The sequence below is a fragment of the Streptomyces sp. JW3 genome (genome assembly GCF_052216785.1).
Classification (GTDB): Bacteria; Actinomycetota; Actinomycetes; order Streptomycetales; family Streptomycetaceae; genus Streptomyces.
Genome location: NZ_JBQOUX010000007.1, coordinates 54,529 through 106,521 on the forward strand (window position 1 = coordinate 54,529; position 51,993 = coordinate 106,521).

General features: G+C 71.6%; 63 protein-coding genes (2 of these 63 cut by a window edge). 24 read left to right on the forward strand and 39 right to left on the reverse strand.

Annotation, left to right across the window (positions count from 1 at the left end; all coding sequences use genetic code 11):
• Positions 1 to 125 carry the 3' portion of a hypothetical protein gene (locus tag ACTT8P_RS05140; RefSeq protein ID WP_442830309.1) on the forward strand. It extends 31 nt beyond the left edge of the window, so only the last 125 of its 156 coding nucleotides appear in the window; its start codon lies off the left edge, out of view; its stop codon occupies positions 123 to 125.
• Positions 126 to 282: 157 nt separating this feature from the next.
• A complete protein-coding gene (locus ACTT8P_RS05145; protein WP_361156102.1) occupies positions 283 to 531 on the forward strand; it encodes an SCO4226 family nickel-binding protein in 249 nt (82 codons plus the stop codon).
• A 385-nt stretch (positions 532 to 916) separates the two neighbouring features.
• Here the strand turns inward: ACTT8P_RS05145 and ACTT8P_RS05150 are convergent, their stop codons facing one another.
• Positions 917 to 1,138, reverse strand: a complete 222-nt coding sequence (locus tag ACTT8P_RS05150) for a hypothetical protein (protein WP_361156099.1) — start codon at positions 1,136 to 1,138, stop codon at positions 917 to 919.
• A 141-nt stretch (positions 1,139 to 1,279) separates the two neighbouring features.
• Here ACTT8P_RS05150 and ACTT8P_RS05155 point away from each other — a divergent pair, with 141 nt between their 5' ends.
• A complete protein-coding gene (locus tag ACTT8P_RS05155) occupies positions 1,280 to 1,651 on the forward strand; it encodes a hypothetical protein (protein WP_442830310.1) in 372 nt (123 codons plus the stop codon).
• Positions 1,652 to 1,703: 52 nt separating this feature from the next.
• The gene (locus ACTT8P_RS05160) at positions 1,704 to 1,865 is read left to right on the forward strand and encodes a hypothetical protein (protein ID WP_442830311.1); all 162 of its coding nucleotides are present in this window, start codon (positions 1,704 to 1,706) and stop codon (positions 1,863 to 1,865) included.
• A gap of 497 nt (positions 1,866 to 2,362) precedes the next feature.
• Here the strand turns inward: ACTT8P_RS05160 and ACTT8P_RS05165 are convergent, their stop codons facing one another.
• Positions 2,363 to 2,947: a TerD family protein gene (locus ACTT8P_RS05165; protein ID WP_442830312.1), complete on the reverse strand. Its 585-nt coding sequence runs from the start codon at positions 2,945 to 2,947 to the stop codon at positions 2,363 to 2,365.
• A gap of 224 nt (positions 2,948 to 3,171) precedes the next feature.
• On the reverse strand, positions 3,172 to 3,804 hold the full coding sequence (locus ACTT8P_RS05170) for a helix-turn-helix domain-containing protein (RefSeq protein ID WP_442830313.1): 633 nt from the start codon (positions 3,802 to 3,804) through the stop codon (positions 3,172 to 3,174).
• A gap of 51 nt (positions 3,805 to 3,855) precedes the next feature.
• Here ACTT8P_RS05170 and ACTT8P_RS05175 point away from each other — a divergent pair, with 51 nt between their 5' ends.
• From ACTT8P_RS05175 to ACTT8P_RS05185, 3 genes are all read left to right on the forward strand, one after another.
• On the forward strand, positions 3,856 to 4,620 hold the full coding sequence (locus tag ACTT8P_RS05175; RefSeq protein WP_442830314.1) for an SDR family NAD(P)-dependent oxidoreductase: 765 nt from the start codon (positions 3,856 to 3,858) through the stop codon (positions 4,618 to 4,620).
• A 527-nt stretch (positions 4,621 to 5,147) separates the two neighbouring features.
• Positions 5,148 to 6,365 carry an IS256 family transposase gene (locus ACTT8P_RS05180; RefSeq protein ID WP_442830315.1) on the forward strand — a complete coding sequence of 406 codons (1,218 nt, stop codon included), beginning with the start codon at positions 5,148 to 5,150 and terminating at the stop codon, positions 6,363 to 6,365.
• Between the two features lie 326 nt (positions 6,366 to 6,691).
• Positions 6,692 to 7,690, forward strand: a complete 999-nt coding sequence (locus ACTT8P_RS05185) for a hypothetical protein (protein ID WP_442830316.1) — start codon at positions 6,692 to 6,694, stop codon at positions 7,688 to 7,690.
• Between the two features lie 310 nt (positions 7,691 to 8,000).
• Here ACTT8P_RS05185 and ACTT8P_RS05190 read toward each other — a convergent pair whose 3' ends face one another.
• Complete coding sequence (locus ACTT8P_RS05190; RefSeq protein ID WP_442830390.1) at positions 8,001 to 9,095, reverse strand: DUF1152 domain-containing protein; 1,095 nt, start codon at positions 9,093 to 9,095, stop codon at positions 8,001 to 8,003.
• Between the two features lie 81 nt (positions 9,096 to 9,176).
• Between ACTT8P_RS05190 and ACTT8P_RS05195 the strand changes: the two genes are divergently transcribed.
• Both ACTT8P_RS05195 and ACTT8P_RS05200 read left to right on the forward strand, forming a co-directional pair.
• Positions 9,177 to 9,917: a GntR family transcriptional regulator gene (locus tag ACTT8P_RS05195; RefSeq protein WP_442830317.1), complete on the forward strand. Its 741-nt coding sequence runs from the start codon at positions 9,177 to 9,179 to the stop codon at positions 9,915 to 9,917.
• A gap of 279 nt (positions 9,918 to 10,196) precedes the next feature.
• Positions 10,197 to 10,634, forward strand: coding sequence for an ATP-binding protein (locus ACTT8P_RS05200; protein WP_442830318.1), 438 nt, complete (start codon positions 10,197 to 10,199; stop codon positions 10,632 to 10,634).
• A 189-nt stretch (positions 10,635 to 10,823) separates the two neighbouring features.
• Here the strand turns inward: ACTT8P_RS05200 and ACTT8P_RS05205 are convergent, their stop codons facing one another.
• A complete protein-coding gene (locus ACTT8P_RS05205) occupies positions 10,824 to 11,585 on the reverse strand; it encodes a phosphoglyceromutase (RefSeq protein ID WP_442830319.1) in 762 nt (253 codons plus the stop codon).
• A 156-nt stretch (positions 11,586 to 11,741) separates the two neighbouring features.
• Between ACTT8P_RS05205 and ACTT8P_RS05210 the strand changes: the two genes are divergently transcribed.
• Positions 11,742 to 13,004 carry an MDR family MFS transporter gene (locus ACTT8P_RS05210; RefSeq protein WP_442830320.1) on the forward strand — a complete coding sequence of 421 codons (1,263 nt, stop codon included), beginning with the start codon at positions 11,742 to 11,744 and terminating at the stop codon, positions 13,002 to 13,004.
• Here the strand turns inward: ACTT8P_RS05210 and ACTT8P_RS05215 are convergent.
• Positions 12,991 to 13,314, reverse strand: a complete 324-nt coding sequence (locus ACTT8P_RS05215; protein WP_442830321.1) for a putative quinol monooxygenase — start codon at positions 13,312 to 13,314, stop codon at positions 12,991 to 12,993. The two genes, ACTT8P_RS05210 and ACTT8P_RS05215, sit on opposite strands and share 14 nt — an antisense overlap.
• 117 nt (positions 13,315 to 13,431) lie before the next feature.
• Between ACTT8P_RS05215 and ACTT8P_RS05220 the strand changes: the two genes are divergently transcribed.
• Together ACTT8P_RS05220 and ACTT8P_RS05225 are read left to right on the forward strand one after the other, a co-directional pair.
• Entirely contained in the window at positions 13,432 to 14,655 is a 1,224-nt protein-coding gene (locus ACTT8P_RS05220; protein WP_442830322.1) for a helix-turn-helix domain-containing protein, read from the forward strand.
• Positions 14,656 to 14,812: 157 nt separating this feature from the next.
• Positions 14,813 to 15,130, forward strand: a complete 318-nt coding sequence (locus ACTT8P_RS05225) for a hypothetical protein (protein ID WP_442830323.1) — start codon at positions 14,813 to 14,815, stop codon at positions 15,128 to 15,130.
• A gap of 6 nt (positions 15,131 to 15,136) precedes the next feature.
• On the opposite strand, the gene ACTT8P_RS05230 is transcribed toward ACTT8P_RS05225, so the two are convergent.
• Positions 15,137 to 15,616, reverse strand: a complete 480-nt coding sequence (locus ACTT8P_RS05230) for a DUF2000 family protein (RefSeq protein WP_442830324.1) — start codon at positions 15,614 to 15,616, stop codon at positions 15,137 to 15,139.
• Between ACTT8P_RS05230 and ACTT8P_RS05235 the strand changes: the two genes are divergently transcribed.
• A complete protein-coding gene (locus ACTT8P_RS05235) occupies positions 15,615 to 16,439 on the forward strand; it encodes an AraC family transcriptional regulator (protein WP_442830325.1) in 825 nt (274 codons plus the stop codon). The genes ACTT8P_RS05230 and ACTT8P_RS05235 overlap by 2 nt on opposite strands.
• On the opposite strand, the gene ACTT8P_RS05240 is transcribed toward ACTT8P_RS05235, so the two are convergent.
• The 3 genes from ACTT8P_RS05240 to mshA all read right to left on the reverse strand — a co-directional run bounded on the left by ACTT8P_RS05240 (position 16,432) and on the right by mshA (position 19,171).
• Positions 16,432 to 17,238 carry a hypothetical protein gene (locus ACTT8P_RS05240; RefSeq protein ID WP_442830326.1) on the reverse strand — a complete coding sequence of 269 codons (807 nt, stop codon included), beginning with the start codon at positions 17,236 to 17,238 and terminating at the stop codon, positions 16,432 to 16,434. The genes ACTT8P_RS05235 and ACTT8P_RS05240 overlap by 8 nt on opposite strands.
• A gap of 84 nt (positions 17,239 to 17,322) precedes the next feature.
• Entirely contained in the window at positions 17,323 to 17,841 is a 519-nt protein-coding gene (locus tag ACTT8P_RS05245; protein WP_442830327.1) for a YbjN domain-containing protein, read from the reverse strand.
• Positions 17,834 to 19,171, reverse strand: a complete 1,338-nt coding sequence (mshA, locus tag ACTT8P_RS05250; protein WP_442830328.1) for a D-inositol-3-phosphate glycosyltransferase — start codon at positions 19,169 to 19,171, stop codon at positions 17,834 to 17,836. Before mshA ends, ACTT8P_RS05245 begins: the two co-directional genes overlap by 8 nt.
• A gap of 216 nt (positions 19,172 to 19,387) precedes the next feature.
• Here mshA and ACTT8P_RS05255 point away from each other — a divergent pair, with 216 nt between their 5' ends.
• From ACTT8P_RS05255 to ACTT8P_RS05265, 3 genes are all read left to right on the forward strand, one after another.
• Positions 19,388 to 20,221 carry a class I SAM-dependent methyltransferase gene (locus ACTT8P_RS05255; protein WP_442830329.1) on the forward strand — a complete coding sequence of 278 codons (834 nt, stop codon included), beginning with the start codon at positions 19,388 to 19,390 and terminating at the stop codon, positions 20,219 to 20,221.
• 126 nt (positions 20,222 to 20,347) lie between these two features.
• Entirely contained in the window at positions 20,348 to 21,463 is a 1,116-nt protein-coding gene (locus ACTT8P_RS05260; RefSeq protein ID WP_442830330.1) for an NlpC/P60 family protein, read from the forward strand.
• Positions 21,464 to 21,761: 298 nt separating this feature from the next.
• Positions 21,762 to 23,174: a PP2C family protein-serine/threonine phosphatase gene (locus ACTT8P_RS05265; RefSeq protein ID WP_442830331.1), complete on the forward strand. Its 1,413-nt coding sequence runs from the start codon at positions 21,762 to 21,764 to the stop codon at positions 23,172 to 23,174.
• A gap of 21 nt (positions 23,175 to 23,195) precedes the next feature.
• On the opposite strand, the gene ACTT8P_RS05270 is transcribed toward ACTT8P_RS05265, so the two are convergent.
• The 4 genes from ACTT8P_RS05270 to ACTT8P_RS05285 form a co-directional block, all read right to left on the reverse strand.
• Complete coding sequence (locus ACTT8P_RS05270) at positions 23,196 to 23,531, reverse strand: DUF2516 family protein (RefSeq protein WP_442830391.1); 336 nt, start codon at positions 23,529 to 23,531, stop codon at positions 23,196 to 23,198.
• 98 nt (positions 23,532 to 23,629) lie between these two features.
• Positions 23,630 to 24,244 carry a hypothetical protein gene (locus ACTT8P_RS05275; protein ID WP_442830332.1) on the reverse strand — a complete coding sequence of 205 codons (615 nt, stop codon included), beginning with the start codon at positions 24,242 to 24,244 and terminating at the stop codon, positions 23,630 to 23,632.
• Positions 24,245 to 24,329: 85 nt separating this feature from the next.
• Entirely contained in the window at positions 24,330 to 24,794 is a 465-nt protein-coding gene (locus tag ACTT8P_RS05280) for a helix-turn-helix domain-containing protein (RefSeq protein WP_442830333.1), read from the reverse strand.
• Between the two features lie 71 nt (positions 24,795 to 24,865).
• A complete protein-coding gene (locus tag ACTT8P_RS05285) occupies positions 24,866 to 25,414 on the reverse strand; it encodes a maltokinase N-terminal cap-like domain-containing protein (RefSeq protein ID WP_442830334.1) in 549 nt (182 codons plus the stop codon).
• Between the two features lie 37 nt (positions 25,415 to 25,451).
• Here ACTT8P_RS05285 and ACTT8P_RS05290 point away from each other — a divergent pair, with 37 nt between their 5' ends.
• On the forward strand, positions 25,452 to 25,982 hold the full coding sequence (locus tag ACTT8P_RS05290; RefSeq protein ID WP_442830335.1) for an AAA family ATPase: 531 nt from the start codon (positions 25,452 to 25,454) through the stop codon (positions 25,980 to 25,982).
• A gap of 88 nt (positions 25,983 to 26,070) precedes the next feature.
• Here ACTT8P_RS05290 and ACTT8P_RS05295 read toward each other — a convergent pair whose 3' ends face one another.
• Complete coding sequence (locus ACTT8P_RS05295; RefSeq protein WP_442830336.1) at positions 26,071 to 26,475, reverse strand: VOC family protein; 405 nt, start codon at positions 26,473 to 26,475, stop codon at positions 26,071 to 26,073.
• The gene (locus ACTT8P_RS05300) at positions 26,472 to 26,978 is read right to left on the reverse strand and encodes an FBP domain-containing protein (RefSeq protein WP_442830337.1); all 507 of its coding nucleotides are present in this window, start codon (positions 26,976 to 26,978) and stop codon (positions 26,472 to 26,474) included. Before ACTT8P_RS05300 ends, ACTT8P_RS05295 begins: the two co-directional genes overlap by 4 nt.
• Before the next feature lie 92 nt (positions 26,979 to 27,070).
• On the opposite strand from ACTT8P_RS05300, the gene ACTT8P_RS05305 reads away from it, so the two are divergent.
• Both ACTT8P_RS05305 and ACTT8P_RS05310 read left to right on the forward strand, forming a co-directional pair.
• The gene (locus ACTT8P_RS05305; protein ID WP_442830338.1) at positions 27,071 to 27,679 is read left to right on the forward strand and encodes a TetR/AcrR family transcriptional regulator; all 609 of its coding nucleotides are present in this window, start codon (positions 27,071 to 27,073) and stop codon (positions 27,677 to 27,679) included.
• 1 nt (position 27,680) lies between these two features.
• Positions 27,681 to 28,838 carry an SGNH/GDSL hydrolase family protein gene (locus tag ACTT8P_RS05310; RefSeq protein WP_442830339.1) on the forward strand — a complete coding sequence of 386 codons (1,158 nt, stop codon included), beginning with the start codon at positions 27,681 to 27,683 and terminating at the stop codon, positions 28,836 to 28,838.
• A gap of 8 nt (positions 28,839 to 28,846) precedes the next feature.
• Here ACTT8P_RS05310 and ACTT8P_RS05315 read toward each other — a convergent pair whose 3' ends face one another.
• The 4 genes from ACTT8P_RS05315 to ACTT8P_RS05330 form a co-directional block, all read right to left on the reverse strand.
• A complete protein-coding gene (locus ACTT8P_RS05315) occupies positions 28,847 to 30,865 on the reverse strand; it encodes a HelD family protein (protein WP_442830340.1) in 2,019 nt (672 codons plus the stop codon).
• Positions 30,866 to 30,914: 49 nt separating this feature from the next.
• Entirely contained in the window at positions 30,915 to 31,526 is a 612-nt protein-coding gene (locus ACTT8P_RS05320) for a TetR/AcrR family transcriptional regulator (RefSeq protein WP_442830341.1), read from the reverse strand.
• Entirely contained in the window at positions 31,523 to 33,682 is a 2,160-nt protein-coding gene (locus ACTT8P_RS05325) for a phosphotransferase family protein (protein WP_442830342.1), read from the reverse strand. Before ACTT8P_RS05325 ends, ACTT8P_RS05320 begins: the two co-directional genes overlap by 4 nt.
• Positions 33,683 to 33,800: 118 nt before the next feature.
• Positions 33,801 to 34,655: a GntR family transcriptional regulator gene (locus ACTT8P_RS05330; protein WP_442830343.1), complete on the reverse strand. Its 855-nt coding sequence runs from the start codon at positions 34,653 to 34,655 to the stop codon at positions 33,801 to 33,803.
• Between the two features lie 169 nt (positions 34,656 to 34,824).
• On the opposite strand from ACTT8P_RS05330, the gene ACTT8P_RS05335 reads away from it, so the two are divergent.
• On the forward strand, positions 34,825 to 35,019 hold the full coding sequence (locus ACTT8P_RS05335; RefSeq protein ID WP_442830344.1) for a hypothetical protein: 195 nt from the start codon (positions 34,825 to 34,827) through the stop codon (positions 35,017 to 35,019).
• On the opposite strand, the gene ACTT8P_RS05340 is transcribed toward ACTT8P_RS05335, so the two are convergent.
• Both ACTT8P_RS05340 and ACTT8P_RS05345 read right to left on the reverse strand, forming a co-directional pair.
• Entirely contained in the window at positions 35,010 to 35,720 is a 711-nt protein-coding gene (locus ACTT8P_RS05340) for an HAD family hydrolase (RefSeq protein WP_442830345.1), read from the reverse strand. The two genes, ACTT8P_RS05335 and ACTT8P_RS05340, sit on opposite strands and share 10 nt — an antisense overlap.
• A gap of 29 nt (positions 35,721 to 35,749) precedes the next feature.
• Positions 35,750 to 36,607, reverse strand: a complete 858-nt coding sequence (locus ACTT8P_RS05345; protein WP_442830346.1) for a winged helix-turn-helix domain-containing protein — start codon at positions 36,605 to 36,607, stop codon at positions 35,750 to 35,752.
• 170 nt (positions 36,608 to 36,777) lie between these two features.
• On the opposite strand from ACTT8P_RS05345, the gene ACTT8P_RS05350 reads away from it, so the two are divergent.
• Positions 36,778 to 36,984, forward strand: coding sequence for a hypothetical protein (locus ACTT8P_RS05350; protein ID WP_442830347.1), 207 nt, complete (start codon positions 36,778 to 36,780; stop codon positions 36,982 to 36,984).
• 21 nt (positions 36,985 to 37,005) lie between these two features.
• On the opposite strand, the gene ACTT8P_RS05355 is transcribed toward ACTT8P_RS05350, so the two are convergent.
• Positions 37,006 to 37,920, reverse strand: a complete 915-nt coding sequence (locus ACTT8P_RS05355) for a winged helix-turn-helix domain-containing protein (protein ID WP_442830348.1) — start codon at positions 37,918 to 37,920, stop codon at positions 37,006 to 37,008.
• Between the two features lie 195 nt (positions 37,921 to 38,115).
• Between ACTT8P_RS05355 and ACTT8P_RS05360 the strand changes: the two genes are divergently transcribed.
• Positions 38,116 to 38,301, forward strand: a complete 186-nt coding sequence (locus tag ACTT8P_RS05360) for a hypothetical protein (protein ID WP_361156007.1) — start codon at positions 38,116 to 38,118, stop codon at positions 38,299 to 38,301.
• 207 nt (positions 38,302 to 38,508) lie between these two features.
• Here the strand turns inward: ACTT8P_RS05360 and ACTT8P_RS05365 are convergent, their stop codons facing one another.
• The 3 genes from ACTT8P_RS05365 to ACTT8P_RS05375 form a co-directional block, all read right to left on the reverse strand.
• The gene (locus ACTT8P_RS05365) at positions 38,509 to 39,762 is read right to left on the reverse strand and encodes a GNAT family N-acetyltransferase (RefSeq protein ID WP_442830349.1); all 1,254 of its coding nucleotides are present in this window, start codon (positions 39,760 to 39,762) and stop codon (positions 38,509 to 38,511) included.
• Between the two features lie 76 nt (positions 39,763 to 39,838).
• Positions 39,839 to 40,831, reverse strand: coding sequence for an asparaginase (locus ACTT8P_RS05370; protein WP_442830350.1), 993 nt, complete (start codon positions 40,829 to 40,831; stop codon positions 39,839 to 39,841).
• Positions 40,832 to 40,906: 75 nt separating this feature from the next.
• Positions 40,907 to 41,620, reverse strand: coding sequence for an RsiG family protein (locus ACTT8P_RS05375; protein ID WP_442830351.1), 714 nt, complete (start codon positions 41,618 to 41,620; stop codon positions 40,907 to 40,909).
• 168 nt (positions 41,621 to 41,788) lie between these two features.
• Between ACTT8P_RS05375 and dtd the strand changes: the two genes are divergently transcribed.
• The gene (dtd, locus tag ACTT8P_RS05380) at positions 41,789 to 42,214 is read left to right on the forward strand and encodes a D-aminoacyl-tRNA deacylase (protein WP_442830352.1); all 426 of its coding nucleotides are present in this window, start codon (positions 41,789 to 41,791) and stop codon (positions 42,212 to 42,214) included.
• Between the two features lie 20 nt (positions 42,215 to 42,234).
• Here dtd and ygfZ read toward each other — a convergent pair whose 3' ends face one another.
• From ygfZ to ACTT8P_RS05410, 6 genes are all read right to left on the reverse strand, one after another.
• A complete protein-coding gene (gene ygfZ / locus ACTT8P_RS05385; RefSeq protein ID WP_442830353.1) occupies positions 42,235 to 43,200 on the reverse strand; it encodes a CAF17-like 4Fe-4S cluster assembly/insertion protein YgfZ in 966 nt (321 codons plus the stop codon).
• Between the two features lie 32 nt (positions 43,201 to 43,232).
• Positions 43,233 to 43,670 (reverse strand): Fur family transcriptional regulator, encoded by a 438-nt coding sequence (locus ACTT8P_RS05390; protein WP_442830354.1) that lies wholly within the window; start codon positions 43,668 to 43,670, stop codon positions 43,233 to 43,235.
• 16 nt (positions 43,671 to 43,686) lie between these two features.
• Positions 43,687 to 44,262: an FABP family protein gene (locus ACTT8P_RS05395; protein WP_442830355.1), complete on the reverse strand. Its 576-nt coding sequence runs from the start codon at positions 44,260 to 44,262 to the stop codon at positions 43,687 to 43,689.
• Between the two features lie 221 nt (positions 44,263 to 44,483).
• Positions 44,484 to 45,416: a hypothetical protein gene (locus tag ACTT8P_RS05400; protein ID WP_442830356.1), complete on the reverse strand. Its 933-nt coding sequence runs from the start codon at positions 45,414 to 45,416 to the stop codon at positions 44,484 to 44,486.
• Positions 45,413 to 46,177 carry a hypothetical protein gene (locus tag ACTT8P_RS05405; RefSeq protein WP_442830357.1) on the reverse strand — a complete coding sequence of 255 codons (765 nt, stop codon included), beginning with the start codon at positions 46,175 to 46,177 and terminating at the stop codon, positions 45,413 to 45,415. Before ACTT8P_RS05405 ends, ACTT8P_RS05400 begins: the two co-directional genes overlap by 4 nt.
• Before the next feature lie 293 nt (positions 46,178 to 46,470).
• Positions 46,471 to 47,253, reverse strand: coding sequence for a hypothetical protein (locus ACTT8P_RS05410; protein WP_442830358.1), 783 nt, complete (start codon positions 47,251 to 47,253; stop codon positions 46,471 to 46,473).
• Positions 47,254 to 47,351: 98 nt separating this feature from the next.
• Here ACTT8P_RS05410 and ACTT8P_RS05415 point away from each other — a divergent pair, with 98 nt between their 5' ends.
• Positions 47,352 to 47,714 (forward strand): DsrE family protein, encoded by a 363-nt coding sequence (locus ACTT8P_RS05415; protein ID WP_442830359.1) that lies wholly within the window; start codon positions 47,352 to 47,354, stop codon positions 47,712 to 47,714.
• On the opposite strand, the gene ACTT8P_RS05420 is transcribed toward ACTT8P_RS05415, so the two are convergent.
• The 7 genes from ACTT8P_RS05420 to ACTT8P_RS05450 form a co-directional block, all read right to left on the reverse strand.
• Complete coding sequence (locus ACTT8P_RS05420; protein WP_442830360.1) at positions 47,708 to 48,106, reverse strand: VOC family protein; 399 nt, start codon at positions 48,104 to 48,106, stop codon at positions 47,708 to 47,710. The genes ACTT8P_RS05415 and ACTT8P_RS05420 overlap by 7 nt on opposite strands.
• 22 nt (positions 48,107 to 48,128) lie before the next feature.
• Positions 48,129 to 48,350 (reverse strand): DUF3099 domain-containing protein, encoded by a 222-nt coding sequence (locus tag ACTT8P_RS05425; protein ID WP_442830361.1) that lies wholly within the window; start codon positions 48,348 to 48,350, stop codon positions 48,129 to 48,131.
• 90 nt (positions 48,351 to 48,440) lie between these two features.
• Complete coding sequence (locus tag ACTT8P_RS05430; protein WP_030187974.1) at positions 48,441 to 48,728, reverse strand: DUF1416 domain-containing protein; 288 nt, start codon at positions 48,726 to 48,728, stop codon at positions 48,441 to 48,443.
• 40 nt (positions 48,729 to 48,768) lie between these two features.
• Positions 48,769 to 49,608 (reverse strand): sulfurtransferase, encoded by an 840-nt coding sequence (locus ACTT8P_RS05435; protein ID WP_442830362.1) that lies wholly within the window; start codon positions 49,606 to 49,608, stop codon positions 48,769 to 48,771.
• Positions 49,609 to 49,976: 368 nt separating this feature from the next.
• On the reverse strand, positions 49,977 to 50,714 hold the full coding sequence (locus ACTT8P_RS05440; protein ID WP_442830363.1) for an LmeA family phospholipid-binding protein: 738 nt from the start codon (positions 50,712 to 50,714) through the stop codon (positions 49,977 to 49,979).
• A gap of 111 nt (positions 50,715 to 50,825) precedes the next feature.
• Positions 50,826 to 51,965 carry a hypothetical protein gene (locus ACTT8P_RS05445; protein WP_442830364.1) on the reverse strand — a complete coding sequence of 380 codons (1,140 nt, stop codon included), beginning with the start codon at positions 51,963 to 51,965 and terminating at the stop codon, positions 50,826 to 50,828.
• Between the two features lie 10 nt (positions 51,966 to 51,975).
• Positions 51,976 to 51,993: the 3' end of a MoaD/ThiS family protein gene (locus ACTT8P_RS05450; RefSeq protein ID WP_442830365.1), read on the reverse strand. Its footprint extends 237 nt past the window's final position; the window shows 18 of its 255 coding nt (coding positions 238-255); its start codon lies off the right edge, out of view; the stop codon is at positions 51,976 to 51,978.

Genomic DNA, 51,993 nt, shown 5'->3' on the forward strand with positions numbered 1-51,993 from the left:
CCGCACAGGAACGCCGGACCGAGCAGCCCGCCGAGATGAAGGCGCTGCCCCTGATCGCCGCGTGCGGCTGCGGTTCGGGCTGCGGCTGCGGCTGCCAGTCGGGCAGCCCCTGCCAGTGCGGCTGACGGTTCGGAGACGAGGCCGAGGGCCCCGGCGACGCGTTGTGTCACGCGCTCGCCGGGGCCCTCGGTCGTCGTCGTCGCCGGGTCGCCCGGTCCTCCGTACGGACGCATCCTGGAGGTGAGGGGCGGACGCACGCGAGTTTGTGGGAGGTGCGGAGCCATGACCCGGTTCATGGACGTCCATCACGGAATGCACGGCATCACCGCCGACCAGCTCCACCAGGCGCACCAGGCCGACCTGGCCGTCGAGCAGGACGAGCGGGTGCACTTCGAACGTGCCTGGGCGGACCCGGACTCCGGCACGGTCTACTGCCTCTCCGAGGCGCCGTCCGCGGCGGCGGTCCAGCGGGTGCACGAACGGGCCGGCCATCCGGCGGACGAGGTGCACGCGGTGCCGCTCACGGTGTGAGGCGGGGCGGCGCCTGTGCCGCGACGGGATGGTCTGCCGACTCGGCCCGGAACGCTCAGGCCCCCACGGACTGCCGTCCGTCGCCCTGGCCGGGTCCGCCCGGTCCAGTCGGTCGGCCGCGGGGCGGTGCGGCACGCACTGCACGGCGCCGGCTGGACGCGGGCCCTCTAGCGCGCTGTGTGCCGGGCCTCCTCCACAGCCGAGTAGGACGCGGGCCCCTCGTCCAGTGGAAAGTCCTCGTCCTCCCCGAGATCCGGGGCCACGAACGGGTTCGTCGCGGGCGGCGGCGACGCGGCGGTGGCGTAGCGAGGCGCTCCTTCCGGAGCGGAGAACAGCGAGGTCGATTCGATGAGAGGTCTCCCGTTCGGGTGCGAGCGAGCTGCTGTTACAGCTTGCTCATCTTGGAGTACGGACTGAGAATCCGCTGCTGGGCCGACCCGAAGTCGACGAGCGCGGCGATCCCGTCCTCGATGCCGATCACGCGGCCGAGGCCGTACATGTCGTGGGTGACCTGGTCCCCCACGGCGAAGTGTTTGAGGGGCGGCGCGACCGGGGCCTTGAAGGGGCTGGTCGGCAGATGGCGCTTCGGTGCAGATGGCTTTGTCATTGTCCTCAGTATGGACCCACCCGCGCCACTCGGTACGGCCTCAGCGGCCCGGAGATCGAGCCGGTTCGCGTTTCTCCTGTTCAGCAGCGGTTCGCTGCAGCGGACCTGCCCTGAATCGCGACCGGAAGGCATGATGGTCCCATGCCGAAACTGCCCGTACGGCCGGTCCATGATCCCTCCCACGGTTCCGTGCTGTCGCTCTGGTCCAAGGACTCGGTGCTGTCGATCGGTTCGGTCGGCTCGGTTCTGTCCATCGGCTCGGTGGGCTCGGCCCTGTCGATCGCCTCGATCGGCAGCGCCCTGTCGGCCGGCTCGATCGGTTCCGCCCTGTCCCTCATCTCCACCGGGTCGTGGCTGAGCACGGGGTCCTTGCTGTCGGCGCGGTCGCGGTGGTCGGTGGTGTCGGTGGGGGTGTCGGGCGGGGTTCTGGCGGCGGCAGTGGCGGGGTGCGCGGCGGTAGGAGGTGCGGTGCTGCTGACCCGGACGCCGCGCGAGCGGTCGCTTCCGGCATGACCTTCGGCAGGGCCGGCGGGTGTTCGTGGTGCGTGCGAGACTCGCCGGCGCCATGTCCAGCGGCACCGGCGAGCAGATCGAGGACGCCCTGGCCGACACCATTGAGCAGGTAGAGGCCAACGGCTGGGCCCTGGAGCGGATGACCGGCCTCTCGTCGGGCGACAGCTCCGCGTTCGGCACGTACAGCGTGGTACTCGTGTTCCGCCGGGGCTGAGACATCTGTGCCGGTACGTTATGGGGCGGTGGGCCCGCGCGCCTGGTGGTCGTCATTGGCCGCTGTCGAGCGCTCTCGGACGGCCCAGAGACGGCCCAGCTTCGCCGCCCTCGCCTGACGGCCGACACCTTCGACGCGCCCAGGCCGAACCTCGGCCGGCGACAGCCCGCCACGACGGCGGGGTGCGCCGACCGACCACCCACGCGTGTGCCTCGCTGCACCCCCACCGGCCTCAACGGCGCTGCCTGCTTCGACAGCCAGCGCCCGACGGCGGCGACCGGCCCGAGCCCCTCAGATTGGGAAACGACAGCGCTTGCGGACCCCGCGCACGCGTAACTTGCGTAGACGGGCCGCTGAGGGCCACCACGGCGGTGCCGTAGGGGCACCCCTGTCGACTGCCCCTGACCGGCTGCTCGGGCACGCCGAGGGCATGCCGCTCGACGAGGTGGCCGATCGCTCTCCTCAGTGGCGGACTGGAGCGCCCCGGCCGTCGACTACTACTTGCTGACGGCGAACCGCATCAGAGCGTGCTCGTCGCCCTGCTTGACCTTCCCCGTATCGTTGACGACCTCCAGCTTCCAGCCGCCGCCCACGCGCACGGCCTTGGCCACAGCGCAGGCGTTGTCCCGGCTGAGCAGGCTGGGCCAGATGTCGGCGACCTGCTGGGTGCTGCCCCCGGTCGCGTCATAGACCTTGAAGCTGATGTTGCGCGCCTTCTGGAAGTCGCTGCCCTTCTTGTAGGCGGCGGCGACGAAAACGACGGACGTGATGGGGGCGGGGAGGCGGGCGAACTCGACCGTCACCGTTTCGTCGTCGCCGTCCCCGTGCCCGGTCTGGTTGTCGCCGCTGTGCAGGAGCGAGCCGTTGCCCATGGGGTCGAGGGAGTCGAGGCCGGCCAGGCGTACCGGGTCGCCGCCCTGCAGGGCGACGGCGATGAGGTCGAGGTCGGTGCCGGTCTTGCGGCGGAGCTTACCGAGCACCCCGCCGCTGCTGCCGGCGGTCGGGTCCCAGGAGACGCCGATGGACAGGTGGGTCACCCCGTCCAGGTCCGCGGGGCCGTCTTCCTTCGTCAGCGTGATCATGCGCTAGCCATCCTCCGTTTTCGTGCCTACGGCACAGAGTCTGCCCCGCGCTCTCTGCTTCCGGGTCGGCGGGTGCCGTCAGCGCGTATCCGGGGTACCTGAGGGTGCCGGCGAAGTGGCTTTGTTCACGAGTTTCGACAGCGATTGTTCAGCACTTCGGGAGGCACCGACACCGCGCTGTGTTCGATGGTCAAGATGGATCACAGCGCCCGGTCCGTGGCGCTTCAGTCCTTCCGGCGTGCGGCGACGGCGTCTTCGCCGAAGGACGCGGTGAGTGCCCGTGCGATCAGGTCGGGCAGTTTGGTGTGTCCGTCGTCTTCGACCCAGCGCGTCAGTGCCGTGTGCATCGCGGCGATGCAGGCACTGGTCGCTGCCTGGGCGTGGAACGCGGCGTCGGGATCAGTCGCGTCATCCCCGAGGGCGTCGACGATGGCCTGTTGCAGCGCGTACTGGTTGTCCAGGTGCCGGGCCCGTAGCGCAGGCGTCGAGACCATGAGCCGGAGGCAGTCCAGCAGGAACCGTTCGTTTGCTGCCCGTTCGTCTCCGTTGCCGCCGGTCGAGATCGTGGCCGCGTCGATGAGCGCGCTGCCGACGCGGCGCACCAGAGGTTGCACTGCAGACGACGCTGCGACGTGCTCGGCGATGAGCTGGGCGGGCTGGTCGATGAGGACGAGGTCCTCCTTGGTGGGGAAGTGCCGGTACACGGTCATTGCGGAGACGCCGGCGGCCTCGGCGACGTCGGCCACCGTTACCGCGTCGTAGCCGTGGTCGGTGAACAGGCGCACCGCGTGCGCCTGGATCAGGCGCCGCGTCTCGGAACGCCGTCGTTCCCGCAGGGTTGGTTGCCGCTCACTCATGTGCTAGACACTACCATCATGTTAGTAACTAACATTCGGATGGGTGAAGGCATGGGCGATCTGATAGGCAGAACGGCTCTGGTGACGGGCGCGTCGCGCGGCATCGGGCAGGCAATCGCGGCTCGGCTGGCGGCCGAAGGAGCCACGGTGATCGTGCACTTCGGCACGGACGAGGGCGGGGCCGCGGCAACGCTCGACGCGCTGGAACACGCCGGCGGGACCGGCTTTGCCGTCCGAGCCGAACTGGGCGTGGACGGCGACGTCGAGACCCTCTTCGCCGGCGTGGAGGCCGGCTTGGGCGGTCGGCCGCTCGACATCGTCGTCAACAACGCCGCGGCCGCACCGGCCGGCGCGCTCGGTGTCACGACGCGGGCGGAGTTCGACCACTTGTTCGCGGTGAACGTGCGGGCACCGTACTTCATCATCGAGCGTGCACTGCCTCTGTTGCGCCAGGGCGCCCGGATCATCTCGATCTCGTCGGTGGCAACCCGGATGGCCAACGCGTCCCAGACATCCTTCGCCATGACGAAGGGCGCGATCGAGACGATGACCAAGACCCTCGCCGGCCAACTCGGTCCTCAAGGAATTACGGTGAACGCGGTCGCTCCTGGGGCCACCAGGACAGCGAGCAACGGAGCTGTCTTCGACGTGCCGGGCCTCACCGAACAGATCTCGGGCATGACGGCACTCAGCAGGCTGGGCGCGCCCGACGACGTAGCCGACGTGGTCGCCTTCCTCGCCTCCGATGCCGCCCGCTGGGTCACTGGGCAGATCCTCGACGCGAGCGGTGGCCTGTTCCTCGGTCCACGCATCTGAGCAACGAACACTTGGCGAGGGCAGCGCATCGCGCAACTCCACACAGCGTTCCGGCTCCCCGGCATCCGGCCACGGAGTTCGCGCAGGAACTCGTTCGGCGGACCGACTCGACCGGAACCTGCGCTGCCCGCTGCCGTGAACTGTTCGATTTCTGCGGCGCTTCGAGTGCCGCCCGATCTCGTGTACAAGCGCTGTCGGTTCTCGTGAACAAAGCCAGATCCCTGTATCTGGCACGGTTGTGGCACGAACCTCAGCCGACGACAGTCAGCCACGACGGTGGGCGCGCCGACCGACCAGGCGCGTGTGTGTCTCGCTGCACCCCCGCCGGCCTCAGCCACGCTACTGGCTTGCGCCGTCGACCAGAGCAAACGATGGCGTCCCTTGACGTGGTGTAGCCGTTCTTGGCTGATGTGCGCCCCCGGCTCGCCACCGCGTTGCCCCTGGTGGACCGCTCGTGCGCCCTGAACGAGGACGGGCCACCGTGCAACTCTCCGCGGTGAACGGTGAATCCGACCCGGAGGTGCACGATGGCCCTGGCCCATGATGACCTGCTCCGCCTTCTGGAGTCACTACGCTCGGCGGACGGACTGGAAATCGTCCGGACCGCGGCCGAACGAGTCCTGCAAGAACTGATAGAAGCCGAGGCGACACAGCACATCGGTGCCGCATGGGGCGAGCACACCGAGACCCGTACCGCCTACCGCAACGGTCACCGCGAACGGACCCTGACCACCCAGGCCGGCGACCTGGAACTCACGATCCCCAAACTCCGCGCCGGCACCTTCTTCCCCAGCCTCCTGGAACGCCGACGCCGCGTCGACCAAGCCCTCTACGCCGTCATCATCGAGGCATACGTCCACGGCGTGTCCACCCGCAGCGTCGACGACCTGGTCAAAGCCCTCGGCTCGGACACCGGCATCTCCAAGAGCCAGGTCTCCCGGATCTGCGGCGACCTCGACGAAAGCCTCACGGCCTTCCGCAACCGTCCCCTGGACCACACCCGCTTCCCCTACCTCTATCTCGACGCCACCTACCTCAAGGCCCGCGTCGACCACCAGATCGCCTCCCGCGCCGTCGTCATCGCCACCGGCGTCACCGAGGACGGCGGCCGGGAAGTCCTCGGCCTCATGGTCGGCGACAGCGAGAACGAGACGTTCTGGACCACCTTCCTGCGTGACCTGCGCAAACGGGGCCTGAACGGGGTCCGTCTCGTCATCTCCGACCAGCACCTCGGCCTGGTCGCCGCCATCGCCAAGGTCATGATCGGAGCCGCACACCAGCGCTGCCGCGTCCATTTCGTCCGCAACGTTTTTTCCGTGATCCCGAAGCAGCACGCCGAGATGGCCGCCGCGACCATCCGCACGATCTTCGCCCAGCCCGACGCCGTCTCGGTCCGCAACCAGCTCGACACCGTCGCTGACGCCTTCGGCAAGCAGTTCCCCAAGGTGAAGGAGATGCTTCTTGACGCCAAGGACGAGCTGACCGCCTTCGCCGACTTCCCCCACCAGCACTGGAAGAAGATCCAGTCGACCAACCCGCTGGAGCGCCTAAATCGCGAGGTCAAACGCCGGGCCGACGTCGTCCAGGTCTTCCCCAACGACGCCGCCGTCGAACGCCTGGCCACCGCCGTCCTGATCGAGCTGCACGACGAGTGGATCGCCTTCCCCCGCCGCTACCTCTCCAACGAGAGCATGGACAGCCTCTATCCGGACAAGAACACCCTGCTGCCCGCCACCGACGAATGATCCCCTACACCACGCCAAGGGGCACGACCGAGCAAACCACGACGGCCGGCCCCGTCACGACGGCGCGCGAGCTATCAGCTTGGGAAGCTAGGGGTACTTTGGGCTTGCAAAGGAGCTGACCTGCAGTGAAGTGGTGTCGACCGCCCGGCGGGCGGTCGACTGGTTCCCGGTGTTTCCCGTGCTTCCCCATGGGATCTGGCACACACCTGGCACGGACCGTAGGAACCCCCTCAGAGCACTGACAAGGTTCCGTCACTCATTGCTGAGCGTCGGGGCCATCTCCGGAAACCTCAACATCGGCCTCTGGCCGCTGCAATAATAACTGCATGGACTGGCGATTAATTCTTGACTACGTGAAGGTCTTGATTTGGCCGAGCGTAACGGTCGTACTCGGGTTGACGTTTCGCAAGCAATTAGCGAAGTTGTCGCAGCGAGTGGACTCAGTGGAAACCCCGGTGGGATCACTTACTTTTGCCACACAGGCAGACGCTATCGCGCAAGAAGCAGAGAGTGTCGAGCATGCCCTCGTTGCAGAAATTCAGGAATCCGTAAGTAGCGACGATGCGGACAGTGGAATTATCGAGAGTCGGCAAATGATCGCGAAGATTCGACGCGTCACTTCGAGGGTCTCGCGAGTTGAGGGAAGATTTGCCGAGCTTTCCGCTGCGTCGGCAGGAGATCCGGCAGGTGCGGTTTTGGGAGCATGGAGGGAACTGGAGCTCAATGCATCGCGTGCTGCATTGACGCGGGTTAGTCGACAAACGGGTATCTTGCGCGTTATTGAGGAGCGCGGTTTTCTTCCGGAGCACTTGATTCGACTCACGCATGACCTAATGCAGCTCCGTGACAGGGTTGCCCACGCCGGTGACGTCTCACTGACGGAGAGTGACGCGAAGGCTTACGTTGCCGCGGCTCAAACCGTCTCTGATGCGTTAGAGCTAGCCCAGACACCGCAGGCGCGATACCTCCGCTACGAACGCGCTCTTCAGAGCGTCCTTTACTCGCTAAATCTGCCCGTACAGAAGTCGAATGTTGACCGCGGAGTCGATTTCCTGGTGGGAGATTACGACGGTGTCGTGGGTATTGAGGTAAAATTCAGCTCCCGCGGCCCTTACTTGAAACATTCAGTAGAGATGGTGGCGGCGCGACATCAGCCCTCTATGATCCCCGTTCTGATTGTCGTGAATGCCCCACTTGGCGCCAATGTGGCCGGAATGCAATTCGATCCTGATTCGACCTCTGTTTGTGAAGTCATCCAGTGGAGAAATCAGGAAGATAATAATCAGTTGATTCAAGCTCTTTCTCGATGCGGTGTTTCGTACTGAAAGCTGTGACTGGGAGTGACGCGTGTTGCAGAGAGCAACAGGTTGATAGAGCGGCTTTGGGCTGGAGCTGATTTGGGGCGAGTGATTTTGGCCCCGTAAACTTCCGGCGCGTCGGGCAGTCTGTGGACCTGCCCGGTAAAGCACGACGTTCCCCCTCTCTGACTCCAGGCGGCTGATCGCTGTAGAGCGCGGCACGGGCGCCGGCCGGGCTGGAGCGGGGCGGAGACAGGAGCGCAGGCCCGGCCGGGGGGGTCGGGCCGCGCGCGGGGAGCGGAGCGAGCCGCCTTGAACCAGTAAAGAAGGTTGTAACTCAGGTGGCGTCTGGGATGTGCCAGAGTGGGGCTGCGTACTGCTCCGGGCGTCTGGTGAGCAGGAGTTGGCGCAGGCTGCTGCGCTGAGTGCCGTTTAGGTTCAGGGCCTCAGTGAGGTGGCGGAACGTCGTGTGTGTGACTCCGCGGGTGCGGGCTTCCGACTCGAACTCGTCGACCTGGCGCAGTACCGCCGCCTCGTCGAGCGGGGCCGACGGCTGGTCCTTCAGCCACAGGGCCTTGTTGCGCTCGTAATCGATCTCCGCAAAGCCGCACACCTCGCGGCTGTGGGCCTCGACCTCGTCCAGGGTCGTCGTCGCCGTGATGGCTCGGGCAAGGGTGTTGTGGCTCAGCGCCTCGTCCAGGTCGACTTCGTGGACACACGGGCTTTCGTCCGTGAGCGGTACCGGTAGGCCGGCGTCGCGTACCTCGCAGATGCCGCGCGTCCCTTGGGCCGTCGCCGCGAGCATCCCCGTGGCTTCGGACGGGTGCCACTCCAGGACGTTGCCGACCGGGGCCACGTCCTGCGCCGTGAGGGTGTGGACGACGGGTCCCAGCAGCGGACGGAGATCCTCCGCCGACAGCTCGCCGTCGAGACCGGGGCCGGCGACCAGGAGTCGGACCGGGGCGTTCACCTGGCAGCACGCGGCAAGCGTCACCGCGTCGGCGAGCGGGCTTTTCAGGGTTGGTTCGTCGCCGCGGGCGAGGATGTCTCCGCCGACGTCCAGGAGGTCGATTGACTCGGGCGCCAGGTGCGCCAGCAGCTCTTCCAGCTGGCGCGTCACGCCCTCGACTCCATGGGTGGGGTCCAGCAGGGCGAGTGTCTGTGGGAGTTCGGACGCGAGGCGCGGGAGCGTCGATCCTGCGGGAGCGACTGGGCGGGCGGTGGCCGGTACTGACCACACGGACGGGGTGATGGCTTCCAGGCCGGTGAAGTCGTGCGCGCCGCGTGGGCCCGGTACCGGGTCGATCAGCAGGCGGTCCCACGCGTACGTGAGGATCACCGCCTGGTCCTCGTCGCCGTACAGGGCGGCGTGAAGCATTGCGGCGGCTACGGCGTCGCCTCCGCCTCCTGCTGCGACGATCAACCGCGTCATGTGGTCAACGTTACGGGTTTTGGTCTTTTCCATTCACCCTATAGTGGCTAAAGGCCATAGCCACTTGGACGAGGAGGGGACGTGCCGCAGATCGAGGAGGCGCAGCCGAAGTATCTCCAGATCGCTCACCACATCCGCGATCAGATTCTTCGGGGCGACCTGCGAGCGGGTGACGAGGTGTCGTCGGAGCGACAGTTGGCGGCGGACTGGAAGGTGTCCCGCCCGACTGCGGCCCGCGCCCTGGAGGCGCTCAGTCATCAGGGGCTCGTCGAGAAGCGGCAGGGCTCGGGGACCTATGTGCGCAGCCTGGAAGTCAACCGGCGGGCGCGGGAGCTGTACGGCCGGGCTCGTCAGACCGGGAAGATCTACACGCCCGGTGAGTACGCGGTGATCACGTCGGCCGGGTGGATGGACGCTCCGGACCACGTGGCTGAGGCTCTCGGGCTGGTGAAGGACCGCCGGGCCGTGCACCGCCGGCGCGTGACCAACAACCAGGACGGCCCTATCACGTTGTCGACCTCGTGGTTCGCCCCGGACGTCGGGCAGCGGGCGCCCAGGCTCACGGACCCCGGGCGGATTCAGGAGGGGACCCTGATGTACGTCGAGAACATGACCGGCCGGCAGGGGAGTTACGCCGAGGACCGGATGTGTGCCCGGAGCGCCACCGAGGAAGAGGCCGCCGACCTGGAGCTGCCACCGGGCTCCGCCGTGCTGATCGTTCACCACGTCGTCTACGACATGCAGGACCGGCCATTGGAGTTCGCCGAGGCGACCTACCCGCCGCACCGCTGGGCGTTCGAACAGGGCTATCCGCTGGCGTGACATGACGGGGCGCCAGTTATGCGTAACGCTTGCGCGGGCGAGTGGCTAATGCCACTATCCAGTAAGTGGCCAAGGCCACTTACTGGAAGGGGGCACCGGGTGTCAGGTCGGCGGCCGGATCAGGGCGCGTGCGCAGCATGCCGGGGACGCCGGGGACGCGGATGGCAGCGCGTCGCTTCGCGTACGTCGGCGGTCCTCGCCACCACCGACGACCACACCCGTGCCGCATCGAAGCGGCGCTGCCTCGACTTCGACGGCAGCGGCAAGGAGTGAGCGCGGATGACCTACCGGTTCAACCGCTTCCCCAGCGAGGAATCACCGTGGCTCGGGGCAATGACACTGCACCCGGTTCCGGAGTCCGTCCCTCGGGCTCGACGCTGGTTCCGGCAGTTCATCGCCCCGTACAACCCGGCCTGCTCGGTCGACGACTGTGCGCTGATGATCTCCGAGCTGGTCACCAACGCCATCCTGTACGGACGGGCGGACGAAGAGTGGTGTGTACGCGTGGAGTGGTTCCGTGAGGACACCTCGCTTCGCGTGGAGGTACACAACCCCGGCTTCCCGGTGAACGTGCGCATGCGCCGACCGGACGCCGATGACGCACACGGGCGCGGACTGCTGCTGGTCGACGCCATAGCCGAATCGTGGCACTGCGGGCCCAGCCGCTTCGGCGGGACGATCGTCTCCTTCGTGATGGCCGATGCCTGGCCTTCCTGAGGGGAGGAGCGCCCCGCTTCTCCACCTGCTCAGGGATGGTCGCTGGTCTCGTTGGCCGGAGTAGAGACAGGAGCCGGAGTCCGGAGAGCGCATGGCCCTGTCGTCCTGACGGCTCGGAGACATGACAGAGGCAGCGAAAAGCCCTCCACCGTCGGGTAACCCGCAGGTAGAGGGCTTCTTCAGGTGGGCTTACTTCTTCTTCCCCTGGTTCTTGACCGCCTCGATGGCGGCGGCGGCCGCGTCCGCGTCCAGGTAAGTGCCGCCCGGCTTCACCGGCTTGAAGTCGGCGTCCAGTTCGTAGGAGAGCGGGATGCCGGTCGGGATGTTCAGGCCCGCGATGTCCGCGTCGGAGATGCCGTCGAGGTGCTTGACCAGGGCGCGGAGCGAGTTGCCGTGGGCCGCGACCAGGACCGTGCGGCCGGTCAGCAGGTCGGGGACGATCGCGTCGAACCAGTACGGGAGCATGCGGACGACGACGTCCTTCAGGCACTCCGTCTGCGGGCGCAGCTCCGGGGGGAGGGTCGCGTAGCGCGGGTCGGCGAACTGGGAGTACTCCGCGTCGCGGTCCAGGGCCGGCGGCGGGGTGTCGTAGGAGCGGCGCCACAGCATGAACTGCTCCTCGCCGAACTCCGCGAGGGTCTGCGCCTTGTCCTTGCCCTGAAGGGCGCCGTAGTGGCGCTCGTTCAGGCGCCAGCTGCGGTTCACCGGGATCCAGAGGCGGTCCGCGGACTCCAGCGCGAGCTGCGCGGTGCGGATGGCGCGCTTCTGGAGGGAGGTGTGCACGACGTCGGGGAGCAGGCCGGCGTCCTTCAGCAGCTCGCCGCCGCGCGTCGCCTCCTTCTCGCCCTTCGCGGTGAGGTTGACGTCCACCCAGCCGGTGAACAGGTTCTTCTCGTTCCACTCGCTCTCGCCGTGGCGGAGGAGGATCAGCTTGTACGGTGCGTCGGCCATGGGTCCGAGCGTAATCGAACCCGGCACCCGGCCCGCGCGGGGGCGGAGCGGTGGGGCGGGGTGTTAATCGGGTGGCCCCCGGGACGTCAGATGAGTAAGTTGTGCTGGCCGCTATAGGTGCTTACATCTGTTCTACGGGAAGTCCTCGGGGGAGCCATGCCAGCCGCCAGTCCGATACGTGCCGTGCGGGAGTCCGTCTCCGGGCTCCCCCGCGAGTTCTGGTGGCTGTGGACCAGCACCCTGGTGAACCGGCTGGGCGCCTTCGTCGCCACGTTCATGGCGCTGTACCTGACCCTCGACCGCGGCTACTCCGCCTCCTACGCCGGGCTGGTCGCCTCGCTGCACGGGCTCGGCGGGGTGGTCTCCTCGCTGGCCGGCGGGGTGATGGCGGACCGGCTGGGGCGGCGGCCCACGCTGCTGGTGGCGCAGACGGCCACCGCTGCCTCCGTGGCGCTGCTCGGCTTCATGCGGGACCCGGTCGCCATCGCCGCCGTCGCCTTCCTGGTGGGGGCGGCCTCCAACGCCTCGCGGCCGGCCGTGCAGGCGATGATGGCGGACATCGTGCGGCCCGCGGACCGGGTGCGGGCGTTCTCGCTCAACTACTGGGCGATCAACCTCGGCTTCGCCGTGTCGTCCATGGCGGCCGGGTTCATCGCCGAGTTCAGCTATCTCGCCGGGTTCCTGATCGAGGCCGGGATGACGCTGGCCTGCGCGGTCGTGGTGTTCGTGAAGATCCCCGAGTCGCGGCCGACGGTCAGCAGGGCGGCCGTGGCCGACGAGACACCGGTCTCGCTCGGCACCGTGCTGCGCGACGGGCGGTTCATGGGGGTCGTCGGGCTGTCCTTCCTGGTCGCGCTGATCTTCCAGCAGGGGTCCGTGGGGCTGCCGGTGGCGATGGGGCAGGCGGGCTTCACCGCGGCCGACTACGGGCTGGCCATCGCCGTCAACGGCCTGCTGATCGTCGTACTCCAGATTCCGGTGACCCGGTTCATCGAGCACCGTGATCCCCGCCGGCTGCTCGCCCTGTCGGCCCTGCTGGCCGGGTACGGGTTCGGGCTGACCGCGTTCGCCGGGTCGGTCGGCGTCTTCGCCCTCACCGTGTGCGTGTGGACGCTGGCCGAGGTGGTCAACGCGCCGACCCAGACCGGACTGGTGGTACGGCTCTCCCCGGCGCACGGGCGGGGCCGGTACCAGGGCATGTACAGCATGTCCTGGTCGGTCGCCGCGCTGGTCGCGCCGCTGATGAGCGGTTTCGTGATCGACCGGTTCGGCGCGGCGTGGCTGTGGGGCATGTGCGCGGTGATCGGCACGCTGGCCGCCGTGGGGTACGCGGCGCTGATGCGGCGGTTGCCGGCGGAGGGATCCGCGGTCGCCGAGGGCGGGCCGGCGACCGCGAAGACGGAGGTCAGCCGGGCCTGAGCGGGACCTTTCCGGCAACGGCGTCGAGAAACGTCACTTCCGTGCCGACCAGGAACTGCTCACGTTCGGCCAGGAACCGCTTGGTGTGCGGCTGCGCCTCATGCGCCTCGAACGCGGCTCGGTCCGCGTACAGCTCGTAGAAGACGCGGATCAACGGCTCGTCGGCCGGAACATGCGTGACGTACGCCAGCGTGCCGGGCTCCTGTCGCTTGATCCCCTCCATGGTCTCGGCACACAGCTGGTCGAACGCAACCGCCGCTGTCTGATCGCGCAGCGTGAAGCGCACCACGAGACCCAGGCCTTTACTCATGCACACCCCGTTCCTTCGTGGCGTACCGAGTCCGTCAAGGACGCGGCAGCACGTCACCACACGCGATGTCCGTGCGACGTACCGTAGTCAACAGGACCGTCTCGCGGGGAGTGTTCCATGCAGCTGCAAGAAGAACCCGGCATCGGGGACCGGATCGCCCGGCTGCGCATGCGGCGGAAGCTGACCCAGGAAGGACTCGCCGAGCGGGCCCGCCTGTCGGTCGACATCGTCCGCAAGCTCGAACAGGGAGTCCGGCAGACCGCCCGCCTCGCCACCATCAACGCGTTGGCGCGTGCGCTGGACGTCGAACCGTCCACCCTCCTCGGCCAGCCCGCCACCTTCGAGGTACGAGGCGAGGCGGAGCCGCCCTCCGTGCTCGCGTTGCGGCAGGCCGTCTCGCCGGTGTCCGATCTGTTCGATCTGGACGGCGAGGAACCGGAGGCGGAAGACCCGCCCACGATCGCACGGTTGCGGGCCTCCTTGCGGTCCACGGAGCGCATCCGGCGCGAGGGGCGCATAGGGGAGATCGGGTCCCTGCTCCCGCAGTTGATCGAGGACGCGAAGGCCGCGGCGCGGTACCACAGCGGTGCCGACGCGGCGGCGGCCCACTCCGTCCTCGCCGAGGCGTATCAGGTCGCCGCCACCACGCTGACGGCTCTCGGGAAGGAGGACGCCGCCTTCACCGCTCTCGAACGTTCCATGGCCGCGGCCAGGAAGGGGGACGATCCGCATCTGGAATCGGTCGGCTGTTCCAGTCTCGCCTGGGTCCTCACCAAGCAGGGCCGTCTGACCGACGCCGAGCGGGTCGCCCTGTCAGCGGCCGAACGCGTCGAGCCCGGCTTCAGGTCGCCGCCCCTCGAACTCGCCCTGTGGGGCATCCTGCTGCTCCGCGCCGCCACCGCCGCCGTCCGGCTGGAGCGGCGGGACACCGTCCGAGATCTCCTCAGCATGGCCACAGCGGCAGCAGCCCGGATCGGTACGGACCGGCTCGATTACGCGACCCCCTTCGGCCCGGCCAACGCGGGTGTGGCGGAGGTCAACTTTCTGGTGGAACTGGGAGACACCGCGGAGGCGCTCCGGGCGGCGCGGACGGTGACCGGCCTGGCGTCACTTCCACCGACGTGGCGGGCCCGCTTCCATGTGGACCTCGCTCTCGCGCACGCGGACCTCGGCAGGGACGACGGTGCGCTCCAGGCTCTCCTGGCGGCCGAGCGTGCGGCGCCGGAATGGCTGCGGTACCACTCCACGAGCCGCCGACTGGTGACCGACCTGCGGAACCGGGAGCGCCGACGGACCTCTCCCGTCCTGGAACTCGCGGAACGCTTGAACATCGAGGAGTAGGACGTCCTGTCCCAGTCGCCCCGGACAGTGGCACGCAGCGTCACTGTCCGTACCGAATCATGCGCTCTGGCGTCATAGCACCGTCGTCGATGGCGGAACCCCCGTGACCGCTGGCACGGCCCGGGGGCATGGCCCATCCGAGGAAAGCAGGGCTGACGTGCCGCACAGTGGAACCCGCCGACTGACCCGCCTTCTGCCCTGGACCAGTGCGGAAGGCAATCCCTGTTACCTGGTCGCCGACGACAGCGAAGGCGGCCGCCTCTCCCGGCTCGCCGACTCGATCGAGTCCGTACAGCTCGGCATGGGCAACGACCTGCTCGGGCATGCCCGGGTGCTGGTCGACGACCCGAAGGTCGGACCCGTCGAACTCCGGTATCTCTCCGCGCGTCTGACCGAGTCCCTGGCCGATGTCCTCCGGGTCGCCGAGAGTCGCGGGGCCCGGCTGGAGAACTGCGGGCCGCCGCCCACCCCGTGAGCGGGCTCACGGATGCATCCGCGCCCCCTTCACCACCTTGTCCACCGCGTTCTTCGGCCCGTACACCGCGAGTCCCACCAGGTCCAGGTCGGCCGTCGGGACGGCGCGGACCGCCGCGCGGTTGGCGGCGTCGTGGCCCGTGGTGAAGAGGTCGGCGGTGAAGACGGAGCGGGGCAGGGCGCGGGACAGGGCGCGGGTGTGGGCGGCCTTCAGCGTCTCCTTCGTGCCCTCGAAGACCAGCACCGGCTGGCGGAACATGGACAGGTAGGGGACGCCGTCCGCGTCCTCGTACGGCTCGCCGACCAGCTCGGGGACCTCCGGTCCCAGGCCGCTGACCAGGAACGCGGTCACGTTCAGGCGCTGCCAGGTCGCCAGGTCGGCGCGGAGCAGCACGGCGATCTTGGTGTCGAAGCGGAGGGGCTCTTCGTCGTTCATGGAGTGAGACTGCCGTCCGGTCCGCGGTCCGGTCTTGTACGTTTTTTGCATGGCCGCAGTCAGGAACGGAGCCGGGGCGCCCGGGACCGCCGTCGCCGCCTGGCGTCCGGCGGTCCCGGGCGTCGTGGAGGTGTTCCACGCCCGGTTCACCGAGTACGCCTATCCGATGCACGTGCACGAGGCGTGGACGCTGCTGATCGTGGACGACGGGGCCGTACGGTACGACCTGGACCGGCACGAGCACGGCACCCCGCACGGCACCGTGACCCTGCTGCCGCCGCACGTCCCGCACAACGGGTCGCCCGCCACCCCGGGCGGTTTCCGCAAACGGGTGCTGTACCTCGACGGGTCCCGGCTGGGCGACGATCTGATCGGGCCCGCGGTGGACCGGCCGGACCTGCGCGATCCGGTGCTGCGGCGCCGGGTGGGGCAGCTGCACACCGCGCTGGTGCGGCCCGGCGAGGAGCTGGAGGCGGAGAGCCGCCTGTCGTTGATCGGGGAGCGGCTGCACGTCCATCTGCGGCCCGCCGACGCCCGTCCGGCGCGGCCGGACTCCGTACTGGCCCGGCGGCTGCGGGAGCTGCTCGACGAGCGGGTCGTCCAAGGGCTCAGCCTGGCCGAGGCCACGGCGCTGGTCCCGGCCCACCCGGCGCATCTGGTACGGGCGTTCAGCGGGGCGTACGGGATCGCGCCGCACCAGTACCTGATGTCCCGCCGCGTCGACCGGGCCCGGCGGCTGCTGCTCGCCGGGCGCGGCCCGGCCGACGTGGCCACCGCCACCGGCTTCTACGACCAGGCCCATCTGACCCGGCACTTCAAGAAGCTGGTGGGGGTGACCCCCGGGCGTTACCGCACGAGTACGGAACTCACTTGACGTCCACGTAGTCGCCGGCCGCCGTCGCGCCACCCGTGGTGGCCGTCTCGCCGAAGGTCCAGCGCCAGTAGCCGTCCGTGGCCGCCTTGACCGTGGTCTTCAGGGCGCCGGTGGAGCTCGCGCGAACCGTCTTGACCGTGCTGTACGTGCTGGTGCCGGCCTTGCGGAACTGGAGTTTGGCCAGCTTGTCGGCGTAGCCGGGGTACGTGTGCTTGACCCAGTCGGCGCGGGTGGCCTTGCCGGTGACGGTGAGGGTCTTGCCCTTGGCGACCGGTTCCGGGGCGGCGTTGACGGTGACCTTCGCGGCCCGCTTGACCGCGACGCTGCCCTTGCCGGTCAGGTACTCCTCGGACTTCACCTGGCCGGACTTGGTCCACAGCATGGCGTGGAAGGCGAGCTTCCAGGTGGTGGCGTCGTTGTTGGAGTCGAGGCGGTAGCGCGGGTCGATGTAGAGGGTGCCCTCGCAGTCGGCGGCGCGGGTGCCGTCCTCGTAGCAGGTGTAGCCGCCCGCGTAGATGCCGCCGGACTCGGCGCCCTTGGCGGCGGTGGTGCCGTGGTACAGGAACGGGTCGAAGTCCACGTTGGGCATGGAGTATCCCGCCGGCCAGCTGACGTGGAAGCTGATCGTCGGTTCCACCTCGGCGGTGGTGCCCACCACGATGGGCTTGCCCTTGTTCAGGACGACCTGGGACACCGCTATGCCGGTGTCGGCGGCCTGCGCGGCCGGGGCGGTGAACGCCGCGAGGGCGAGCGCGCCCGCGATCACCGCGGCCACGCCGCCGGTTCTGCCTGTGCTCATGCACGGCCTCTCACTGATGGAGCTGGTGAAGCTCATGGGTGAACCTCTTGGAGGAGGTGAAATCGCCGCAGATTAACAGGCTGTTCAGCTCGCGTTGTCCCCGGTGGGACGCTGGATGAGCGACCGGAACGCGTCCAGGTTGCGGGTCGGCTCACCGCGCGCCGTGCGCCACTCGTACTCCTTGCGGATCGCGCTCGCGAAGCCCAGTTCCAGCAGGGTGTTGAAGGCGCCGTCGGCAGCCTCCAGGACCTGGCCGAGCAGGCGGTCGATCTCGTCGGGGGTGACGGCGGGGAGGGGGAGGCGGGCGGTGACGTAGACGTCGCCGAGGCGGTCGACGGCGTAACTCACGCCGTAGAGCTTGAGGTTGCGTTCCAGGAGCCAGCGGTGGACGCCCGCCTCGTTCTCGTCGGGGTGGCGGATGACGAAGGCGTTGAGGGAGAGGGAGTGCCGGCCGGCGATCAGGGAGACGGTGGTGGAGAGCTTGCGGGTGCCGGGGAGTTTCGCCACGTAGCTGCCCGGCTCCGGGCTCTCCCAGTCCAGGCCGGCGTCCCGCAGGGCCTCCTCGACGGTGCGCGCCGCCGTCCGCTGTGCCTCGTCAGCCATGGTGGGAGGGTACGCGACGGCGGTGGGCCTGCATCGCGGCCGTGTAGACGTCGGCGGTGGCGGCGGCGGCCGTGTCCCAGCCGAAGGACCGCGCGTGCCGGGCGGCGGCGTCGCCCATCCGGGCGGCGAGCTCGGGATGGTCGGCGAAATCGCGCAGTACGCGCGCGTACGCGGCCGGTTCGTGGCCGTCCACCAGGAAGCCGGTCTCGCCGTCGCGCACCGCCACCGGAAGGCCGCCGACCGAGGCGGCGAGCACCGGGGTGCCGGCCGCCTGCGCCTCTATGGCGACCAGCCCGAACGACTCGCTGTAGGACGGCATCACCAGCACGGACGCGGCCCGGAACCAGTCGGCGAGCTGCTCCTGCCCGACCGGCGGGCGGAACCGTACGACGTCCGCGATGCCGAGCCGCGCGGCGAGCTTCTGGAGCCCCTCCGGTTTGGCCAGGCCGCTGCCGCTGGGGCCGCCGACGACGGGGACGACGATCCTGGAGCGCAGCTCCGGGCGCTCGGCGAGGAGCACGGCCACGGCGCGCAGCAGCACGTCGGGGGCCTTCAGCGGCTGTATACGGCCCGCGAAGAGCGGGATCAGCGCGTCCTGCGGCAGGCCGAGGCGGGCCCGCGCGGCGGCGCGTCCGTCGGCCGGGCGGAACCGGTCGAGGTTGACGCCGGGGTGGACTACGGCGACCCGGCCGGGGTCGGCGGCGTAGTGCCGGACCAGTTCGCCGGCCTCCTCCTCGGTGTTGGCGATCAGCCGGTCGGAGGCGTTGACGATCTGGGTCTCGCCGATCACCCGGGCGGCGGGCTCGGGACTGTCGCCGGCGGCCAGGTTGGCGTTCTTGACCTTGGCCATGGTGTGCATGGCGTGCACCAGGGGGGCGCCCCAGCGCTGGGCGGCGAGCCAGCCGACGTGGCCGGAGAGCCAGTAGTGCGAGTGCACGAGGTCGTAGTAGCCGGGGCGGTGGCCGGCCCACGCCTGCATCACACCGTGCGTGAAGGCGCACAGCTGGGCCGGGAGGTCCTCCTTGGCCAGGCCCTCGTAGGGGCCGGCGTCGACGTGCCGGACCAGGACGCCCGGGGACAGCTCCACGGTGGGCGGGAGGGCGGCGGTGGTGGCCCGGGTGAAGACCTCGACCTCGATGTTGATCGCGGCGAGGCGCTGGGCGAGCTCCACGATGTAGACGTTCATGCCGCCGGCGTCGCCGGTGCCGGGCTGGTGCAGCGGTGAGGTGTGCACGGAGAGCATGGCGACGCGACGGGGCCTGCGGCGCGGCCTGAGCCGCGCGGGGGCCGCCGCCGAGCGACGCCCGAGCCTGCCGGCGTACTGGCTCACGTGGCGTTCCTCCTTGCTGCGGGCGGCCGGTGCACGACACGGAGGGCAGGGCTCGCCCTCCACGGGAGTGCAACGCGGGCACGCGGTGCCGCATTCCGGTTTCCTCGTGTTTCCTCGTCTTTGCCGAATCGTTACTGCTTGTCGCTCAACCGTTCGAGTGGCCAGAGGGTCCCGGTCGTCCCGGGGCCCATCCGGGTACCGCCTACCCTCGTAGTCATGTCCGCCCGCGCTCCCCGCCCCGTCGGCACGGTCACGCGCGGGACCACCAACCCGAACCGGCTGCGCCGCATGGACCGGTGGATCGCGGCCACGCACGGTGCCGAGCTGCGCCGGGCCGACGACCCGCTCGCCGTCGACCTCGGCTACGGGGCGGCGCCCTGGACCGCCGTGGAGCTGCTGCGCGGGCTGCGGCACGCGGCGCCGCGGGCCCGGGTGGTGGGCGTCGAGATCGACCCGGCGCGGGTCGCGGCCGCCGCGCCGTACGCCCGCGAGGGCCTCGACTTCGTCCACGGCGGCTTCGAGATCCCGCTCCCCCGCCGCCCCCTGCTGATCCGCGCGGCGAACGTGCTGCGCCAGTACGACGAGGCCGAGGTCGCCGCCGTCTGGCGGCGGCTGTGCGCGCGCCTCGCGCCGGCCACCGGGGACGCCCGCGGCGGACTGCTGGTGGAGGGCACCTGCGACGAGATCGGGCGGCGGCACGTGTGGGTGGCGCTGGGCCCCGAAGGGCCGCGCACGGTCACCTTCGCGACCCGCCTCGCCGCCCTGGACCGCCCCTCCGACCTGGCCGAACGGCTGCCGAAGGCGCTGATCCACCGCAACGTCCCCGGCGAGCCGGTGCACGCCTTCCTGCGCGACTTCGACCGCGCCTGGGCCGCCGCCGCGCCCTACGCCTCCTACGGCGCCCGCCAGCGCTGGCTGCGCGCGGTGCGCGACCTCACGGCCGACTGGCCGGTGACGGACGGGCCGGCCCGGTGGCGGCAGGGGGAAGTGACGGTGCGGTGGGGCGCGTTGGCGCCGGGGTCATGGTCATGGGGGCCGACGCGCCCCTGAGGGGCGACGGGGAAAAGAACTGCTTCTGTCGGTCTCTGACTGCCTCTGTCGCTTCCCGGTCCGACATGGCACGATCCCCGGGGAAACGAGACGTTACTGACGGTTAATCAGTTTGGGGGCAGAGGTATGGGGCCGGGGAAGCGTGGCCTGATCACCGCGGCCGTGGCCGTGGTCTGCGCGGTCACCGTGCTGACCGCGCCGGGCACGGCGTTCGCCGACCCGGGGCCCACCCCGGCCCCGACGGCCGGCGTCACCCCGGACCAGGACGCAGGTGTCACCCCGGACCAGGACGCCGATGTCACCCCGGACCAGGACCTCGAAGCCGTCCGCGACCGGCTCGACCGGCTCTACCGTGAGGCCGCCGCCGCCACCGACGCGTACAACGCGGCCGAGGAGAAGGCCGAGCGGCAGTCCGCGGAAGTCGTCGAGCTGGCCGCGAAGATCGTCGAGGGCCAGGAGGCGCTGGACGCCCTGGAGCAGCGCGCCGCCGCCGCGGCCCGCTCCCAGTACCGCACCGGCGGACTGCCCGACGAGGCGAAGCTGATGCTCAGCGACGACCCGGCCGAGTTCCTGGACGGCGCGGGCCGGGTGATCCAGGGCCAGCGCGCCGCCAAGGGTCTGCTCGGCCAGTTGGAGCGGGCCCAGGCGGCCCTGAAGACCTACGCCGCGGACGCCGCCGATCACTGGCAGGAACTGGAGGCGAACCGCAAGGCGAAGGCCGCCGCCCAGCGGACGGTCGAGCACCGGATCGCGGCGGCCGAGAAGCTGGAGTCCGCGCTGGCGAAGGAGGAGAAGGAGCGCCTCGCCCGCCTGGAGCGCGCGGCGGCCGAGCGGGCGCAGACCGCCTGGCTCGACTCCGGAGCCCTGGACGGGGCCGGCGCGGACGCCACCGAGCAGGGCGCGAAGGCCGTGAAGTACGCCACCGCCCAGATCGGCAAGCCGTACGTGTGGGGCGCCGAGGGCCCGAAGGCGTTCGACTGCTCCGGACTGACCTCGCGGGCCTGGGCCGCGGCCGGCCGGGGCATCCCGCGCACCTCGCAGGAGCAGTGGCGGCAGCTGGAGCGCGTATCCACCGAGGACATGCGGCCCGGCGACCTGATCATCTACTTCGACGACGCCAGCCACGTGGGGATGTACGTCGGGGACGGCGAGGTGGTGCACGCCCCGCGGCCGGGGCGCGCGGTGACGGTCACCGGGGCGGGCACCATGCCGATCCTCGGGGTGGTCCGGCCGGAGGCGTGACGCGGGCGCCGTCCCGGGGGGACCGCCGCACGGAAACGGCCCGGCGTGAGGCGCGCCACGTGACCGACTCCACCCGGGTTCCCGGCGCGGCCCGCGCGGCGACGTGACGTTCGTCATCCCGGGGGACCCGGACCGCTGCCCAACTGCGGTACGGAACGCGGCATATGACAGTGGCCGTTGGCGGACCGACGTGCCGTGCGCCATTCCGCTGCCCGGCGGTCACCCGCTATGGTCCCCGTCGGTGGGTCGAGGTCCCTCGCCCCGCCATGCCCTCGGGGGGAGGGAAGGAACCAAGACGATGCCCGTACCCGTACCGCGGCAGAGAGCGATCCCGGCCGTGGAGAGTGGTCAGGCGCAGGCCGCGGCCAGGGCCGGCGGCCCGTCCGTCGAGCAGGCCCCGGCCCGGAAGGACACCGGCGCGGCCGGCCGGACGGCGGGTCACGACACCGGCCGGGAGCCGGCCGCCGCCGACCCCGCCGCGCACACCAACCTGACGCTGCTGCTCATCGAGGACGACCCGGCCGGCTCGCCGATCGTGCCCGACCTGCTGGACCAGTCCGGCCGGCCGATCCGGATCCGTACCGCCCGCAACCTCACCGAGGCCGAGCGGCTGCTCACCGACGACGTGCACTGCATCCTGCTGGACCTCGCCCTGCCCGCCCCCGGCCGACCGGCCACCACCGCCGTTGACACGAACAGCGACGGCGACGGCGGCAGTGGCGGCAGTGGCGGTGGCGGCGACGAGCTGGCGGTGCTCAAGCACGTACTGGAGCTGGCGCCCCGGCACGCCGTGCTCGCGCTGACCTCGTCGTCCGACGCCGAGCGCGGCGCCGAGGCGGTGGCGGTCGGCGCCCAGGACTACCTGTTCCGCGACGAGCTGGACGGCCGGCTGCTGAGCCGGGCCATCCGCTACGCCGTCGAGCGCAAGCGGTCCGACTGGGCCGAGCGGCGGCTGGCCGAGGGCCGGCTGCGGGCCCAGGAGAACCGCCGGCTGGAGCGCGGCCTGCTGCCGACGCCGCTGCTGGACGGCTCCTCGCTGCGGTTCGCCGCCCGCTACCGCCCCGGCCGCTCCCGCGCCCTGCTCGGCGGCGACTTCTACGACGTCGTCCGCACCCCCGACGGCACCGTGCACGCCATGATCGGCGACGTCTGCGGGCACGGCCCGGACGAGGCGGCGCTCGGCGTGGAGCTGCGGATCGCCTGGCGGGCGCTGACCCTGGCCGGGCTCTGCGGTGACCAGCTGCTGGGCACGCTCCAGGAAGTACTGGAGCACGAACGCGGGGACGACGAGATCTTCGCGACGCTGTGCACCGTGGACATCGCGCCGGACGGCCGGCGCGCCGGGCTGTGCCTGGCCGGGCACCCGGCCCCGCTGGTCGCCGGCCCCGGCCGGCCCGCGCGACTGCTGCCGTACGACAACAACGGCCCGGCGCTCGGGCTGCTGCCCGGGGCGCGCTGGCCGCGTACGCAGGTGGAACTGGGCGCCGAGTGGAGCCTGATGCTCTACACCGACGGGCTGATCGAGGGCCACACCGGCGCGGGCCGGGAGCGGCTCGGCCAGGACGGGATGGTGGAGCTGGTCCGCGGCAAGCTCGCCGAGGGGCTGAGCGGGGAGGCGCTGCTGCGGACGACCGTCAACGAGGTGCGCCGGCTGAACGGCGGCGAGCTGGCGGACGACGTGGCGGTGGTACTGCTGGACCGGACCGCCTGAACAGGGCGCCCGCCCCGGTGCTCAGCGACCCCCGTTGTACGGCCCGTACGGACCGTCGCTGCTGCTGCCCCGGCGGGTGCTGCGGCCGCCGCCCGGCAGGCCGCGCAGGGCCGGGCGTACGTCGACCATGTACACGATCGTCGCGATGAGACCGATGATCGGCAGGAACGACAGGACGTTGAAGATCAGGTTCACCACGAAGGCGAGCCCCAGGATGATCAGCCAGAACGGCTTGGTCTTCTTGTCGGCCGCGCGATAGGCGTCCTCGCGGCGGGTGGCGGCGTCGACCAACGCGAAGCCGCTGAACACGATCAGGGCCATGCTCAACAGCCACATGAAGCCCGCGAACCCCTGCATCAGCACTACGTCCACCACCAGACTCGGGTCGTCCCTACGCCGTCACCGTACCCGTACAACGGTCCGGGCACCCCGAGGGTGCCCGGACCGCCGCGTGCTCACTTGCCGGAGGGCGTGGACTTCTTCGCGGTGCTCTTCGCCGGGGCCTTGCGCGCGGCGGGCGTCTTCTTCGCGGCGACCGCGGCGGGCGTCACCGGTGCCGTGGCGGGCTTCTCCTCCTCGACCTTGACCGGTTCGGTCTTCGGCTCGACGGCCACGGCCAGGTCCTCGACATCCTCGGCGACGTCCTCGATGCCCTCGGCGGCCTGGCCGCGCCAGGTGCGCACGGCCTGCTCGCCGTGCTCGGCGACCTTCTCGTAGGTCTCCTTGGCCTTGACGGCGTACTCGGCGGCCACGCCGACCCCGCGCAGCGCGAGGTCCTGGGCGCTCTCGCCGAGCTTCTTCAGGTCGGTGTCGAGCGAGCCGATGAACTCGTTGACCTTGGTCTGGAGCGTGCCCTGCGTCTCCTTGACGCGGGCGGCCGCCTTCTCCTGGACGGCCTTGGGGTCGGTGCCGCGCACGGCCTCGATGCGGGCCGGCGCCTCGGTGCGCAGCTGGTCCACCAGGACGGGCACCTTCTTGGCCTGCTGCCAGGCCAGGTCGGCGGTGCCGGCGGCGAAGTAGAGCGGCGTCGGGTCGCTGAAGGTCTTGCGCAGGTCGTCGGTGATGGCCATGGTGACGGTCCTCCCGGATCGCGTTCAGCTGTAAGTGTGTGCAGGGCGTGCTACGGGTCTCCCGCGCGGGGCCGGTGGCCGCTTCCTACCCGGCCGTCCGTCGCGGGGCGGCGTCGTCGCCGCCGGTCACGCGCGGGCCGCGTATGGAGATGTCGTCGTCGGGCCCCTGGTCAGGTCCAGGTCCGGTGCCGAATCCGTTCTCCTTGCGGAAAGACTCGTAGATCTGGATCAGCACCTGCTTCTGGCGCTCGGTGAGCGTGGGGTCGGCGAGGACGACCGCCGTGGTCGCCGCCTCCCGTTGCCACTCCTCCCGGTCCCGCTCGGCATCCAGGATCCCGGCCCGCACGTAGAGCGTCTCGGCGGAGATCCGCAGCGCCTTGGCGACCTGCTGGAGCACCTCCGCGCTCGGCTTGCGCAGCCCGCGCTCGATCTGGCTCAGATACGGATTGGACACCCCCGCGGCATCGGCGAGCTGCCGCAACGACAGCTGCGCGGTGCGCCGCTGCTCGCGCAGGTACTCCCCGAGGTTGCCGACGTTGAGCGATGCCATGCCTCTACGATGCCCGACCGCGCTAACTATTGCAAGCAAGGTGCTTGCAAGAGTGACTCGGCGCTAGACCGCTAGACGGAGACGACGACCGACTCCGCGCGGGTCCCGTCCGGGCGCTGCCAGGGTGCGGTGACCGTTCCGGAGGCGGCGGCGGACTCATGGTGAGGGAGTGCCCGGTGGACGACGGGCACCGCGTCGCCGGGGTCGGTGACGCGTACCCGTACGGACGGGTCCGCGGTGTCGCTCTCGCTCTGTGCCTGCGCGACCGCCTCGCCGCGCAGCAGCGCGGTCAGGCAGGCGACCAGCACCGGGTCGTGCCCGCCGTCGTAGACCCAGCGGGTGCCGAGGACACCGTGCTCGGACGTCCCGATCAGCGCCGCGTCCGCGCCGTCCAGCGGCGCTCCCCGGTAGGTCAGCGGCACGAAGTACGCCCCCGACCCGGCACCGGTGACGATCATGAACTCGATGCCGACCTCGCCGGCCGGGTCGTCCAGCCGGAACCCGCCGGCCCTCGTGAGCTCCGCGTCCGGTCCGCCCCGGTACCAGGGCTGGGCCGGCAGCCACTCGGCGAGCAGTTCCAGCTTGGTGGGGCTCATCGTGGTGCGGTGGATGACAGCCACTGCGGCTCCTCGGTTCGGTCGGCTAGCCTGCGCACCCATGATCGTATGGATCAATGGCACCCACGGGGCGGGCAAGACCACGACGGCCGCGCTCGTGCAGCGGCTGATCCCGGACTCCCGGGTGTTCGACGCCGAGAAGGTCGGCGAGGCGCTCATGGACATCAGGCCGAAGCTGCCGGGCGCGGGGGTGGACAACTTCCAGCACTGGCCGCCCTGGCGCCCGCTCGTCGTCGAGACCGCCCGCCGGGTGCTGGACTTCGCCGGCGGCACCCTGGTGATGCCGATGACCGTGCTGGTCGAGGCGTACTGGCGGGAGATCGACGCGGGCCTGGCCGAACACGGCATTCCGGTCCGGCACTTCGTCCTCCACGCCGACCGGGCCGCCCTGCGCGCGCGCATCGCGGGCGACACCGTCCTCGGCCCCGACTCCCCGTTCCGCCTCGCCCACCTGGACCCCTACGCGGAAGCCGCCCGCACCTGGCTGCACGCCGAGGCGGAGGTCGTCGACACCACGCACCTCACCCCCGCCGAGGCCGCCCGGCGGATCGCGGAGGCGGTCAAGGGCTGAGGTGACTGTGCCGGGCTGGACTGGGCTGGACTGGACTGGACTAGGCGGGGCTGGACTGGGCGGGGTGGGGCTGTGCGGGGCCACCCCTTCACGCCCCGTCCCCGAGGAGGCAGAACGGGTGCCCGGCCAAATCGGTGAGCACCGTCGCCCTCGTTCCGTGCGGCTGGTGGTCCGGCTTGCCTGCCCCCAGCCGCAGCAGCCGGGCCTCGGCCGCCGCCAGGTCCGGGCCGGCCCGGAAGCACAGGCGCAGTTGCTGGGGCACGGTCTGGCCGGGCCAGCGCGGGGCCCGGTAGCCCTCGACCCGCTGGAAACCGATGAACAACCCGTCCTCCGCGCTGAGCCCCGCGAAGTCGGCGTTCGATCCCGGGTGCGGTGTCCAGCCGGTGGCCTGCTGGTAGAACGCCGCCAGGGCCGGCGGGTCGGGACAGTCGAGAGTGATCGCGCACAGTGTCGGGCGCGGAGTCGGGCGCGGAGTCGGGCGCGGGGTCGTCACATCCCCACCCCCGGTGCCGTCACCTTGGCGACGAAGCCCGCCAGGTTCGCCACGGTCCGCCCGATCTTCTCCTCCAAGGTCAGCGACTCCTGGAGCCGCGCCCCCGGCCCCGCGCTCCTGAGCCCCCGTACGTAGAGCGAACAGGCGAGGTCGCTGCACACGTAGATGCCGACCGAGTTGCCCTGCTGGCCGGCCTTGCCCGCCTTCGGGGCGACCATCAGGGAGACGCCGCCGGTGTGCGTGGTCAGGCAGATCGAGCACATGCTGCGCCGCGCCTGCCCGGAGTGCGGGGCGGGGCAGCGCAGGGCGACGCCCGTGAGCCGGCCGTCCAGGTCGGCCACGAGACAGGCCCGGTCGGGGGCCTGCGGGTCGCGCCAGCCCAGGTAGTCGAGGTCCGCCCAGGGCCGGTCGGCGAGATCGCGCGGCACGTGCAGGCGCTTGGCCTCGCCCTTGGTGCGGTTGACGAACGCGGCGCGGATCTCGGGTTCGGTCACAGGTTTCATGAGTTCAACGGTAATTTGCCTATAACCTTTAGGCAAATATTTAATGGTGCATAGATACTGCCTTAGATAGATAGGCAGGTGAGAGGACGGCTATGGCACGAGCGGGACTGACCAGGGAACGGCTGATCGCGGCGGGCGCCGAGCTCGCCGACGAGACCGGCTTCGGGCAGGTGACCGTCTCGGCGCTGGCCAGGCGGTTCGACGTCAAGGTCGCGAGCCTCTACTCGCATCTGAAGAACTCCCAGGAGCTGAAGACCGGCATCGCCCTGCTCGCCCTGGCCGAGCTCGCCGACCGGGCCGCCGACGCGCTCGCCGGCCGGGCCGGCCGGGACGCCCTGACCGCCCTGGCGAACGTCTACCGCGACTACGCCCGCGCGCACCCCGGCCGGTTCGCCGCCGCCCAGCTCCGGCTCGACCCGGAGACCGCCGCCGCCAGCGCCGGCGTACGGCAGGCGCAGCTGACCCGGGCCCTGCTGCGCGGCTACCACCTGGCCGAACCCGACCAGACGCACGCCGTACGGCTGCTCGGCAGCGTCTTCTACGGCTACGTCAGCATGGAGCTGGGCGGCAGCTTCAGCCACAGCTCCCCCGGCCCCGAGGAGTCCTGGACCCGGATTCTCGACGCCCTGGACGCCCTGCTGCGCACCTGGCCCCCAGCGCCCCCCGCCCCCGCCCCCGCCCCCGCACCGACAGGCCCCTGACATGCACACCATCCCGCTCACCGCCCCCGGCCTGCTGCGCGGCGCCCTCGACCTCGAGCGCACCGCGTACGGCCTGCTGCCGCACCGGCTGCCCGCGCGGGCCCGCGCCCAGTGCGCCGACCCGCAGCTCGCCCTGGCCGAGAGCCAGCCCTCCGGCGTACGGCTGGCCTTCCGTACCCGTGCCACCACCGTCGAGTTGGACACCGTCCCCACCAAGCGGGTCCACCCCGGCGCCCCGCCCCGCCCGGACGGCGTCTACGACCTCCTGGTGGACGGCGTCCCGCACGGCCGGGCCACCGCCCCCGGCGGCCACACCCTCACCGTCGACCTGGGCACCGGGGCCACCGAGCACCGCCCCGGCCCGGCGGCCACCCTGCGCTTCACCGGCCTCCCGGACCACGACAAGGACGTCGAGATCTGGCTGCCGCACAACGAGACCACCGAACTGGTCGCCCTGCGCACCGACGCCCCCGCGATCCCCGTACCCGATCGGGGCCGCAAGGTCTGGCTGCACCACGGCAGTTCGGTCAGCCACGGCTCGGACGCCGCGAGCCCCACCGCCACCTGGCCGGCCCGCGCCGCCCTGCGCGCCGGGGTGGAGCTGGTCAACCTGGGCCTGGGCGGCAGCGCCCTGCTCGACCCGTTCACCGCCCGCGCGCTGCGGGACACCCCGGCCGACCTGATCAGCGTCAAGATCGGCCTCAACCTGGTCAACGCCGACCTGATGCGGCTGCGCGCCTTCGGTCCGGCGGTGCACGGCTTCCTGGACACGATCCGCGACGGCCATCCGGCGACGCCCCTGCTGGTGATCTCCCCGCTGCACTGCCCGATCCACGAGGACACCCCGGGGCCCGCCGCCTTCGACCCCGCGCTGCTCGCCGAGGGCCGGCTCGGCTTCCGGGCCACCGGCGACCCGGCCGAGGTCGCCGCCGGAAAGCTGACGCTGACCGTCGTCCGCGAGGAACTCGCCCGTATCGTCCGGGACCGCGCGGCCGCCGATCCGCACCTGCACCTGCTGGACGGCCGCGCCCTGTACGGCGAGGCCGACCACGCCGAACTCCCCCTCCCCGACGGCCTGCACCCGGACGCCGCCACCCACCTGCGCATCGGCGACCGCTTCGCGGACCTCGCCCTCGCCCCGGGCGGTCCGCTGTCCTGACGTACCGCTCAGAACGGCAGCGGCCGGGCGTGCACCACGTCCAGCCGTGACACCGCCCGGGTCAGCACGACGTACAGCCGGTTGAGTCCTCGCTCCTCCGCCGCCGCGATCGCCGCCGGTTCCACGGCGATCACGTGGTCGTACTCCAGTCCCTTGACCTCGCCCGCCGGGACCACCGCCGGGCGGGCGGCCGGGTCCTCGGGGCCGCCCGCCGTGATCCCGGCCGCGGCCAGGGCCGCCCGCACCCGGCCGGCGTCCGCGTCGGCCACGATCACCCCGACCGACCCCTCCCGGCCGAGCGCGGCCCGCACGGCGGCCACCGCCGCGCCCGGCACCTCCCCCGCGTCCGCCACCCGGCGCATCGTCACCTCCCCGTCGCCGCGCGAGGAGCGGGCCGCGGGGACGGCCACGTCGAGCCGGCCGAGCAGCCGGTTGGTGAGGCCGACGACCGCCTGCGGCACCCGGTGGCCGGTGGTCAGCTCCGCCGGCGCCGCGTCCGGCCGGCCCAGGTGGCCGAGGACCGTGTGCCAGGACCGCGCCGCCCACGGCGTGGTGCCCTGCGCCAGGTCCCCGAGCACGGTGAGCGACCCGAAGGCGGCCCGGCGGGCGATGGCCCGGCACTCCATCGGGGACAGGTCCTGCGCCTCGTCGACGACGACATGGCCGTAGCCGCCGGGGCGGTCCAGGAGTCCGGCGACCTCGTCGAGCAGGACCAGGTCGGCGGCGGACCAGCGCGCCGACCGCCAGGACCGCGGCGGGCGCGGCCACCGCACCGCCTTCTGCTCGTCGGCGTCCAGCACCCCGTCGGCCGCTTCGGCCAGCGCCGCCGGGTCGGCCAGCAGCCCGGCCACCACCTCCTCCGGTCGCACCCGCGGCCATACGGCGTCCAGGCAGGCGGTGACCGGCCGGGCCCGCCCCGTCCGGCGCACCCAGGCCGCGCCGCAGGTCTCGCCGCGCCGTTCGGCCTGGTCCTGGAGGCATCGCACGATCCGGGCCCGGACCCGCTCCCGCCCGGTGTCGTACGGCGGTTCCTCCGCCCGTACGCCGGCCACGATCCGCGCCAGCTCACCGGCCGGCAGCCGCCTGCGCAGCGACCCGTCCGGCACCTCCAGGTCGGCCGCCGCCGACGCGGACACCCGCCCGTACAGCGCCCGGCGCAGCACCTCGGCCATCCGGGCGTCGTGCTTGACGACGGCCGCCGCCGGCTCGTCGGTGCCGGTCACCGGATGCCGGGCGATCTCCTGCGTCAGCGTCGACTGCCGTACGCCGCTCTCCCCGAGCGCGGGCAGCACCTCGGCGATGTAGCCGAGGAAGACGCGGCTGGGGCCGAGGACGAGCAGTCCGCCGCGCCGCATCCGGCGCGGGTGGGTGTAGAGGAGGTAGGCGGCCCGGTGCAGGCCGACGGCGGTCTTGCCGGTGCCGGGGGCGCCCTGCACGCAGACCGAGTCGGCCAGTGCGGCCCGGACCAGGTCGTCCTGCTCGGGCTGGATGGTCGCGGCGATGTCCCGCATCGGCCCGACCCGGGGGCGTTCGATCTCCCGGGCGACGATCCGGCCGGCCCCGGACTCGCCCCGGGCCAGGTGCTCGTCCTCCAGCCCGGTCAGGTCGGCCGAGTCGCCGCGGCTGCCGGGTGCCCAGCCGAACCGGCGGCGGACCGTCACGCCCTGCGGGTCGTGCGCGGTGGCCTGGTAGAAGGCGCGGGAGACGGGGGCCCGCCAGTCGACCACCAGCGGCGGGGCGGCCGGGTGCGCGGAGATCCGCAGCCGGCCGATGTGCAGCGGCCCCTCGGCGAGGTCGAGGCGCCCGAAGAACAGCGGCCCCTCGGGCAGTTCGCGCAGTTCCTTGGCCCGGCTGCGCAGCCGGAACCCGAGTACCTCGGCGTCGGCACCGGAGGCGGAGACGTCCTCGCCGGTGACGACGTGTTCCTGGGCGCCGTCGACCATCCGGGCGAGGGCGGCACGGCAGCGCTCGTGGTGGGCGCGTTCCTGGGTCAGGGCGTCCCGGAGGACGGGGTCGGGTGACGTCATTCCCCGAGCCTAATGGATTTCTTAACCGAGTAACATTTTTAACCGCATCTCATCCAGTGTTGAGCTGCGACAGCCCCGCCGCCAGCCGCCCGAACGCCCGCTCGGCGGCGGCCACCGCGTCCTCCCGTACGTCCTCGACCGCTTCCCCGCCCGCGATCCGCCGCCAGTTCTCCAGCGCGAGGATCCGCTGTACGGCGATGATCTGGCCGGCCGCCAGCCGGGCGTCCAGGTCGCCGCCGAGGGCGTCGGCGAGCGCGGCCTCGGAGCGTTCCTGGTAGCCGGAGACCCGGGCGGCGAGGGCGGGGGTGCCGTAGAGCAGCCGGTGGAAGGCGAGGACGTCGGGGTGGTCGTTCAGCCCGGTCACCGGGTCGCACCGGTCCAGTCCGGCCAGGAAGTGCCGCCGCAGCGCCGTCACCGGGTCCGGGCCCTCGGCCGCCACCCGCGCGGCCTCGCCCTCGTGGTCCGCGATCCGGTACAGGACCAGGTCCTCCTTGGCCGGGAAGTACCGGAACAGCGTCGGCTTGGAGACCTCGGCCGCGGCGGCCACCTCGGCGACCGACACGGCGTCGAAGCCGCGCTCCAGGAACAGCCGGACGGCGGTGTCCGACAGCACCTGGTACATCCGCTGCTTCTTGCGCTCCCGAAGGCCGGTACCGGTCATGGGGCGAGCGTACGCAGCCGCTCCCGCAGCCCCGCACTCAGGCGGCGCACCGGCAGCCCGAGCGCGCCGGTGGCGACCGCCAGGGTGCCCGCGTAGGAGTCGACGGCGCGGCGGACGTTGGGCGCGTCCAGGCTCGCGCCGGTCACCATGCGGTCCAGGTCGACGTAGGCCGACCGGACCGCCTCCAGCCTGCGGTACGCCCGCCAGTCCTGCCGCCAGTCGCGGGTGTGCTCGGGCGGCAGGCTGCGCTCCCAGCGGCGGAACATCCGGGTCCGGATCTCCGGGCGGGTCGGCGTCAGGTGCAGGTGCCGGACCAGGTCGTAGAGCGGGTCGCCGACCACCGCCATCTCCCAGTCGATGATGGTGAGGGCCAGCGCGTCGTCCCGGCGGACCAGGTTCCAGGGGTTCAGGTCGCCGTGCAGCAGGGCCGGTTTCCGCTCGGTCGTCGGCTGCCGGGACAGGATGCGGCGCAGCCGGTCGGCGTCGGGCAGGCCGAGCAGCCGGGCGCGGCGCAGGGACTCGGCGGGCAGTTCGGCGACCAGCGCGACGAGCTGTTCCACCAGCCAGTGGTGGAACCCGCCGCCGCCGGCCACCGGGTCGAGCTGCCGGTAGTGCACCCGGGTCAGCGCGCAGAGCTGGTCGACGAGCCCGTCCGCCTCGTGCGGCAGCAGACCGTCGACAGGGTGGCGGGGGGTGCGGTCGACGTCGTCCGGACCGACATAGGTGTGGATCGCGAACGGGTCCCGGCTGCCGCTCTCGCCGAGCGCCAGCACCCGGGGCGCCGCGACCCTGACGTTCGCCCGCTCGATGGCCCGCAGCACGGAGTGCTCACTGAGGAAACTCCGCTCGCGACGGCAGTCCTGGGGCAGTTTCCGGCGGACGACCACGGGGGCGGCGGCACCGGGCACCCGCACGACGGTGTTCAGGTGCCCGGTGCCCTTGAAGACGCGGTGCGCGGGGGCGGCGCCCTCCTCGCGCAGCGCCTGCCGCACAGCGGCGTCGGGGAAGTCGGCCCGCTCGGGGACCCGCCGGTCGCGGCTCCAGCGGTGTGCGCCGGCGAGCGGCCGCCGTCCGTCGTCGTCCCGGGACGCGCACCACCGGAACAGGGCCCGCTCGATCTCGCCGTCGCCGGCCACCCGGGTCAGCCGCAGCGGCTGCGCCGCCGCGTCCAGCGCCCGCCGCACCGCTTCCGTCGCCGCCGTCAGCCGCTCCTGGGTGAACGACCGGGCCAGCGAGCGCGCGGCGCGCATGACGTCCGGGTACACCGACTGGGCGCGTTCGAAGGCCAGGTAGTGCGGCAGGTCCCGGCTCAGTCCGTGCCCGGCCGCGGGCCGGACCTCCCGCACGGCCGCCGCCCACGCCTCGATCACCTCGGGCCACTGGGCGTCCGGGTACCGCATGCGGACCAGATGGGTCGCCAGGTCGTGCAGGGGGTCGCCGTAGCTGGCCAGCTCCCAGTCCACGCAGGTGAGGCGGGGACCGTCGGGCCCCTCGGAGACGATCACGTTCTCCCGGTGCAGATCGGCGTGGAGCAGGCTGAACGGCCGGCGCGTCAGGGCGGGCGTCCGCTCGCCCCACTCCCGCAGCGCTTCCTCGGGCAGCCCGAGCGCCGTGAAGAGCCCACCGAACTCAGTCCAATTGGCCTGCCTGATCTGTACGTCGGCGCGATGCGCGAGAGTGCGCAGGAAGGCTTGGCTGTCCGTGCCGTTGCGGGGCCAGGTGACCGGCAGCGGCGGCAGCGCGGTACGGCGCACCCGCGTCAGCCGGGCGAGCCGGCCGGCCAGCGCTTCGACGACGATGCGGTCGACGGGTTTGCCGGCCGGGCAGAGCTCGTCGAGGGTGACGCCCTCCACATGGGTCTGGACCGTGCCGCCGTCCCACCGCGCCAGACACCGCGGCACTTCGGGCAGCACCTCCCGTACGGCCGTCAGGACGGCCGGCTCGTCCGGCCAGGTGCGGATCACCACGGGGAGAGCGTCGGCCCGCCGAATACGCACGGTGACGGACTCACCGGGTTCCCGGCCGAGCAGCGCGGCCGCGCGGGGCGGCAGGGGCGTGATGTGGTTGCGGTGGTGGTGGCCCTGGACGGGCACCCCCTGCTCGACGGCCAGCCGTACGAAGGCGCGGAGCGGATCAGGAGGGGAAGGTACGACCACTGGTCGCTCCGGTGCGAAAGGGGCTGGTGTGACGACGGTAAACGCGATGCCGGGACAGCGCAGGGTGGGGTGTCACCTGCACGGCCGCGACCAGTGGGGTGCCGGGGACCTTACCGCATCAGGTTTTGCCTTCCGGCACCGACAGATGCTCCCAGAGGGAGTCGAACCACTGCTGGTGGGCGTCGACGAACGGCGACTTCGCGAAGTGGGTGGCCTGAGCGCCGAAGCCGAGCACGTCGAGGGCGTCGACCTGCTCCGTCTCGTTCAGCATGATCCGCCGGGGTATCACCCGGTACACGCTGTGCAGCAGCTCGGTCCGGTTGAGCAGGTAGACCTTGAAGGCCGGCGTGAGCGGCACCCGCCGCACGACCACCGACACCTTGGCGACCAGGGAGTTCGCCGCCAGCTCCGCCAGCGTCATCCGCAGCGCACCGAGATGCCGGTCGCTGATCCGATGCAGCCGGTCCCGCATCCGCGGGTCACCCGGGTCCCGCGCGCTGCGCGGATAGGGGAGCTCCAGTCCCTCGGACGGCAGGAGGACACGGAGCGTGATCTCCGCCGGCGCCGGGGACCGTCCGTGCACGATCCGCTCGGCCTGTTCCCGGACATGGGCGTCGAGCGATTCGGTCGTGAGGGTGTAGACGTCGAGGGCGACCTTGCGGCCGGCGAACGCCCGGTCGATGAACCAGCCCAGGTCGGCCGCGGCCATCGAGGACTCCGGAACCGGTGGCTGACCCGACTCCCTGATCACCCGGGAGCCGCTGCCCTGGCGGGTCTCGATCCAGCCCGCGTCGCGCAGTTCCGCCAGCACCCGCTGCACGGTGTCCCGTGAGACACCGAGCCGCTCGGCCAGTTCCCGCTGCGGTGGCAGCACCCGGCCGAAGCCGTAGGTGCCGTCGAGTATCGACTCCCGCAGGGCCGCCAGGACCCGCTGGAACTCCCTGCCGCCGTCTCCCGTCCGCGCCTCGCCCACCCGCCGACCGTACCGCCGCCGACCGATGAGCACACCACTTTCGGACAAGTAAGCAGTCCAACTGGCGGACCCGTTAACCGATCTCACGGAGCGGGCACAACCACACTACGACAACCGGTCCAATTGGCCCACTAGTTGTCGGTCCATCGCAGATCTGACGGGGAGGCACATGATGCGCCGGCACATCGTGGGACTGGTGGTCGAGTACGCCGTCCAGACACTGCTGCGGTCCCGGTACGGCCCGCTCTGCCTCGTCCTCCTCGTCGCCGCGGCCACCCTCCTCCTGCTCCGCCCCCTGCTCCGCCAGGTGCACCCCCTGTGGTGGCTGGCCCTCGGGCTGCTCGTCCTGACCGCTCAGGCCTGAGCCAGCAGCGCGGTCCGTACGTCCGACAGGTCCGCGACGACGTGGGACTGGTCGGCACCCGCGGCCACCAGGGCACCGGCCTTCTCCTCATTGCGGGCATACCCGAGGAACGGGACCCCGGCCGCCCGCGCCGCCGCGCAGTCGGACGGGGAGTCCCCGATCATCAGCGCCCGGGACGGGTCGGCGCCCATCGCGGTCAGCGCCCGCAGCAGCGAGTGCGGATGGGGCTTCATGAGGCCGAGGTCGCCGGTGCGGCCGTAGAGGGAGAAGAAGCACCCCGTCAGGCCCCGGGTGTCCAGGTACGCCGCCGCCACCCGGGCCGAGTTGTTGGTGGTGACGGCGGACACCACGCCCAGCGCGGTCCAGGTCCGGATGAGCGGATCGGCGTAGGGGGTGGGGCGGGCGCCGGGGACGGCGGTGAGTTCCTGCCGGGTGAGCCACTCCTCCAGTTCCACCACCAGGTCGCTGCCCGGGTGCTGTTCGCCGACCCGGAGCAGCACGGCGTGCGGATCGCGCTGGGCCCGTTCGGCCGGGGACAGCGAGCCGCCCAGCCCCAGCGCGTCGATCTTGTGCACCAGGTCCTGGGCGATGCCGCCCGCCGGGCGCCCGGCGAACAGCCGGCAGATCGGCCCGTCCAGGTCCCACAGGACGTACCGGACCGGAGTGATCAGTTCGTGCAAGGAATCTGTCGATGCGGTCACCGGAACAGTCTGCTGCGTATCTGAAGTCACTAGGAGAGTGTCAGGTCCGTCGTGATGGTTTCCCAGAGGGCGTCGAACCACTTCTGGGATTCCTCCACGAACGCCGCGTCCCGGTGCCCCGCCTGCTTCAGGAACGCGAACAGCAGGGACTGCGAGCCGAGGGCGTCGTACATCTCCAGGGTCCGGCTCTGCCACTCCTCCTCGCGCCGGGTGAGCATGTAGTAGCCGATCAGCGCCTCCTCGCCGCCCAGCAGGTACAGCTTCATCGGCGGGGTGAAGGGCAGCGCGCGGAAGGACACGTCGACGTCGACGCGCTGGGTGGACCGTACGGCGTTCAGGTTGTGCTGGAGGACCCGGGCCTGGGCGTCGCGCATCTGGACCCAGCGCTCGTGCACCGGGTCGGAGTCGTCGTCGGCCGGGGTATCGACCAGTACCGGGAAGGCGAGGTTGATGTCCCGGGAGGGCATCAGGACGCGGAAGGAGATGGACCGGGGCCGCAGCCGACCCTCGTGGATCATGCGGAGCGGCTCGCTGAGCGCGAGCATCAGCGTCTCGGAGGTGTGGCAGACGACGTCGACCCGGACCTCCGGCTCGTTGAACGCCAGCGTCAGCCGCGGCGCCAGCGCCACCATCGTGGGCTGCGGCTCGCCGCTCGCCGGGTTGGGGGCGGCGATCCGCGGCGGGCTGCCCTTGCTGACATTGCTGAGCAGTCCGTCCTCCTGGAGCGACCGCAGCGCCTGCCGGACGGCGCCGCGCTCCACACCGAACTCCTCCGACAGCTCCGCCTGCGTGGGCAGCCGGTCGCCCGCCTTCAGCTCACCGGCGCGGATGCGCTCCCGCAGGATGTCGGCGATCTCCTGGGGAGAGAGCCTTCTGCTGCCGTCCACTGCAACGTTCTCCTGAGTCACGTCCGAAAACTACAACTGTGATCCATCTTAGGGGAGTTGTTTGGAAGTTGTTTAGCACTTGCCGCCAAGTGGGACCACATAGAAAGAGTTGGTCGCCAACTTAGCCGAGTTGGCGGACGTTTCACCTCCGCTCCGCCAAGGAGGAACTCATGCCCGCCCTCGCCGTCGTCCCCATCGCCTCCAGTGTCTCCACCGTCCTCGTCGTCGCCTTCGACGACTTCCTGCACTGGCGGTACGGCGCCACCGGTGTCCTCGGCCTGCTGCTGCTCACCATAGGCATCAAGGCCCGCCGGCCCGCGGTCAGTTCCACCGGAGCGGTGGTGCTCGCCCTGCTGGTGGCGCGGCCCGCCCTGTGAGTCCGGGGAAGGCGACCGGGGTCAGACCGTGAGCACCAGCCGCGAACTGATCGTCTCCCACAGGGCGTCGAACCACCGGCGGGACTGATCCACGAACCCGGCGTCCCGCGGCCCGGCGCCCTGCTCGAAGGCGAACAGCACCGAGCGGATGCCCTCGGCGTCGTACATCTCCACCTCGCCGTCGTCGGTCTCGTGCTGCCGCCGGCCCAGCGTGTAGTAGGCGAAGAGCGCCTCCTCGCCGTTGAGCAGGTACAGCTTGACCGGCGGCGTGAAGGGCAGCGCCCGGAAGGTGACGCTCACGTCGATGCCGTACGTGGAGCGCAGCGACAGCAGGTTGTGCCGCAGCACCTGCCCCTGGGCGTTGCGCTGGGCCAGCCACCGCCGGTGGACCGGGTCCTCGGGGTTGTTCCCGGGATGGCCGGCGACCGCCACCGGGAAGGCCAGGCTGATGTCGCGGGAGGGCAGCAGGACCCGCAGGTCGATCTTGGCCGGTTTCATCCGCCCGGCGTGGATCTCGCGCAGCGGCTCCCCGATGGCGAGGGTGAGGGAGACCGAGGTCAGGCACAGCGCGTCGATCCGCACGTGCTCGGCGGCGAAGGCGGCGGCGATCCGCGGCGCGAGGGCGACGGTGGTCGGCAGCGGGGCCGCCGACGGTCCGGTCGCCGTCCTGCCGAGGTCGGCGGCGACGGTCGCGGGGCTGCCCTTGGAGACGTTGGTGAGCAGATGCTCGGACTGGAGAATGCGCAGCGCCTGGCGGACCGTGCCGCGCTCCACGCCGAACTCGTCCGCCAACTGGGCCTGGGTGGGCATCCGCTGGCCCGGCCCCAGTTCCCCGGCCTTGATCCGGGCGCGCAGTTCGGCGGCCACCTCGCGATGGGTCCGCTGCGGCCGCTGTGACCTCTTCCGTCCATTGACGGTGGCGTGTTCCGGCTCCACGCACGAACCCTACAACTTCTCGCCAAGTTCATATAGTTCGCGAGAAGGTGGTTATGAGCCGCATCCAAGTGGAGAGAACTATGGAAGAGTTGGCAGCCAACTTGCACAACATGGTTCGACCTCATAGGGGTTGGCCAACAGGATGTCAGTTGGGACCATGTCCCGCGGGGGGACGTCCCGAAGGGGGGAACCACCATGCCGCTCGTCGCAGTCGTCATCGCAGCGCTCGCCATCGGGTTCGAGCAGCTGGTCCAGTGGAAGTACGGCCCGTTGGGCATCATCGCGTTCGTCGCGCTGTCCATCGGCATCAAGGCGAAGAACACCGCGATCGGCGGCGTCGGCGCGGTGATCCTCGTCATGCTGCTCGCCCAGTCGGGCTGAGCCCCTCAAGTGTGCCCGCGGTCCGGACTCCCTTCCGGAGGGGAGCCGGGAATCCGGACGGACGGGCCGGCACCACCGCACAACAGTCACAACCACAACCACAACCACAACCACAACTGAAGAGCACGCTACGGATACGCACAAACGCACATACGCATAACGCACACGCACCGCACACCCGTCCCCGACCGGAAGGAGGCCGGCTCCTCAGAACATGTCCGGGCACCACGGTCGCCTGGAAGTACGCAGCAGGGCGTCGGCCACCACGGCGGCGCCCGCTCGTTCTTCCCGCACCCGGCCCAGTGCCGCCAGCCGGACCGCCGACTCGTCGCCCAGCCACAGCCGGGACAGGTCGGCCACGTCCAGCACCAGGTCCGCGCCCTCGGCCGTCGCCCGGCAGGACGCCCGGCCGCCGGCCGCCGCCAGCCGCCACCGCCCGCCGGCCAACCCGTCCCGGTCCACCACCTCCAGCACCAGATCGCCCGCAGCGCCGTAGGTCCGCGCCTCCAGCGCCCGTACGACGTCCAGGATCCGGATCCACAGCCAGTCGGCCTGCGTGCTGATCCGGGCGGCGCGCGGGTCGGGCAGGAGGTGCGGGAGCAGGTCGTCGGGGGAGCGCCAGCCGCTCTTGACCGTCACGACCCAGTCGATCGAGCACAGGAAGTGCCACAGGGCCCGCTCGGCGGCCGGCGTCGTGCCCGCCAGCCACGCCACGCTCACCGTGTTCAGCGGCTGCTTGGCGTCCCCCCAGGTGTCGTCGGCCCGGTAGGCGGCCATGCCCTCGACCTCGCCGGCCGCCGAGCGGTACACCGCGTAGAACGGCTCGGTCCAGGAGGCGTCGAAGCGCAGCACACCGGTCCGCGCCGACCACCACAGCTCGTCGCGGCTGACCGCGCCCGGCCGGCCCCGGCGCAGCCGCTCGTGGAACTCCGGGCCGAGCCGGCGCACGTCCGCGCCGTCCACCAGGTCGATCCGGCCGCCGTCCGCGGGCCCGGACCAGCGCGGGTCCAGGCCGGCCCGGGGCACGTCGACCGTCCACTCGGTCATCGTGGTCGCGGGCCCGAACCCGTACCGCCCGTAGATCGGGTACTCGGCGGCGATCAGCGTGGCGACGACGTCCCCGCGCTCCTTCGCGGCCGCCAGGTCGCGGGCCATCATGCGGGTCAGCAGCCCGCGCCGGCGGTGCGTCGGGGTGACGGTGACGTTGGATATCGCGTCCGCGGGCACGAAGCCGCCGCCGACGGCCGTGATCTCCTGCGCGAAGGAGCGGAACGTCGCCACGCACCGCCCCGCGTCGAAGGCGCCCAGCAGCCGCCCGGGGACGAACCGGTGGCGCCGGGCGCGCAGTTGCTCCTCGGCGGAGCTGGGCGCCCGCAGGAACCCGGTGTTCAGGGCCCGGTCCCAGTCCGGGAGTTCGGCTTCGGTGACGGGGCGTACGTCAATGGCCGCGCTGCTGCTCATGCGCTCACCGTAGGCCGGGGGCCCGGCCGGCGTCGCGGCAATTCAGCCCTCGCTCCCCCACCCCGGACGGGCCTCGTCAGAACGCGGCCCGGATCTCCCCCACCTCCTGGCCGCCGCCGAGCAGCGGGGCCCGGCCGATCCGCGCCACCACCGGCGCGTCGACGCCCAGCAGGGTCAGGGCGCGGGCCAGTACCGGGCCGAGCGCCCGGGTCGACCCGTCGTCCACCTTGAAGGCGAGCGCCCGGCCGTCCGGCAGGGCCACCGCCTGGACCGCCTCCGCGCCCATCTTGGACAGCGTGCCCGGCACCTCCCGCATCAGCCAGGTGTCGGCCCGGCGGGTGCCGGCGACGTACTCGGGGTGGGCCCGCATCGCGTCGGCGACCTGGCGCTCGGCCGAGCCCGGCGCGGCCCGCACGAAGGACCGGAAGGCGCGGGCCAGCCCGGTCAGGGTGATCGCCATCAGCGGCGCCCCGCACCCGTCGGTGCCGACGGCGGCGACCGGCTCCCCGGCGGCCTCCGCCACCACCTCGTGGATCAGCCGCTGGAGCGGGTGGCCGGGGTCCAGGTAGCTCTCCAGCGGCCAGCCGCGCTCGGCGCAGACGGCGAGCATCGCGGTGTGCTTGCCGGAGCAGTTCATGGTCACCCGGTCCGGCGCCGCGCCCGAGGCGAGGTAGGTGTCCCGTTCCTCGGCGTCCAGCGGCAGGTCGGGCGGGCACTGGAGCAGCCCCGCGGCCAGCCCGTGCTCGGCGAGCATCTTCCGTACCAGATCGCGGTGAAACGATTCTCCAGAGTGACTCGCGGCGGCCAGCGCCAGCCGCTCCCCCGCCAGCTCGAGGCCCGCCCGCAGCACGCCGGCGGCCTGCATCGGCTTGTTGGCGGAGCGCGGGAAGACGGCGGCGGCCGGGTCACCGAGCGCCAGTTCGACCGTCCCGTCCGGGTCCAGCACCACCAGGCTGCCGCGGTGCCGGCCCTCGACGAACCCGGACCGCACGACCTCGGCGAGGACGGGCGGCGCGGGGGGTGTCGCCTCGGGCGTGGATGTGCGTGTGGTGGAGGTGGGTGCGGGCATCGGCGGTGGCCTTCCGACGGGGGACCCGCCGGGCGGTCGGCCGAGCGAACGGCCCGGGATCACCGGGCCCGCACGTCACGCCAGCAGGTCGTCTACTTGTGCTTCCCCTTCACGGTACCGGCGGGCGATCTCGGCACTGCAACCGTCCGCCGTGCGCTGGAGCCGCTGCCGTCGCCGTGACACCTGCTGCTCGTAGCGCACCAGCCGCCCCATCGCCTGGGTCAGCTCCGGATCGGTGCGCGCCTGGAGGTCCGACAGCTCGACCTCGCCCAGCATCTCGGCGGCCAGTTGCCGGTACTCCTCGCTGCGCGGCGTGCCCAGCGTCACGTGCCGGGCGGAGGAGCGGTGCCGCGCCGGGGCGTCCGTCAGGATCTCCGACAGCCGCTCGACCACGGACCCGGCCCCCTTCCCGGCCGCCGTGACGGAGGCCGGCCCGCGCCGGGTCAGCTCGGCCCGCAGGATGTCGATCCGCCCCTGGAGCAGCCGCCGTACGTAACTCAGGTCGGCCTCCTCCCGCTGGGCGTGCCTGCGCAGCGCGCGCAATTCGGGCAGACTCTGCGCGGTCAGCTCGTCCCTCGGTGCCGCCCCCTGGGTGATTCCCTCAGTGCTGCCCTGGGTGGTTCCCTGGGTGATTCCCTGTGTGCTCCCCCCCGGCGGTGTGCTCGCGGGTGGCTCCGCGGGCAGCTCCGGACTGTTCGTGCGCTGTACGGGCGTCCGGAGCCTGTCGCTGCCGACCGCATACGTCAACGCGACAGTGCTCGACGGCTGCCCGGTACTCGGTGTGCTCATGTGCCTCAACCGTCCCCTCGACCGGCTTCTGGGAGCATCGTGCCACCACAGCTGGCCGCTATGTGACCGAGTGCCCCCGATCGGCCCCAGATGGGGGGTTCGGATACGAAAAGAAACCCGTACGGGGCCGCCCGCCGGCGCCCGGGGGGCGCACGGCATCATGGCGGCATGCGAGCGGTGGTACAGCGGGCGGACGGCGCGAGCGTCGTCGTGGACGGCGAGACGGTGGGCGGCTTCACGGGCGAGGGCCTGTGCGTCCTGGTCGGCGTCACCCACGGGGACACGAAGGAGCAGGCCGCGCGGCTGGCCCGCAAGCTCTGGTCGGTGCGGATGCTGGCGGACGAGCGGTCGTGCAGCGACCTCGACGCCCCGCTGCTGGTCATCAGCCAGTTCACTCTTTACGGCGACACCCGCAAGGGCCGCCGCCCCACCTGGAACGCCGCCGCCCCCGGCGACGTCGCCGAACCGCTGGTCGCCGAGGTGGTCGCCCAGCTGCGCGCACTGGGCGCGACGGTGGCGACGGGCCGGTTCGGCGCGCACATGCGGGTGTCGCTGACGAACGACGGCCCGTTCACCGTCCTGATCGACATCTAGGGGTTGCTCCAGGGGTTGCCCTAGGGGGCCACGACGGTCTCCTGGGCCGCCGCCGTGTCCCCGGCCACCAGATGGGCGTCCACCGGGATGTTCCGCTTGACCAGGGCGAGGGCGACCGGGCCCAGCTCGTGGTGGCGTACCGAGGTGGTGATGAAGCCGATCTTCCGGCCGTCCGGGCCGTCGTCCGCGAGCCGGATCCCGGTGCCCTGCGGCGGCAGGTGGACCTCGCTGCCGTCCAGGTGCAGGAAGACCAGCCGGCGCGGCGGCTTGCCCAGGTTCTGCACCCGGGCGACGGTCTCCTGGCCGCGGTAGCAGCCCTTCTGGAGATGGACCGCGCTGCCGATCCAGCCCAGCTCGTGCGGGATGGTGCGGTGGTCGGTCTCGAAGCCGAGCCGGGGCCGGTGCTGCTCGACCCGCAGCGCCTCGTACGCCAGCAGCCCGGCCGGCGGCCCGGCCTGCGCGGCCCACTCCGCCAGCTCCGCGCGCGGCAGGAAGAGATCACGCCCGTACGGGGTCTCCCGTACGGCGACGCCCTCGGGGACGGCGGCGATGGACCCGGCGGGCAGGTGCACCAGCGCGATGTCGTCGGTGCGGTCGGCGACCTCGACCCGGTAGAAGAACTTCATCGACTCCAGGTAGCCGACCAGCGCCTCGCGGGTGCCGGGCTCGACGTGCGCCCAGACGGTCGCCCCGTCGTCGACCAGGTACAGCGCGTGCTCGATGTGGCCGTTGGCGGACAGGATCAGCGCCTCGGTGGCCTGTCCGGCGGGCAGGTCGCTGACGGCTTGGGTGAGCAGCAGGTGCAGCCAGCTCAGCCGGTCCTCCCCGGTGACGGTGACCACCCCGCGGTGCGAGAGGTCGACGAAACCGGTGCCGTCGGCGAGGGCGCGCTGCTCGCGGAACAGGTCGCCGTAGTGCGCGGCGACGCCTTCGTCCACGCCCTCGGCGGATACGGCTCCGGGCAGGGACAGCAGGGGGCTCTTCATGGGTTCAAGACTACGACCGCCGCAGCACCGGCCTACGACTCGGTAGTTGAATCCTTCAGCGCGCAGTCGCGGCAGCGGCCGAAGATCGCGAAGTGCTTCATGTCGGTGTCGAACCCGAACTGCTCGCGCAGCTTGGCGGTGAACTCGGCGGCCACCGACAGATCGGCCTCGATCACGTTGGTGCAGTCCCGGCAGACCAGGTGGATGTGGTGGTGCCGGTCGGCGAGGTGGTAGGTCGGCGCCCCGTGCCCGAGGTGGGCGTGGCTGACCAGGCCCAGCTCCTCCAGCAGCTCCAGGGTGCGATAGACGGTGGAGATGTTGACCCCCGACGCCGTTTTCCGGACTTCGCCCAGAATGTCGTCGGGGGTCGCGTGCTCCAGGGTGTCCACGGCTTCCAGCACCAGCTGTCGCTGCGGGGTCAGCCGGTAGCCGCGCTGCCTGAGGTCGCTCTTCCAGTCGGTGCTCACCACACCGGCCAGTCTAGGACTACTTGAAGAAAGCGATCCCGTCGTCCGGCATGTCGTCGGGCAGCGCCTTGGCCCAGCGCTCGACGTCCTCCGGGGTGACGACCTTCTTCAGGTGCGCGGACATGTAGGGGCGCAGCTCGACCTCGGGGGTCTGCTTCTCGCCGACCCACATCAGGTCGCTCTTGACGTACCCGTACAGCCGCTTGCCGCCGGTGTAGGGCTGGGCGGCGGCGGTGCGCGCCACCGCGTCCGTCACCAGGTCGATCTGCGGCTTCTGGTGGGCCAGTTCGCCGTACCAGATCTCGATGACGCCGTCGTCGCGGGTCATCGTCACCTCGACCTTGCGGTCGGCGTCGATACGCCAGAAGCCGTGCTCGGACTCCAGCGGACGGACCTTGTTGCCGTCGCCGTCGAGCACCCAGGTGTGCGAGGCGTACTCCAGGAAGTCCCGGCCGTCGTGGGTGAAGGCGACCTCCTGACCGAAGTTGCACTTCTCGGCGCCGGGGAAGTCGTGCACGCCCGCGCCGGCCCAGTCGCCGAGCAGAAAGGCGAGCGGGACGAGGTCCTTGTGCAGGTCGGACGGGATCTCGATCATGAGCGGAACTTCCTGGCGTCGGTGATCAGCGCTGGCCCTGGTACAGCTTCTTCACGGTCAGCCCGGCGAAGGCGAGGACGCCGACGCAGACCAGGACCAACAGGGTTTCGAAGAAGATCTCCACGGGTGCTCCTTGAGCGGGGTGCGGTGGTGTGCACGGGGCCGGGCCCCAGCTTACGCGGCCGGGGCCCGGCCCTGTCGGGTGAGGTAGGCCTGCCGGGTCAGGCGAGCAGCCGGCTCTGGAGGGCGACGGTCTGCTGGAAGGGGACGGCGGGCGCGGTGCCCTCGCGGGACTGCACGACGAGGGCGAGGACGTCACCGGCGCTGAGGTAGCCGTGCCGGACCTGTTCGGCGCCGTAGGGCTTGGCCTCGGTGTACATCATGCGGGTGACGTCGGTGGCCGTGGCCTTCGCGGGGAAGTCCTCGTCCCAGACCGACTCGGCGGCGCCGCGCACGGCGTAGGCGGGACGGCCGACCTGGGCGATCTGCTCGCCGCCCAGCTCGTCCACGACGGCGGCGGTGCCGAACTGGAGCAGGTAGATCCGGGTACGGGTGCCGTCCGCGGTGGTCCAGCCGCGCGCGGCGACGTGCCGCAGACCGTAGTCGGTGAACTGCTGCCGCAGCTCGTCCCGGCCGTCCTTCGCGTACTGGGCCAGCAGGTCCTTGGTGGCCAGCCAGCCGTCGTCGCCGCGCAGCGCCTTGTCCTCGGTGGCGCCCTCGGGCGCGGGCAGCACCAGTTCGCGCAGGTCCGCGTAGTGGGCACCGGCCGGGTTCGACGCGTCGAACGGCCCGGGGCTGCCCTTGGGCAGCGGCGGCGCGGTCAGCTCCGGGTACGTCCAGCGGCCGTCCGACGCGGTGGCCAGTCCGGGGACGTCGGTCCGTTCCATCCGGCTGATCCCGTACGCCGTCCCGGCCCCGGCCACCGCGCACACAGTGACGGCGGCCGTCCACCGCAGGACGGCCCGCAGCAGGCGCCGGTCCTTCGAGGACGCGGGAGTGAGCGGGGGGTCGGCGGGCGGAGCCGGCGGAAGGGGCGGGAGCGGCGGGTACGGCTGCGGGGAGCCCGCCGGGGCGGGGGCGGGGGCGGGGGCGGCGGGGGTGGCGGGGGTGATGGGCTGAGCCGGCTCCGCCGGGGTGGTCGGCTGCTCGCTCACACCGACTCCCCGGGCTCGGCTATCCGGTCGAGCTGCTCGGTCAGCAGCGCGGCGACCCCGTCGGCGTCGAACGGCTTCACGCCCTCGGCCGTGGCGGTGACCAGGATGTCGCCCTGGTACGCGGAACAGAACATCAGGTCGAGGTCCTCGTGGGAGTCGGCCGGCGGCAGGAAGCACCGGGCGTTCGGGTGGTCCTTGATCCGCGGGCCCTCGCGGAAGACGTCCAGGGAGTCGAGGAACTCGTTCTGGACCGTCGACATGTCGCGGACCGCCGCCCGGCTGTCCATCTGCGCCAGCACGATGCCGGTGGTGACGGAACCCCGCGCGCCGTCGGCGGTGAAGCCCGGTGAGCGGAGGTAGCTGCGCATGGCCATGCCGGTGACCGGACGGCGGTCGATCTCCTTCTCCAGCTCGCGGCGCTCGGAGCGGGGCAGCCCGCGCAGCGACTCCTTGCGCAGGGCGGTCGCCTGGGCGCCGCTGAGCACGGTGTCCGAGCCGAACTCCGCGAGGTCGGGGCCGCGGGTCCAGCCCTCGGGCCGGTACGGCACCAGCGCCGCGGCCAGTCCGGTGGCCTTGGCCGCCTTCGGGTCCGCGGCGGTCTTCGGGGACGCCCACCCGGGCGCCCCGGCGTCCCGGTCGGCCCCGTCGACGACGACGCCGGTGTACCCGACGCCCCCGACCACGGCGGCCGCCAGCAGCAGACACCCGGCGCCCGCGACGATCCGGCGCCGGCGCCCGGGTTTTTGGGGATCGGCGGGCACGGGAGAGACCTCGGGGAGGGACACGTCCGGGAGGGGCGGAACCGGGGGCATAACCGGGCCGGGCGTCCCGGTGGCCAGGGCATCGGGGGCCGCTGGGGCGGCTGGAGCGGCTGGAGCCGCTGGAGCCGCTGGAGCCGCTGGAGCCGCTGGAGCCGCTGGAGCGGCTGGAGCCGCTGGAGCCGCTGGAGCCGCTGGAGCGGCTGGGGCGGCTGGAGCGGCTGGAGCCGCTGGAGCCGCTGGGGCGGCTGGGGCGGCGGTGAGCGTCTCCGCGGCGGACCGCTCGTTCTCGTCGGTCACAGCCGCTCCATCTGCCGGTCGGCCAGGTCGGTGACCGTCTTCTTCTTGATCGGTTCGGTGCTGTAGATCCAGATCTCCATGGCGATGTCACCCCGCCAGGCATGCGCCTCCGCGCTGTACAGCGAGACGCCCATCTCACTGTCGGGCACGGTGTGGACGTAGGCCCGCCCGTTCCCCGTACCGGCGATCGGCCAGCTGTCGGTGTCGTCCTGCTCGGCCCAGTACTGGGCCTCGTCACCGGCCTCGGCGGCGGCGACGTACTCCTCCTGCCGGAACTGGATCAGCCGCACCTCCACCGTGCCGTCGTCCGTCTCCCAGCCGGTGACGGCCGCCCGGCGGAACTCCTGCTCGACCAGGTTCTCGAAGGCACCGGCCGGCTCGGTGAAGCTGTCGGAGTAGGCGGCCAGGTCCAGCCAGCCGTCGTCGGCCAGCCAGTCGGCCTCCCGGGTCCCGGCGGGCTTCTTCACCAGCAGCTCCCGGAGGTCCCCCGCGGTCCGCACCTGGCGGTCCCACGAGGCCGGCAGCGGCTCGGGCCCGTCGCCCGTGCCCCGGGCCAGCGCGGTCCCCGACAGCGGGGCCAGCCGGGTCGGCTCCCGGTCGGCCTGCACGAGGTAACCGCCGCAGGTACCGGCGATCACCCCGAGCACGGCGGCGGCGCAGATCAGCAGGGCGGTACGCCCTTTCCGCCGTCCCGGCGCCACCACCACCACCGCCGGCGGCGCCGCCGGCGCCGGTATGTGTTCTTGCTGCTCTGGTTCTTGTTGCTCTTGCTCTTCCAAGATGTCCCCCACAGGACGTGAAGCGCGCATTCCGCAGCGCGCACAGGAGACTCATGGCCCGCACAAGGGGTTGCGGGAGCGTTGATTACGATTCGGCCATGGCGAAAAAGCTTGTGATCAAGGTGACCGCGGGGGCCGATGCCCCCGAACGCTGCTCGCAGGCGTTCACGGTGGCGGCGGTGGCCGTGGCCAGCGGTGTGGACGTCTCCCTGTGGCTGACCGGCGAGTCCGCCTGGTTCGCCCTGCCGGGCCGGGCCGCCGAGTTCGAACTGCCGCACGCGGCCCCGCTGCCCGACCTGATCGACTCCCTGCTGAGCGGCGGCCGGCTGACGCTGTGCACCCAGTGCGCGGCCCGGCGCGACATCACCGAGCAGGACGTCATCGAGGGCGTCCGGATCGCCGGCGCGCAGGTCTTCGTCCAGGAGGCGATGGCCGACGACACCCAGGCGCTCGTCTACTGAGCCTCAGTTCCAGCGGTCGGGTCCTGGTCCACGTAGAGGCAGAACGGGTGGCCCGCGGGGTCGAGCAGTACCCGTACGGCGTCCTGCGGCTGGTACTCCGCGAGCCGCGCGCCCTCGGCCACCGCGCGGGCCGTCTCCGCCGCCAGGTCGTCGACCTCGATGTCGAGGTGGACCATCATCCGCTGCCGGTCCGGCCGGCCCGGCCAGACGGGGCGGACGTAGCCGGGTTCGGTCTGGAAGGACAGGCCGGTGCCGCCGCCGGGTGGCCGGATGTGCACCCAGTCCGGGCCCGTCTCGCCCCGCCGCACCGCCCAGCCGGGCAGCAGCCGCAGATAGAAGGCGGCCAGTTCGCCGGCGTCCGGCGCGTCCAGCGTCGCAGCCGTCAGACGCATGTGTCCCATCCCTTGCCCCTTGTCAGCGCCCGCGCTCGTCCCCGTCCCGCTCGTCCCACCAGCGGTCCTGTGGGCCGCGCCGGTTGGCGACGATCGCGGCGAACGGCGGGATGACCATGGCGACCACGCACATCCCGACGGCCGCCGGGACGGACCACAGCCGGACGACGCCCCAGGCCAGCACGAAGAGCGCGATACAGATGCCCATCAGCACGAAGTACATGCGCCGCCGTCGTCCGTACATGACTCCAGCGTAGGTCCGGGCAGGCCGAAGGGCCGCGCCCCGGGCGTCCAACCCGTGGGGCGCGGCCCCTCTGCCGTCGGCGCGCCGTCGTCAGACGGCGATCGCGACCTCCGCGAGGCCGCCCTGCTGGGCCACGACCGTGCGGTCGGCCGTGCCGCCCGGCACCAGGGCGCGGACCGTCCAGGTGCCCTCGGCCGCGTAGAAGCGGAACTGGCCCGTCGCGGAGGTCGGGACCTCCGCCGTGAACTCCCCGGTGGCGTCCAGCAGCCGGACGTAGCCGGTCACCGGCTCGCCGTCGCGGGTCACCTGTCCCTGGATGGTGGTCTCACCGGGCTTGATCGTCGAGGCGTCCGGGCCGCCGGCCTTCGCTCCACACATGTCCGTAGTCCTTATGGTCGTAGCGGATGGTCGCAGCGGATTACTTGGCGGCGCCGAGCTCGATCGGGACGCCGACCAGGGAGCCGTACTCGGTCCAGGAGCCGTCGTAGTTCTTGACGTTCTCGACGCCCAGCAGCTCGTGCAGCACGAACCAGGTCAGCGCCGAGCGCTCGCCGATGCGGCAGTAGGCGATGGTGTCCTTGGCCAGGTCGACCTGCTCGTCGGCGTAGAGCTCCTTGAGCTCGTCGTCCGACTTGAAGGTGCCGTCGTCGTTGGCGTTCTTCGACCACGGGATGTTGCGCGCGGACGGCACGTGGCCGGGGCGCTGGGACTGCTCCTGCGGCAGGTGGGCCGGGGCGAGCAGCTTGCCGGAGAACTCGTCGGGCGAGCGGACGTCGACCAGGTTCTGGTTGCCGATCGCGTTGACCACGTCGTCGCGGAAGGCGCGGATGGCGGTGTTCTGCGGCTTGGCCTTGTAGTCGGTGGCGGGCCGCTCCGGGACCTCCTCGACCAGCTCGCGGGCGTCCAGCTCCCACTTCTTGCGGCCGCCGTCGAGCAGCTTGACGTTCTCGTGGCCGTAGAGCTTGAAGTACCAGTAGGCGTAGGACGCGAACCAGTTGTTGTTGCCGCCGTAGAGGATCACCAGCGTGTCGTTGGCGATGCCCTTCGCGGACAGCAGCTTCTCGAAGCCCTCCTGGTCGACGAAGTCACGGCGGACCGGGTCCTGGAGGTCCTTGGTCCAGTCGATCCGGATCGCGTTCTTGATGTGGTTCTTGTCGTACGCGGACGTGTCCTCGTCCACCTCGACGATCGCGATGGTCGGGTCGTCCAGGTGCTCCTGGACCCAGTCGGCGTCGACCAGGACGTCGCTGCGGCTCATGTTCTCTCCTCCGGGGCAGTTGCGGCGGGGCGTGCGAGTGCGGTGGTGGGTGCGCGTGGCGCACCGATGCCCTGGGGCAGGGCAGGCGGGGAACCGGGAAGGCGGAGCTTCCGCTCAGAACGGGCGACAGAGCATGGCGGCAACGCGGCACAGGTCCACTGCCCGCCGCTTCGTGAGATCCGCCTGTCGCTTCATGATGTCCGATCGTAAGGACGACCTGGCGGGTGTGTCACCGGCGTGTCGGATTCTGAGACGGGATCGTCCGGTATATGGGACGGGAGGGGGTCTGGATCCCTCGGGCCGCCAGGGGGTGACGGAAGGTGTCTCGCCTGTCGGACAGTGGGCGTCCGAGAGGGCCGCTGTCCGTCCTACCCGGCCAGCCGGACGTTCGAACCCGTCACCGTGATCTCGACGCCGTCCTTGGCCGCCTCGACCTTGTCCAGCTTGATGCCGCCGGGCAGTTCGTCGATCACCTGCTGGAAGTCGGTGATCTGCCGGATCTGCGAGTCGGAGAGGTCCACCTGGCCGAAGGAGGGCAGGTCGTCGGCGGTCACCCCGACCTTGTCGCCCTTGACCGTCACCGAGCTCAGCACGTGGATCGGCTCCGGCAGCTCGGTGCCGAGCACCGTCGCCTGCACGGCCACGTCGATCTTCCCGTTGCCGCCGTCCGAGAGGCCGACGATGCCCGCGGTGACGCCGGAGGTGATCTCCACCTGCTCGGACCCGGCGGCCTTCAGCAGTTCGGCGTAGGAGACGGTCGCCGTGCCGGACGCGGTGGCGGCGGTCGCGGAGCTGTAGTCGCCGGCGAACTCGACGCCCTTCATGTGCGCCTTCAGGTCGTCGATCCGGACCTTCTCGGTGCCGCCGCCGGCCGTCGCCTCGTAGCCGTCCATGGTGACCTCCACGTCGTCCAGTTCGCCGCCGACGACCTGGGTGAGGAAGGGGAAACCGTTGATCGACACGTCCGGGGTGGTGTCCAGGCCCTCCTGGGCCTTGAGCTTGTCCGCCACCTCGCCCTCCGCGAAGTTCACCGCGAGCCGGTCCGCGGCCACGAAGAGCCCGCCCAGGATCACGACGACGATCAGCAGTATTCGCAACGCGCGCATGTTCTTCCCACCCCAGCGGACTTCACGGACGAAGGGCCACGGTAACGGTCCGTGGCGCACCCCGGAGAATCTGACGATCGGCTGTGACAAGGCCGTCGAACGGCGGCCCGGTCAGCCCAGCACCCGCCCGAGCACCCAAACGGCCGGGGCCGCCGCGCTCAGCGGCAGGGCCACGCCCGCGGTGAAGTGCACGAAGCGGGACGGGTAGTCGTAGCTCGCCACCCGGTGGCCGATCAGCGCGCAGAGCGCCGCGCCCGCCCCGAGCAGCGCCCCCGGCGCCGCACCGAGGTCCGTCAGCCCGCCGACCGCGAACCCCGCACCGGCCGCGCCGAGCAGGGCGCCCAGCACCGAGACCGGCGTCGGCAGCGGCAGGGCGCGCACCAGGACACCGACCGCCACGGCGACCGCGCCGACGGACACCGCGTCCGCGTCCGCGGCGAGCCAGCCACCCGCGACGATCGCCAGCGCCGAGGCGACCACGGTGGCCGTCAGGCCGTACATCCGCTCGTCCGGGTCGGCGTGCGACCGCAGATGCAGCACGAGGGAGAGCAGCACCCACACGCCGATGGTGCCGAGCAGGGCGGCCGGGGAGCGGTCCGAGGCCAGCAGCGCCACGTCCGCGACCAGCGCGCCGAGGAAGCCGAGCGCGATGCCCTGCCGGGCCGGCCACATGCCGTTCAGCCGGAACCAGCCGGCCGCGGTGACCGCCTGGAGCACGACCAGCGGGACCAGCAGCGCGTAGCTGCCGACCGCGGCGCCCCCGGCCAGCAGCAGCCCGAGCAGCGCGGTGAGCGCGGCCGGCTGCCCGCCGGGCTCGATGACCGGCGACCGCCCCTCGGCGCGGGCCCGCTGGGCATCGGTGATCCGGGCGTTCCCGGCGACGGTGGCGGGGCCGTACCCGGAGTCCGGGGAGGCGGGCGGCTCGGGGGCGGGGGGCTGGGGCTGCGGCTGGGGGTACTGCTGCTGCCCGTACTGCTGCTGCGGATGCGGCTGCTGCGGATACTGCTGCTGCTGTTGGTACGGCTGCTGCTGTTGGTACTGGTACTGCCCGTGCTGTTGATACGGCTGTTGCTGTTGGTACTGCTGTTCCTGCTGATACGGCTGTTGATACTGCTGCGGCGGCAGATACGCCGTCTCCTCCGCGGAGACCGCCGGTACCGGCGGCTGCACGGACGTCTCCCAGGTCTGCCCCTGCCACTGCTGCGTGTACTGCTCGGCGTCGGCGCCGGCGTCGTACGGCTGGTTGGTCATCGGTCGCTCGTCACCCTCCTGCGAACGG

What these genes read in the sequence shown, in the direction of transcription:
- ACTT8P_RS05145 (WP_361156102.1), top strand. Translation starts at nt 283, where the DNA reads ATGACCCGGTTCATGGACGTCCATCACGGAATGCACGGCATCACCGCC.
- ACTT8P_RS05150 (WP_361156099.1), bottom strand. Translation starts at nt 1,138, where the DNA reads ATGACAAAGCCATCTGCACCGAAGCGCCATCTGCCGACCAGCCCCTTC.
- ACTT8P_RS05155 (WP_442830310.1), top strand. Translation starts at nt 1,280, where the DNA reads ATGCCGAAACTGCCCGTACGGCCGGTCCATGATCCCTCCCACGGTTCC.
- ACTT8P_RS05160 (WP_442830311.1), top strand. Translation starts at nt 1,704, where the DNA reads ATGTCCAGCGGCACCGGCGAGCAGATCGAGGACGCCCTGGCCGACACC.
- ACTT8P_RS05165 (WP_442830312.1), bottom strand. Translation starts at nt 2,947, where the DNA reads ATGATCACGCTGACGAAGGAAGACGGCCCCGCGGACCTGGACGGGGTG.
- ACTT8P_RS05170 (WP_442830313.1), bottom strand. Translation starts at nt 3,804, where the DNA reads ATGAGTGAGCGGCAACCAACCCTGCGGGAACGACGGCGTTCCGAGACG.
- ACTT8P_RS05175 (WP_442830314.1), top strand. Translation starts at nt 3,856, where the DNA reads ATGGGCGATCTGATAGGCAGAACGGCTCTGGTGACGGGCGCGTCGCGC.
- ACTT8P_RS05180 (WP_442830315.1), top strand. Translation starts at nt 5,148, where the DNA reads ATGGCCCTGGCCCATGATGACCTGCTCCGCCTTCTGGAGTCACTACGC.
- ACTT8P_RS05185 (WP_442830316.1), top strand. Translation starts at nt 6,692, where the DNA reads ATGGACTGGCGATTAATTCTTGACTACGTGAAGGTCTTGATTTGGCCG.
- ACTT8P_RS05190 (WP_442830390.1), bottom strand. Translation starts at nt 9,095, where the DNA reads ATGACGCGGTTGATCGTCGCAGCAGGAGGCGGAGGCGACGCCGTAGCC.
- ACTT8P_RS05200 (WP_442830318.1), top strand. Translation starts at nt 10,197, where the DNA reads ATGACCTACCGGTTCAACCGCTTCCCCAGCGAGGAATCACCGTGGCTC.
- ACTT8P_RS05205 (WP_442830319.1), bottom strand. Translation starts at nt 11,585, where the DNA reads ATGGCCGACGCACCGTACAAGCTGATCCTCCTCCGCCACGGCGAGAGC.
- ACTT8P_RS05210 (WP_442830320.1), top strand. Translation starts at nt 11,742, where the DNA reads ATGCCAGCCGCCAGTCCGATACGTGCCGTGCGGGAGTCCGTCTCCGGG.
- ACTT8P_RS05215 (WP_442830321.1), bottom strand. Translation starts at nt 13,314, where the DNA reads ATGAGTAAAGGCCTGGGTCTCGTGGTGCGCTTCACGCTGCGCGATCAG.
- ACTT8P_RS05220 (WP_442830322.1), top strand. Translation starts at nt 13,432, where the DNA reads ATGCAGCTGCAAGAAGAACCCGGCATCGGGGACCGGATCGCCCGGCTG.
- ACTT8P_RS05235 (WP_442830325.1), top strand. Translation starts at nt 15,615, where the DNA reads ATGGCCGCAGTCAGGAACGGAGCCGGGGCGCCCGGGACCGCCGTCGCC.
- ACTT8P_RS05230 (WP_442830324.1), bottom strand. Translation starts at nt 15,616, where the DNA reads ATGCAAAAAACGTACAAGACCGGACCGCGGACCGGACGGCAGTCTCAC.
- ACTT8P_RS05240 (WP_442830326.1), bottom strand. Translation starts at nt 17,238, where the DNA reads ATGAGCACAGGCAGAACCGGCGGCGTGGCCGCGGTGATCGCGGGCGCG.
- ACTT8P_RS05245 (WP_442830327.1), bottom strand. Translation starts at nt 17,841, where the DNA reads ATGGCTGACGAGGCACAGCGGACGGCGGCGCGCACCGTCGAGGAGGCC.
- ACTT8P_RS05255 (WP_442830329.1), top strand. Translation starts at nt 19,388, where the DNA reads ATGTCCGCCCGCGCTCCCCGCCCCGTCGGCACGGTCACGCGCGGGACC.
- ACTT8P_RS05260 (WP_442830330.1), top strand. Translation starts at nt 20,348, where the DNA reads ATGGGGCCGGGGAAGCGTGGCCTGATCACCGCGGCCGTGGCCGTGGTC.
- ACTT8P_RS05265 (WP_442830331.1), top strand. Translation starts at nt 21,762, where the DNA reads ATGCCCGTACCCGTACCGCGGCAGAGAGCGATCCCGGCCGTGGAGAGT.
- ACTT8P_RS05270 (WP_442830391.1), bottom strand. Translation starts at nt 23,531, where the DNA reads ATGCAGGGGTTCGCGGGCTTCATGTGGCTGTTGAGCATGGCCCTGATC.
- ACTT8P_RS05275 (WP_442830332.1), bottom strand. Translation starts at nt 24,244, where the DNA reads ATGGCCATCACCGACGACCTGCGCAAGACCTTCAGCGACCCGACGCCG.
- ACTT8P_RS05280 (WP_442830333.1), bottom strand. Translation starts at nt 24,794, where the DNA reads ATGGCATCGCTCAACGTCGGCAACCTCGGGGAGTACCTGCGCGAGCAG.
- ACTT8P_RS05290 (WP_442830335.1), top strand. Translation starts at nt 25,452, where the DNA reads ATGATCGTATGGATCAATGGCACCCACGGGGCGGGCAAGACCACGACG.
- ACTT8P_RS05300 (WP_442830337.1), bottom strand. Translation starts at nt 26,978, where the DNA reads ATGAAACCTGTGACCGAACCCGAGATCCGCGCCGCGTTCGTCAACCGC.
- ACTT8P_RS05305 (WP_442830338.1), top strand. Translation starts at nt 27,071, where the DNA reads ATGGCACGAGCGGGACTGACCAGGGAACGGCTGATCGCGGCGGGCGCC.
- ACTT8P_RS05310 (WP_442830339.1), top strand. Translation starts at nt 27,681, where the DNA reads ATGCACACCATCCCGCTCACCGCCCCCGGCCTGCTGCGCGGCGCCCTC.
- ACTT8P_RS05315 (WP_442830340.1), bottom strand. Translation starts at nt 30,865, where the DNA reads ATGACGTCACCCGACCCCGTCCTCCGGGACGCCCTGACCCAGGAACGC.
- ACTT8P_RS05320 (WP_442830341.1), bottom strand. Translation starts at nt 31,526, where the DNA reads ATGACCGGTACCGGCCTTCGGGAGCGCAAGAAGCAGCGGATGTACCAG.
- ACTT8P_RS05335 (WP_442830344.1), top strand. Translation starts at nt 34,825, where the DNA reads ATGATGCGCCGGCACATCGTGGGACTGGTGGTCGAGTACGCCGTCCAG.
- ACTT8P_RS05350 (WP_442830347.1), top strand. Translation starts at nt 36,778, where the DNA reads ATGCCCGCCCTCGCCGTCGTCCCCATCGCCTCCAGTGTCTCCACCGTC.
- ACTT8P_RS05360 (WP_361156007.1), top strand. Translation starts at nt 38,116, where the DNA reads ATGCCGCTCGTCGCAGTCGTCATCGCAGCGCTCGCCATCGGGTTCGAG.
- ACTT8P_RS05365 (WP_442830349.1), bottom strand. Translation starts at nt 39,762, where the DNA reads ATGAGCAGCAGCGCGGCCATTGACGTACGCCCCGTCACCGAAGCCGAA.
- ACTT8P_RS05370 (WP_442830350.1), bottom strand. Translation starts at nt 40,831, where the DNA reads ATGCCCGCACCCACCTCCACCACACGCACATCCACGCCCGAGGCGACA.
- ACTT8P_RS05375 (WP_442830351.1), bottom strand. Translation starts at nt 41,620, where the DNA reads ATGAGCACACCGAGTACCGGGCAGCCGTCGAGCACTGTCGCGTTGACG.
- dtd (WP_442830352.1), top strand. Translation starts at nt 41,789, where the DNA reads ATGCGAGCGGTGGTACAGCGGGCGGACGGCGCGAGCGTCGTCGTGGAC.
- ygfZ (WP_442830353.1), bottom strand. Translation starts at nt 43,200, where the DNA reads ATGAAGAGCCCCCTGCTGTCCCTGCCCGGAGCCGTATCCGCCGAGGGC.
- ACTT8P_RS05395 (WP_442830355.1), bottom strand. Translation starts at nt 44,262, where the DNA reads ATGATCGAGATCCCGTCCGACCTGCACAAGGACCTCGTCCCGCTCGCC.
- ACTT8P_RS05415 (WP_442830359.1), top strand. Translation starts at nt 47,352, where the DNA reads ATGGCGAAAAAGCTTGTGATCAAGGTGACCGCGGGGGCCGATGCCCCC.
- ACTT8P_RS05420 (WP_442830360.1), bottom strand. Translation starts at nt 48,106, where the DNA reads ATGCGTCTGACGGCTGCGACGCTGGACGCGCCGGACGCCGGCGAACTG.
- ACTT8P_RS05425 (WP_442830361.1), bottom strand. Translation starts at nt 48,350, where the DNA reads ATGTACGGACGACGGCGGCGCATGTACTTCGTGCTGATGGGCATCTGT.
- ACTT8P_RS05430 (WP_030187974.1), bottom strand. Translation starts at nt 48,728, where the DNA reads ATGTGTGGAGCGAAGGCCGGCGGCCCGGACGCCTCGACGATCAAGCCC.
- ACTT8P_RS05435 (WP_442830362.1), bottom strand. Translation starts at nt 49,608, where the DNA reads ATGAGCCGCAGCGACGTCCTGGTCGACGCCGACTGGGTCCAGGAGCAC.
- ACTT8P_RS05440 (WP_442830363.1), bottom strand. Translation starts at nt 50,714, where the DNA reads ATGCGCGCGTTGCGAATACTGCTGATCGTCGTCGTGATCCTGGGCGGG.
- ACTT8P_RS05445 (WP_442830364.1), bottom strand. Translation starts at nt 51,965, where the DNA reads ATGACCAACCAGCCGTACGACGCCGGCGCCGACGCCGAGCAGTACACG.